Below are 57,671 nucleotides of genomic sequence, written 5' to 3' on the forward strand. Positions count from 1 at the left end.
CACGTGTTACTTTTTCTTCGGCTTCGCGCTGTGCTTTCTCTGCAGCATCACGTTTCGCTTGCTCTTCAGCATCGCGTTGTGCTTTCTCTTCCACTTCACGATTAGCTACTTCCTCAGCTTCACGTTTCGCTTCATCTTCAATAGTGCTGCGCTTCACGTAAGTACGCTTTTTACGTACCTCTACTTGAACATCCTTACTCTTACCGCCTCCAGCGGCAACACTTAGCGTGCTGCGGGTCTTGCGTTGAAGAGTTAAACGAGTCGGTTCTGTTTCGCCTGAAGTATCGCCATGCTCCTTTTTAAGGTGCGTTAGCAATGTTTGCTTCTCTGAATCAGTCACTTGATCCGACCCTGCTTTCTTCATTCCTGCATCAGCAAGTTGTTCAATTAAGCGGTCAACTGGCGTACCAATCTCTTCACTCAGTGCTTTAACTGTTAATTGTGTCATACCGCTTTCTCTCCTTGCTGAATTATTCTTCGTCGCCGAACCAACAGATGTTACGCGCAGCCATAATCAGCTCGCCTGCTCGCTCTGCAGTTAGGTCTTCGATGCCTTCTAGTTCATCAACGCCTTGGTCAGCTAGGTCTTCCAATGTCGCAACGCCTTTTGCTGCTAGCTTGTAAGCCATTTCACGCTCAAGACCTTCAAGTGCAAGTAAGTCTTCAGCAGGCTCAACACCGTCGAAAGTCTCTTCTTTCGCTAGCGCTAGAGTAGTCAGTGCGTCTTTCGCGCGGTTACGTAGTTCTTCAACGATACCTTCGTCTAGACCGTCTACTTCAAGAAGCTCGTTCACAGGAACGTATGCCACTTCTTCAAGTGTAGAGAAGCCTTCTTCAACAAGCATTTGAGCAAAGTCTTCTTCAATGTCTAGGTGCTTCATGAAGTTTTCAATAGAAGCAACTGCTTCTTCTTGGTGCTTCTTCTCTAGATCAGCAACAGTCATTACATTCAGTTCCCAACCCGTTAGTTGAGAAGCTAGACGTACGTTTTGACCGCTACGGCCAATCGCTTGTGCCAGGTTATCGGCTTCAACAGCGATGTCCATAGAGTGTGCATCTTCATCAACGATGATTGAAGCAACATCAGCAGGCGCCATTGCGTTAATAACGAACTGAGCTGGGTTATCGTCCCAAAGAACGATATCGATACGCTCACCGCCAAGATCATTAGAAACAGCTTGTACACGTGCACCACGCATACCAACACACGCACCAACAGGGTCAATACGTTTGTCATTTGTTTTCACAGCGATTTTAGCACGAGAACCAGCGTCACGTGCAGCACCTTTAAGTTCAATTAGCTCTTCACCAATCTCAGGCACTTCAACGCGGAATAGTTCAGCTAGCATTTCTGGCTTCGAACGAGTAACGAAAAGCTGAAAACCGCGAGCTTCTGGTTTAACTGCGTAAAGAAGACCACGAACACGGTCACCTGGACGGAAGTTTTCACGAGGAAGTTGGTCATCACGAAGGATTACCGCTTCAGCGTTGTTACCTAGGTCTAGAATAACTGTGTCACGGTTAACTTTCTTAACTGCGCCAGTTACAAGCTCGCCTTCGTTGTCAATAAACTGTTCAACGATTTGAGCACGTTCTGCTTCACGTACTTTCTGTACGATAACTTGCTTAGCCGTTTGAGTCGTAATACGGTCAAACGTTACTGATTCGATATCATCTTCAATGAAACCGCCAAGTTCGATCTCTGGATCATCGTACTTTGCAGCTTCAATAGAGATTTCTTTTGTTGGGAATTCAACTTCCTCAACAGCTTCCCAACGGCGGAAAGTTTCGAAATTACCCGTTTTACGGTCAATTTCTACACGAACTTCAATTTCTAATTCGCTTTTCTTTTTTGTTGCCGTTGCAAGCGCGATTTCAAGCGCTTCAAAAATACGCTCACGAGGAACTGCTTTCTCATTTGAAACAGCTTCTACTACCGCCAAAATTTCTTTGTTCATTAATCTAGCCTCTTAAGCTCTTCTCTCTAGGAGAACTAAAATTTAGGGATCAGGTTAGCTTTCGCAATATTGCTCAGGACGAATTCTTCTTCTTGTCCTTCAACCAATACTTTCACTGTCTCGCCTTCGATAGATTGGATATCACCTTTCCATTTACGACGGTTGCCGACAGCCATTTTCAAAACGATGCTTACCTCGTGACCAATAAATTGTTGGTAATGCTCTGCTTTGAACAGTGGTCTCTCTAAACCTGGTGAAGACACTTCAAGGTTATAAGCCACTGAAATTGGATCTTCAACGTCCATTACGGCACTTACTTGGTGACTAACCTCAGAGCAATCATCTACATTGATACCATTTGGTGAATCGATGTAAATACGTAGCGTTGAGTGCTCACCAGCACGAATAAATTCTAATCCAACTAACTCATAACCTGATGCTGCTACTGGAGCGTCAAGCATTTCAGTAAGTTGTCTCTCTAAACCAGTCATTTAACCACTCCAGAAACAAAAAAAGGGCTCAAAGCCCAATTTAAATTCCAAGCAAACATTATCATCTAAAGGCATTTACAAATGCTTAGATAACAAAAAACCCCGTATAAGCCGGGGTTTTTGTTGCTGGACCCTTATATGTTAAGTGTCATCACATTCGATATCACACTTAACTCACAGTGAGGTTCACACTGTGCAAACTTGCTACCAATACAAGCTATATAATAGCATTGAAATTGGTTGCGGGAGCCGGATTTGAACCGACGACCTTCGGGTTATGAGCCCGACGAGCTACCAAACTGCTCCATCCCGCGTCCGACTTGTGAGCATTATACGCCCAACAAGATGTTTTACAAGTTTGTAAACATGGTGCCGAGAGAGGGACTCGAACCCTCACACCCTAAGGCACTAGCACCTCATGCTAGCGTGTCTACCAATTTCACCATCTCGGCATCAAATCTTTGCAGCTTATTGTGGAATTTCGTCGCCTTGCGTCGGAACTTCACTCACTGCATCTTCAGCTTGCTGAATTACCTGACCTTGAGTCGGGTCAATCCATTGTGACTCAGTTTTATGTGTAGACATATTACCAAGCACTAAGCTAAGGATAAAAAATGTAGTTGCAAAAACTGCAGTCATTCGGGTAAGGAAATTTCCTGAGCCACCAGCACCAAACACAGTGTTTGAAGCGCCAGCACCGAAAGAGGCTCCCATATCTGCGCCTTTACCTTGTTGAATCAACACTAGGCCAATTACACCAAGCGCTGCCAACAGGTAAATCACAAGTAGAACTGTAAACATTTTTCCACCTATGTTCCTAATTGTTGAGCCAGCGCCGTTCAAAAAACTATTTTAAGAACAAGGCTAGCGACCTCCTAACTGAAGGCCGAGCAATACTAGCGAATGCGACGATGGCTGACAAGGGGAATTTGCTAAAAAATAAGCCTTTACCAAGCGAATGGTTAAAAAAAGGTCAAAAGCGACACAAAACTCATTTACGTCTCTTTTGACCGTTATATCTCTTGACCGTTATATAAGTCGATCACTTCTAATCACAGGCGCTATTCGTCGCGCCCGTTAAGTAAAAGGTTAAATTAGCAATTTGCTTTTACTGCATCTGCAATCTTAAGCGCTGACGATTGAACAAGCTCAGCATCTTCTCCTTCAACCATGACACGCAGCAATGGCTCAGTGCCAGACTTACGTAATAGCACACGACCTTTCTCGCCAAGCTCAGCTTCTACTTCTACAACCGCCGCCTTCACCGCTTCTGCTTCGAGTGGATTTGAATCACCGCTGAAACGAACATTTTCTAGAACTTGAGGGTATAACGTCATACCTTGAGAAAGTTCATTCAGTGTCATTTCACTGTCGACAACTGAAGCCAACACTTGCAGAGCAGCAACGATGGCATCACCCGTGGTTACTTTATCCAATAGAATCACATGGCCAGAATTTTCTGCACCGATCTTCCAGCCTTTAGCAAGAAGTTGCTCCATGACGTAACGGTCACCAACAGCAGCACGTACAAATGGAATACCTAATTGCTTAAGGCCATTTTCCATACCAAGGTTCGTCATTAGCGTACCAACAACGCCGCCTTTCAACTCACCACGACGCAACGCATCACGAGCAATGATGTAAGCGATTTGGTCACCATCAACCTTATTACCTAGCTCATCAACCATGATGATGCGGTCACCGTCACCATCAAAGCCTAGGCCTAACGCTGCTTTTTCTTCAAGTACTTTAGCTTGCAGAGCACGCACATCTGTCGCACCCACTTCGTGGTTGATGTTAGTACCATTTGGCTCAACACCCATTGCAATCACTTCAGCGCCTAACTCTTTAAATACCGCTGGCGCAATATGGTAAGTCGCACCATGTGCGCAATCCACCACAATTTTCATGCCCGCTAACGTCATTTTGTGTGGGAATGTACTTTTACAAAATTCAATATAACGGCCAGCTGCATCATTTAAACGTACAGCTTTACCCAATGCAGAAGATTCCACGCACTCGATATCTTTATCTAGTTCAGCTTCGATAGCCAACTCAATGTCATCCGACAATTTAGTGCCTTCAGAAGAGAAGAACTTAATGCCGTTGTCATAGAAAGGGTTATGCGATGCAGAGATAACGATACCAGCTTCAGCACGGAAAGTTTGTGTTAGGTAAGCAACGGCAGGCGTTGGCATTGGGCCAGTAAACGTAGCCTGAAGACCCGCAGCAGCAAGGCCAGCTTCTAACGCAGACTCAAGCATATAGCCAGAGATACGAGTATCTTTACCAATGATCACTTTCTTGGTGCCCTGCTTCGCAAGAACACGACCTGCAGCCCAGCCAAGCTTCAGAACAAAATCAGGTGTAATCGGGTATTGGCCAACTTTGCCACGTACACCATCTGTGCCGAAGTAACGTCTTTTATCAGACATATTGATTTTCCTTAATTATTATTAGTGATTGTTATTCATCACTTCGATTATCTTCATCGCTTCCAATGTATCTTCAACATCGTGAACGCGAATAATTTGTGCGCCTTTCATTGCTGCGATAGTCGCGCAAGTGACACTGGCTACCATGCAATCTGCTGGGGCCTTGTCCAGTAGCTTAAAGATCATCGATTTTCTCGACATCCCAGCTAAAACTGGCAACCCAAGCGTATGAAATTTTTCAAGGTGTGCTAATAGGTGGTAATTGTGTTCAATGGTTTTACCAAAACCAAAACCAGGGTCCAGAATCAGCTGTTCTTTTGAGATTCCTACAGCCTCACAAGCTTCCACTCTTTCTTGTAGGAATGCTTCAACATCCGTTAGAACATCGTCGTAAACTGGGCTAGCTTGCATAGTTCTTGGTTGGCCTTTCATGTGCATCAAGCAAACAGGAACATTACCCTCAGCGGCCGCTTGTAGGGCACCTGGCTCTTGTAAAGCGCGTACATCATTGATCAAATCAGCACCAGCTTCAACAGCTTGGCGCATCACTTCCGCTTTGCTGGTGTCAATAGAAATCCAAACATCAAACTGGGCACGAATCGCTTTAATTGCAGGAATAACTCGAGCGATCTCTTCCTCTAAGGAAACGTCCGGAGCTCCAGGGCGAGTCGATTCACCACCAATATCAATAATGCTAACGCCGGCTTGAATCATTCGTTCAGCTTGCAGCAATGCATTGTCTAATGAGTTGAATTTCCCGCCATCGGAGAAAGAATCAGGCGTGACATTGAGGATACCCATTACATGTGGGCGGTCTAAAACGAGCGTTTTATTATTTGCTTTTAATATCATGAAAGGCAGGTCTTAAAGAGTAAAAAACACCTTGGGCTATAAACAGAAAAACCCTGAGCGTACTCAGGGTTTTAATTTATAGCTTAGCGATTAAGAATCTTTGTTTTGAGTATCATCTGATTCAGATTTAACTTCTTCAACTTTCGATTCTTCTGGGTCGGCTTTAGCTTTTTCTTCTGATTTAGCTTCAGCTTCAGGCTTGGCTTCTTCCTTTGCAGGTTCTGCTTTTGCTTGATCACCCCAACCAGCAGGCTCGCGAATCTCGTCTTTACGTTCCATCAAGTCATCAATCTGACCTGCATCAATCGTTTCAAACTTCATCAGCGCATCTTTCATCGAGTGCATGAGATCCATGTTCTCTTCAAGAATCTGCTTCGCACGAGCATAGTTACGGTCGATAAGAATACGAATTTCTTCATCGATAAGTCGAGTTGTATCGTCAGAAACATGTTTCGCTTGGCTCATGCCACGACCTAGGAAAACTTCGCCTTCTTCTTCAGCATATAGAAGAGGACCTAGTTTTTCAGAGAAGCCCCACTGCGTTACCATCTTGCGAGCAATATCAGTTGCACGTTCGATATCGTTAGATGCACCAGTCGAAACCTTGTCTTTACCGTAAATTAGTTCTTCAGCAAGACGACCACCGTACAAGCTAGAGATCATTGACTCTAGGTGCTGGCGAGACATGCTTACGCGATCTTGCTCAGGTAGGTACATAGTCACACCAAGTGCACGACCACGTGGAATGATTGACACCTTGTACACTGGATCGTGTTCAGGTACCAAACGACCAACAATTGCGTGGCCTGCTTCGTGGTAAGCTGTTGACTCTTTCACTTCTTCAGACATCACCATTGAACGGCGCTCTGCACCCATCATGATCTTATCTTTCGCAAGTTCAAACTCAACCATCGATACATTGCGCTTGTTACCACGAGCTGCAAATAGCGCCGCCTCGTTCACAAGGTTTGCAAGATCTGCACCAGAGAAACCTGGAGTACCACGAGCAATCAAAGATGGTTCAACATCACCTGATAGTGGAACTTTACGCATGTGCACTTTAAGAATCTGTTCACGACCACGTACATCAGGTAGACCTACCACAACTTGACGGTCAAAACGACCAGGACGAAGTAATGCAGGGTCTAGCACGTCGGGACGGTTAGTCGCAGCGATAACAATAATACCTTCGTTACCTTCGAAACCATCCATCTCAACCAGCATTTGGTTAAGTGTTTGCTCACGTTCATCGTGACCACCACCAACACCAGCGCCACGTTGACGACCTACAGCATCGATTTCATCGATAAAGATGATACAAGGTGCTGCTTTCTTCGCTTGCTCGAACATGTCACGTACACGAGATGCACCAACACCAACAAACATTTCCACGAAATCAGAACCTGAGATAGTAAAGAACGGTACTTTCGCTTCACCAGCAATTGCTTTTGCAAGCAATGTCTTACCAGTACCAGGAGGACCGACCAACAGGATACCTGTCGGGATCTTACCACCCAGTTTTTGGAAGCGACTTGGGTCACGAAGGTAATCCACAAGCTCTTTCACGTCTTCTTTTGCTTCGTCACAACCAGCAACATCAGCAAACATCGTTTTGATTTGTTCTTCGCTCATCATTCGAGCTTTGCTCTTACCAAAAGACATCGCGCCTTTACCGCCGCCGCCGCCTTGCATTTGACGCATGAAGAAAATCCACACACCAATCAGTAAGATCATTGGGAACCATGAGATGAAGATAGTGCCAAGCAGGCTCTGCTCTTCAGGAGGTGTACCCTGAACTTTTACGTTTTGATTAATTAAGTCATCAAGTAGCTTTTGATCATAAACAGGCATGTAAGTTACATACTTAGAGCCACCACCACGACGTGTGAAAGTGATTTCGCTGTTATTGAACTGTGCGTCTTGAATCTGGCCTTGGCCAACTTCCTGTACAAACGTGGTGTAATCTACTGCTCTGCCGTTACTTTCCCCAGGGCCGAAGCTCTGGAATACCGACATCAACACTACCGCGATAACAAGCCACAGAATTAAATTTTTTGCCATGTCACTCAAGGTGTAAGCCTCTCGATAACTAATTGTAATTAAAGGTAGGGTACTACAGTTTGTAACCTGTAGCCATGTTGTTAACTCTCACTCTTGGAAGAGAATCGTTAACCTTTGTAACCAGTTGCTACGATAAACACTTCACGAGATCGAGCTCGAGAAGAGTCGGGTTTTCTAACTTTGACTGTTTTAAACATCTCACGGACGTCCTTAACATATTGGTCAAACCCTTCGCCTTGGAATACTTTTACAACAAAACTACCATTGGTAGCTAGAACTTGTCGACACATATCCAAAGCTAATTCAACTAAATACATAGCTCTCGGCTGATCCACAGAATTGTTGCCTGCTATATTAGGTGCCATATCCGACATCACGACATCAACCATGTTTGGTTGTATACGTTCCAACAAGGCATCTAGCACAGCTTCTTCGCGGAAATCGCCTTGTAAAAAGCTCACTCCAGCAATCGGATCCATAGGTAGCAAGTCACAAGCAATGATTTGACCGTTGTCTCCGATAATCTTAGCAGCATATTGAGACCAACCGCCAGGCGCTGCGCCCAAATCCACAATGGTCATCCCAGGAGTCAGCAATTTATCTTTCGTTTGAATCTCTTCCATTTTGAAATAAGCACGCGAACGATAGCCTCTTTTTCTTGCTTCATTTGCATACTTGTCGTCGAAGTGTTCCTTCAACCAACGGCCTGAACTGGCCGAGTGTTTCTGTTTGCTCATTGGATACCTAAATTGGAGGAAAGTACTAATTGCTGAATAAATTATAGTCTTCAGCTTTAGATGGCGTTAAAATAGGTTTTTTCAACCCTAATACTAAATAAAATTGGCCGCGTAATGAACCTAAGTACCAAACAAAAGCAGCATCTAAAGGGCCTAGCTCACAGTTTAAAACCTGTAGTGCTAATGGGCGCAAATGGACTTACTGAAGCTGTTCTAGCGGAAATCGAATTAGCTCTAGACCACCACGAACTGATCAAGATTAAAATTGCATCAGAAGACCGTGAGACTAAGCAACTGATTATCGATGCAATTGTACGTGAATCTAAAGCTGAGAAAGTACAGACTATCGGTAAAGTTCTAGTACTGTTCCGTCAGTCAGAAGCACGTAAAATCGAGATTCCACGCAAATAAGCGAGTTTGACATCAAGCTAGCTCCACAATAAGAAAGCCACTGTGCTTACCTTTTAGTGTAGCGTGAGAAACGAAAAAGGTCGCATTAGCGACCTTTTTACTTATCAGAAACAAAGAAAATTCAATTAGATATATTCTACTTTGTCGATTTCGAAGTCCTTGTCACCACCAGGGGTAGAGATCAGTACTTCGTCGCCTTCCATCTTACCGATAAGACCACGTGCAATTGGTGATTTCACCGAAATGCGGCCTGTTTTGATTTCAGCTTCATCTTCAGAAACGATTTGGTAACGGAATTCTTCATCCGTATCTACGTCGATCAGAGTCACTGTCGTACCGAAGATAATCTTACCCGTATTATCCATCTGCGTTACATCGATGATCTGAGCTAACGATAGCTTGTATTCGATATCTCGAATTTGAGCTTCACAGATACCCTGCTCTTCACGAGCGGCGTGGTACTCTGCATTCTCTTTCAAGTCACCGAGTTCACGAGCTTCACCAATAGCTGCTGAAATAATAGGACGTAGCTTAAGTAGGCGATCTAATTCGTCACGTAGCTGCTGAGCGCCACGCACTGTCATTGGAACCTTTTCCATTTTTTACCTCTATGCCAAAGCTTTCTTTGGCCAACATAAATCCACCCAACATACTTATTGGGTGATAGAAACAAAACGATTTGGCTTAGTGTAAACAAACTTTATGGCTAAATCACCTTTATTCCACTTTGCGTTATAAAAGCTTTATCTAGGTCTAAATTACAGACATCACAAAAATGAATAATAACCCACCCATCAATAAGTCAGCGTTCAAATACCTAAAAAAAACAAAAACAAACCAAATAAACACAGATCACACTTTTATAAAAAATCAACAAAAACAGCAACTTAAACAACATTAAACATAATAAAACAGTGTTCACAATTTTTATTGATATCATTTTACTAACTGACTATGGAACTTTAGGGGTAAAAAGTACCTCATGAATTGCTCTGGCAAGTTTCACGCTTTTGTTCTAAGCATGATTATGAAGCTTGATTAATACGAGCAATACACAAAAAGGATTCAAATCCTTAATAAATACCTTTATGGACAGTAATTAGGAATTAATAACATGAACAAGACTATGATCGCGCTTGCTGTATCTGCTGCAGCTCTTGCTACTGGCGCTAACGCGGCAGAACTATACAACCAAGACGGTAACTCTGTTGAAATGGGCGGCCGTGCTGAAGCTCGTCTATCTTTAAAAGATGGCAAAGCTGAAGACAAAACACGTATCCGTCTTAACTTCCTAGGTAAAGTTGAAATCCAAGACGGTCTATACGGTGTTGGTTTCTACGAAGGTGAATTCACAACTGCAGATAACGGTGGCGCTACAGATAGCGATAGCAGCGATATCACAAACCGTTACACGTACGCTGGTCTAGGCGGTACATTCGGTGAAGTAACTTACGGTAAGAACGAAGGTGCTCTAGGCGTAATCACTGACTTCACAGATATCATGGCATACCACGGTAACTCTGCAGCAGACAAACTAGCTGTAGCTGACCGTTCAGACAACATGCTTTCTTACAAAGGCCAATTCCAAGACCTAAACCTAAAAGCAAGCTACCGTTTTGCAGACCGTGAAGATTCAGCTCTTAACGGTTCTGGTTACACTGATAACGGCCAAGATGGTTACTCTCTATCAGGTATCTATGCTATCGGTGAGACTGGCGTTAAGCTGGGTGCTGGTTACGCAGATCAAGATAAGAACAATGAATACATGCTTTCTGGTTCTTACACTATGGGCGATTTGTACTTTGCCGGTGTATTCACTGATGGTGAAAAAGACTTTGATCGTCAATACGACTCTTCAAATGCTTCAAGCATCGGTAGTAAATTCACAGGCGTTCAAGACTACACTGGTTACGAATTAGCAGCGGCTTACACTTTAGGTCAAACTGTATTCTCAACTACATACAACAACGCTGAGACTGGTAACGACACATCTGCAGACAATATCGCAGTTGATGCTACTTACTACTTCAAACCTAACTTCCGTGGCTACGTTTCATACAACTTCAACCTACTAGATGCTAAAGATACTTTAGGTACAAGTACAGTTGGCGAAAAAGGTGCTGAAGACGAAGTTGCTTTAGGTATGCGTTACGACTTCTAATTCTGATTATCTAATTGTTTAATTAGTTAATTGAGAATCAAAACGCCCGCTATCTAGCGGGCGTTTTTTATATCTGTATACTGAAAACATCAGCCATCCAAGAAAATCTTCTATGCGCCTTCTACCCACCCTACTTGTATGTAGTTTTTCGATTAGCCTTTTCTCAATTAACGCTTTCGCATATGCCCCTCTTGATAAACTGCCCGATGGTAGTAGTACGACCTTAATACTGCAGTCATTGAGTGGCGATTCAAGTGAAATAAATACCGACACTGCTGGCTTTTACCCACCAGCCAGCACTTTAAAACTGGTCACAGCTTTGGCGGCTAAATTGGAACTGGGGGATGACTTTCACTACACAACCAACATAGTTCGTTCTAATAAAGATGTTGTGATCTCATTCAGCGGTGACCCAACACTACAGCGAGAGCACCTAAAAAGCCTGTTATCTCAATATGCTAAATCGCAATCTAAAACCATCAAAGGCAACTTATACCTCGATAACTCGGCTTATACAGGCTATCAACGAGCAGTTGGTTGGCCTTGGGACATTCTAGGCGTTTGTTACAGTGCGCCTTCTAGCGCGATGACCTTAGACAGCAACTGCGCACAAGCCTCTATTTATACGAAAGATAACGGCAGCACTCGTGTCTATATTCCCGCTCACTATCCGATAGACGTGACAACCACCGCAGCCACCGTAACTCGCTCAGGGCAAAAAGCCACACAATGCGACTTAGAGCTAATTACTACTCCAGACAACGCTTACAAGCTGTCAGGTTGCTTAATTGAGCGTAAGAAACCACTGCCGCTCAAGTTTGCGATTCAAAACCCAGAGCTTTATACCTACCAAGTCGTGGGCTCGCTTCTTAAAGAGCTGAAAATCCAAGTTAATGGCGATGTGATTATTGGTAAAAAAGCGAAAGCAGATAAAACCAAGTTAGTCGCGAGCCACCATTCAGAAAAGCTTCCTGAACTGCTCGATATCATGCTCAAGAAGTCCGATAACCTGATCGCAGACAACCTAACCAAAACACTGGGTGCGACATTTTATGTTCAACCGGGCAGCTTCAATAACGGCACCGAAGCAATAAAACAGATATTACTGACCAAGGCCAACATTGACCTAAACAAAGCACAGTTGGTTGATGGCTCAGGGTTATCGAGGAATAATCGCATGACCTCGCAAACCATGGCTCAGGTTCTGCGTTACATCTGGGATAACGACAAACAGCTCAACCTAATTGAGGCAATGCCAACATCAGGCACTGATGGCACGCTCAAATATCGTCAAAGCATGCGAAAGGCACCAATCCAAGGCAGTATTATTGCGAAAAGTGGCTCTTTGTACGGTAGCTACAACATGGCGGGGTTTGGTTTAGATAAGTCAGGCAATCCAAATTCAATCTTCGTACAGTTTGTGCGAGATTACTTCCCTGATAAGCCAAGCCCAGACAAACCAGTCGAAGCACCTATCACCCTCTTTGAACGTGCTTTCTACACAGATGTAGTTAAATTCAGCCAAACACATAGCAAATCCAAATAACTGCTTACTTGTAAGAGGCTGTTAATTAAACAATAAAAAATGGCGCTGAAGATCTTAAATCTTCAGCGCCATTTTTGTTTCTAAGGTGTTTTTCTTCGGAAGTGCTCTTTGTTTCCAGTATCTTTATTTAAAGGCGTTAAGCAATGCCCAAGAATGAATTCACTACCGTGAAGTAAATCCACATCCCTGAAATATCGACTATTGAAGCCAAAACAGGGCTCACCAGCACCGCCGGATCTAACTTGAATAACCGAGCAACAATCGGCAATCCAGCGCCAAGCACGGTTGATATTGTCACTTGAATAAACAGAGCGACAGCAATCGCGTAAGCAATCATATTAATGTCGTAACCACCCGTTGATTGGTTGTCACTGAACAGTAAGATGCGACCTATCATCACCAAGGCAATCGCAAGTGCTAAGCAAATCGCGACTCTAAATTCTTTCCACAGAACGTTCGCCCATTGGCGCTTCTTCAACTCGCCTGTGGCTAAGGCCCTGATGACCAGAGTCGCAGCTTGTGTTCCCGTGTTACCACCAGCCGCAGCAATTACTGGCATATAAATCGCCAGGAGTACCAACTGGCTTAAGATGTCTTCATATTGAGCAATAATAAGCCCTGAGACGATCCCCAATAGTGCTAGCGCAATAATCCAACCGATACGCTGCCTAACATGACTCATTACCCCTGTTGAAAGGTAACCCTGTTGAGGTTCAACCTCTGAGTAGATCAGCCCTAGTTGGTGAGCTAGATGTCGAGAGCGCTTCTCAAAACCCTGCACCTCTAACTCACTAAGTAAAGTCTGAATCGTACTGAGAGAGCATTGCCCAAGTACTAACACCGCATCTTCAAGTGGCATTCGGTTTAAAAGGTTAATTTGTTGCTCACGCCCATACTGTTGAAATGCATTCGATACAGCTTGGATGTCTTGCTCTGTGTACAAAGCTTCGATAGATAAAAAAGTGTTGTTCATTACCGTCATGGCGAATCTCCCGATTGGCAAAGGTAACGACCATCAAAACAAATAGCATAAGTTTATAGATTTATAGATTTATAGATTTATGCGCACCAAGAGCTGAAAGCTACTGGTGTGTCTACTTGTTAGAATCTAGTGTGTGGAAAAGAATGAGGGGGAAAAACAAAGATACCCTACCCGAACGGCAGGACAATAGATCAATACCGAGACGGGTTATTCTTCTCCATTCAAACTAGGAGGATGGTCGGTATTGTTCATAAAAATCTCCAGAATTACTGTCAATATGACAGCGCGCATAGTGTAGCAATGCACGTTCAAAAACTTCGTCAACTTTGTGTCAATAAAAAAGGCATCCGTGGATGCCTTTTGTTCAATTATTGATGTGCGTTATTACTTAATAGTAATACGAGCAAACTTACGCTTACCTACTTGGTAAACTGCAGTACCAGCTTCAGGTACGAACTTGCTGTCTTCAATCTTCTCGCCTTCAAGCTTAGCAGCGCCTTGCTTGATCATACGCATCGCATCAGAAGTAGAGTTTACAAGACCCGCTTCTTTTAGAACGTTAGCAATCGGTAGGCCGGCTTCGAATTCAAATTCAGGCATCTCATCAGGAACTTGGTTTTTAGCAAAACGGTTAACGAACTCTTGCTCAGCCGCTTCAGCATCCGCTTCACTGTGGAAACGAGCAATGATCTCTTTCGCTAGCAGTACTTTAACGTCACGAGGGTTTTTGCCCGCCTCAACGCCAGCTTTCAGTTCCGCAACTTCTTCAAGTGGACGGAAAGACAGTAGCTCGTAGTAGCTCCACATTAGATCGTCAGAGATAGACATGATCTTACCAAACATCTCGCTTGGTGCTTCGCTAATACCGATGTAGTTGTGCGCAGACTTAGACATCTTCTTAACGCCGTCTAGACCTACAAGTAATGGCATCATCAGTACCGCTTGTGGTTTTTGACCTGCTGCTTTTTGCAGTTCACGACCCATTAGAAGGTTAAACTTCTGATCAGTACCACCAAGCTCAACATCACTCTCTAGTGCAACAGAGTCGTGACCTTGTAGAAGTGGGTACATGAATTCATGGATTGCGATCGGTTGACCACCAGCGTAACGCTTTTTAAAGTCATCACGCTCAAGCATACGAGCAACAGTTTGGTTAGAAGCAAGACGAATCATGCCTTCAGCGCCAAGCTCAGATAGCCACTCAGAGTTGAAACGAATTTGTGTTTTCGCAGGGTCTAGAATCTTGAATACTTGCTCTTTGTAAGTTTCAGCATTCTTCAATACGTCTTCACGGCTTAGCGGTGGACGCGTTGAGTTCTTACCTGATGGATCACCAACCATTGCAGTGAAATCACCAATAAGGAATGTCACTTCATGACCAAGCTCTTGGAAAGCACGAAGCTTGTTAAAGATAACCGTATGGCCTAGATGGATATCTGGAGCAGTTGGATCGGCACCCAGCTTAATGCGTAAAGGACGACCTTCTTTTAATTTAGCAATCAGTTCGTCTTCTGGAATCAGTTCTTCTACGCCACGTTTGATCTCGGCTAGTGCAGCTTCAATACTCGCCATTCTTGTTCACTCCCACAGATTTGGCAAAAATATAATAATTAGACATCTTACTTGAATAGCGATGTATTTTGAAACCAGTTACACTATTCCGTCGTCGATTTTCATAATATTTACAGAACGAACCGGAACATGTTGTCTATTTTTGCACGCCTTCCTATTTTGCACCGGGCTTTTATCGCATTTTTTAGTGCCGTAATTTTCGTCGCGATCTTCTTACTCCCCGATGTCAGCAGTTTGCGTGACGATACGGGCGCTTTAGTGGTGGGGAAACATTACCCACTGACTATCAATGCATCCGCGCTTGTTAGCTCAAGTGACGCACCGCCGACGGCAGTGCTTAATTGGGAGAAATACACCGTTCGCTCAGGCGAAAGTACCTCTGTTTTATTCGAACGTATTGGGCTCTCATATCGCCTGCTAATCACGCTACTCAATACCAATAACGATATTAAGAAACAGCTATCAAATCTAAGACCTGGCGATGTATTGCAATTCGGTTTTGATGAAAACAACGACCTCATTCAGTTAAAACGACAACTTAGTGCGTTTGAGAACTTTAAAATTACTAAATCTGGTGATTCATTCTCTTCCAGTTTCGACAAAAAAGAAGTGGCCTACCAGTACAACTATGCCGAAGCCAACATCACTTCTAACTTCTGGAATGCAGGCGTCAATGCAGGCCTAACTGCAAACCAAATCATGGAACTGGCGGGTATATTCGGTTGGGATATCGACTTTGCGTTAGATATTCGCAACAACGATAGCTTCAAAATCTTGTACCAAGAGAAAGTGGTTGAAGGCGAAGTTGTTGGTCGCGGTAAGATTATGGCGGCCGTATTCAAGAACCAAGGTGATTCATTTACCGCGGTATTGGATGATAAGAGTGGCAACTATTTCGATGAGAACGGTCGCGCAATGAAGAAAGCCTTCCTGCGCTCACCGATTGATTTCCGTCGTGTGACATCGAACTTTAACCCTAACAGAAAACACCCAGTAACAGGCAAGGTTCGAGCTCACCGAGGCACCGACTATGCAGCTCCTGTTGGCACGCCGATATGGGCAGCCGGTGACGGTATTGTCCAGAAGTCGGGTTACAACCAATTCAACGGTAACTATGTGTTCATCCGACACAGCAACACCTACATCACCAAATACCTGCACATGAAGCGACGTATGGTGAAAACAGGCCAGCGTGTAAAACAAGGCCAAACCATTGGTACTTTGGGTGGCACAGGTCGTGTTACTGGTCCGCACTTACACTATGAATTCTTGGTCAATGGCGTACATAAGAATGCGCGTACCGTGAAATTACCGCAATCTAAGTCGTTAACAGGTAAAGCAAAAGCAACATTTATTGCGAACTCAGAAATTCGATTGAGTAACCTTGAGCGATACGGCCAGTTACTAGCAACTAATTAGGCTACTAGTGACTAATTAGATTAATAGCCATATAAACCAACGAAAAGAGCGCCCATCAAGGCGCTCTTTTTATTTCCATCGAACCAGGACTTATCTTTCACTATCGTTGCTTGGGAGCACATCGGGCTTCTTATTTCGACCTAGCATTAATAGACAAGGAGTAAGCACCAAGGTCAATACTGTCGCAAAAGCTAAGCCTCCCGCAATTGCTGTAGCGAGTTGCGACCACCATTGCGTGCTCGGCGCGCCAAACTCAATCTTTTGATTAATCAAATCGATGTTCATCTCTAACACCATAGGCATCAAGCCTAAAATGGTGGTAACCGTAGTAAGCATTACTGGCCTTAAACGCTGAACACCCGTTCTGAGAATCGCATCTCGCTTGTCCAAGCCGCGTTTTATCAGTTGGTTATAGGTATCAATCAGCACAATATTGTTGTTTACCACAATTCCTGCCAGCGCTATCACTCCAATACCGGACATCACAATGCCAAACGGACGCTGGAAGATAAGCAAACCAACAAACACACCAACCGTTGAGAACAGCACCGCACTAAGAATCAAAAACGCTTGATAGAAGCTATTGAACTGAGTAATCAAAATCAAAGCCATCACCGCCAATGCAACTAAGAAAGCACTTTGTAAGAAGGCTGACGAGTTTTCTTGTTCTTCATTTTGACCACGAATACGAAACTCGACACTACTTGGTAAACCTAACTCACTTAACGCTTGCTCAATCTTTGGCAGTTCGAGTGCAAGGTTATAACCCTCTTCCATATCCGCCATGATGTTCACAACACGCTTACCATCAAGACGCTTTATCGTGTCCTGCTTATGGTCTGGCACAATCTGAGCAAAGTTAGTGATCGGCACCAAGCCTGCTGGTGTTTTAACTCTTAGTTGGTCAAAGCGCCCAATATCTCTTTTATCGCTTGGATAGCGCACCAAGATATCGACCTCTTCTGAAGAATCATCTGGGAGGTAATCGCCAATCTTTAGCCCGTTAGTGACGAATTGAACCGTATTACCCACCAAGGTCGCATCAGCTGAAAAACGCGCAGCATCATCTCTGCGAATATCCACTTTCCAATCGATGCCATCTTTACTCGCGGTATCACTTATATTGGTCAGCGCCTGATTGCCATCCGCCCAGTTTCTTACAATTTTTGCAGCCTGATTCAGCTGCTCTGCTGTTCTTGCCGACAGCTCAATCACTAAGTCATTCTCAACCGGAGGCCCTGCATCTGGAAACTTATATTCGATCTCGACCCCTGCGTATTGATCGGTGTGCACCTTTAATTCTTCAATGATCGCCTTAACACTGCGACGGTATTGCCAATCCACCGGGGTGATCGATATCAAACCAATCTGATCGTCCCCACCCGTTCGCGTGTAAACAGTATCGAACTCATCATGATTTAGCATCATCTGTTCAATATCACGCATGATGACATCTTTCTCTTGGATGGATAGATCACCATGAGAACGAACTTTGACGTTAAAGAATGGCGGATCAACTTCTGGAAAGAACTCTGCACCTAGACCCGCTTTTGAATAAGTAAAACCAACCGCAACCGCAAGTAATATCGCACTGAAAAGAATCTTAAAGGGGTGTTTAATCGCAATCGACAGCGTGTGGTAATACGCTTTGGTTAAGCCTGTCGCTTGTGAAAAGTCGCCATTATGCAGTGCCACCATTCGAGCTTGGCTTTTGGGCGATACATATTGAGGTTTACCAATCAAACCACCGAGTACAGGCACAAACAACAACGCCATAATCAATGAAGCGGTTAAGGTTGCAATCAACGTTAATGGCAAGAACTTCATGAATTCGCCCGTCACATCCGGCCAAAACAGTAACGGAGCAAATGCCGCCAACGTTGTCGCAGTAGACGCTGTTATCGGCCATGCCATACGCTTAGCGGCATCCCGGTAAGCGGCTTTACGTCCTTCACCTTCTTGCATTCGCCTGTCGGCAAACTCGGTAACCACAATTGCGCCATCGACCAACATGCCCACAGCCATGATCAACGAAAACAGCACCACGATGTTGACGGTTAGACCAAACACAGACAACACCAACAATCCCGTGAGGAACGATCCAGGAATTGAAATTCCGACCAATAGCGCGGTTCGAACACCAAGAATGGCGATGATAACGATCACCACTAAGATGATGGCGGATAAGATATTATTTTGAAGATCATTAAGCATGATCTTCACATCTTTAGATTCGTCCCACGTGTACTTAACTAGCAAATTATTTGGCCAGCCCTCTTGCTGCTGAGCACCAGCCATTACCGCTTTGACTAGCTCAACGGTTTCAATGATGTTTTCACCTGCACGTTTCTTGATATCCAAGACAACCGCGGATTTGCCATCTAAACGGGCAAAGCTTTCAGGATCTCGAAACGCTCGGCGAACCGTAGCCACATCGCCAAAAGTGACCACCTGTTTACCATCCACTTTGATTGGCAACTCAAGTACGTCTTTTAAGGAGTTAAACACAGAAGGGACTTTGACAGAAAAACGCCCGTAGCCTGTATCAACAAAGCCTGCGGCCACCACTCGGTTATTCAAAGCAATCAGATTATAGATGTCCGCTTGATCTAGGCTGTAACTCTCCATCAATAATGGATCAACGATGATTTCCACGATGTCATCGCGATCGCCTGCAATGTCGACTTCAAGGATCTGACGATAGCTCTCGAGTTTATCTCCGAGCTCTCGAGCAATTTGTACTATGGTGCGCTCAGGCACGGTACCAAACAGAACCACTGACAACACAGGCTGCTCAGAAGCAAGCGTCACCTCATTCACGGTTGGCTCATCGCTGTCTTCTGGCAATTTGGGCTTAGCCAGATCAACGGCATCGCGAACATCAGCCATTGCTTTGGTGAGGTCAACACCGACATTAAATTCCAACACAACAGAGGCATGGCCTTCTGCTGCCGTTGCCGTCATCTCTTTTACGCCTTCAATAGACCTAAGCTCTTGTTCTATTGGTCGAACTAATAAACGTTCGGCATCAGTAGGAGAGATACCTTGATGCCCTACAGAAACATAGATAATAGGAATCGTGATGTCAGGGCTCGATTCCTTAGGGATCGTAATATAAGTCACAGCACCCGCGACAAGGATTAACGCTAAAAGGGAGAGCATTGTTCGAGCGCGAGACAAGGCTGCATCAATAATTGAATACATCGGCTATCTCCTACTCAGCAATTACATTAGAGAGTTCAGCGCCTTGCTCAACAGCAATCACCGAATCACCATCACGTACAAACCCTTGGCCTACTGTGATGATATCGACGCGTTGTCCAAGTCCTGTGAGCCAAACTCCATCTTGCTCTGCCTTTACTAGCTGAATGCCTACAAATTTCACGGTTGGTGAGTCATCGACTGAAACCAAAGTTTTGACCCCAAGGTTACCTGCCTCATCCAGTGCCAGCATGGCAGGTGTAATCTTGATTGCATCTCTTGTTTCTAGGTTGAGTGTTACTTCTGCACTAACACCTGCAGGTAATAGGCCTTTGGAGTTATCAATTTCAATCTCTATTGGGAAGGTATTGGTAGCAGCAGAAGAGATACGAGAAACATAGCGTAAACGGCCTTCCGCTTCTTCTCGCCCTAACAAACGAACCAAAGCAGATTGATTGACTAACAAGTGTTGGATATGACGCTCACTGACATCGGCCTCAATAACCAAAGGATCGAGGTCAATCACGCCCGCGACCGGGTCGCCAACCCCAACAAAGTCACCAAGCTCCACCATCAAATCTTGAACCACACCCGAAAAAGGCGAAGTAATCACAGTATTCTTTAAAGCCAGTTCCGCATTGCGCTTCATGGCCTTTGCTTCCGTTAATGAAGCCTCAGCGGTGGTATAAGCTATCTCACCTTGCAGCCCTCTTTTCTTCAAAGATTGCGCCGCTTTGAATTCTTTCTGCTTCAAGCGATATAACGCAGATGCTCGCTCTAGTTGAATCTCTAAATCACCTTTATCTATCTGGGCAATGGCTTGTCCAACTTTAACCGCATCGCCCTTCACAACGTTCAATCTAACAACCTTGCCCGCAACTTCTGCTCCCAAACGAGCATGCCTATCGGGCGCCGTTCGACCATAGAGATCAATCGTTTTAAAGGTAGGTGATGAAGTAAATGTTTGAAAGGAAACCTTAGCCAACGGAATTTCTGTCACTTTTTTTTCAGGTGACTCTTCCGCTTGCCCCACTCCTAAACCAAGCCAAATCGACAACAGTACAACTAGAATCAGAGAAACCAACCACGGCTGCTTCAGTTTCTGAAAAAGTGGAGAGTTAGAAAATAGAGTGGGCATAGCAAATCCTTTTGTCCGATGTTATTAAGGCGCGCTAATTAGCTTAACACTGTCATATGCAACATCCTGATGCACTGCGGTAACCTTAACAGACCTACACCCAACGAAGTTGGACTCTATCGACAGTTTAAAAAATATGGCGTTTACTATAAGTCAGGTGGATGAAATTAAGATTACACATTCCCAGTTTAAATACCTCTTAGTGTGTATGGCTAGAACAGGTCGAATTACTGTCTGTTTTATATGATGTATTTCTTAAAAACAAAAACGCCGAGCATGAGCTCAGCGTTTAAAATATTTCTAATGTAGCTCTCAGTTCAAGCTACCTTTCAGTTCACGTTAGACGCTAAATGATGCACCACAGCCACATGTTGTTGTCGCGTTCGGGTTGTTCACAAAGAAACGTGCGCCTTCTAGGCCTTCAGTGTAATCAACCATGCCGCCCATTAAGTACTGTAGGCTCATTGGGTCAACAACCAGCGTAACACCGCTGTTTACAATAGTAGTGTCGCCATCATTTACTTTTTCATCAAATGTGAAGCCGTATTGGAAACCACTACAACCGCCACCTGTAATGTATACACGCAGTTTTAGTTCTGGGTTTTCTTCTTCAGCAATTAGCGTTTGTACGCGTGTAGCTGCTGCATCAGAAAAAGACAATGGGATATTTACTTCGCTCACGACAACCTCTCTTACCTGTGTCAAAAACAACATGATACAAATCTAATTCGAGACCATAGTTGTTGAGTATTTTCTTATATTCTGGTGATTATCTAATACCTGACTGAAACGTTCAAGTATTCACCACAGGATCGTTCCTTTTACTGTCGTAAACTCGCCCATATCTGACAATTAAAACGTGTAACCACACAAAACAACCAGATTCGGGGGATTATATCGGCGAAAGCATTCCTAGTTGGATTCTGGATAGGTACAATGCGTGCCAATTGGTCCGACAGTCAAAAGAGGATATATCAATGACCAAATCAGCAGAACTGTATCAAAAGGCACAGCAAACTATTCCAGGTGGCGTTAACTCTCCAGTGCGCGCTTTTAACGGTGTAGGTGGTTCTCCAATCTTCGTTGATAGAGCTGACGGCCCACTTCTTTTTGATGCTGATGGGAAAGCATATATCGATTACGTTGGTTCTTGGGGCCCAATGATCCTTGGTCACAACCACGCAGTTATCCGTGAAGCTGTCATTGATGCAGCGCAACGCGGCCTTAGCTTCGGTGCTCCTACCGAAACTGAAATCAAAATGGCTGAACTTGTCTCTGAGATGGTTCCATCAATGGAACAGCTACGTATGGTGAGCTCAGGTACAGAGGCAACAATGAGTGCTATTCGTCTTGCTCGTGGCTTTACTGGTCGTGACAAAATTCTTAAGTTTGAAGGCTGTTACCACGGTCACGCAGACAGCCTACTGGTAAAAGCAGGTTCTGGTGCACTGACTTTAGGTCAACCAAGCTCTCCTGGCGTACCAGCTGATTTTGCGAAACTAACGCTAACAGCAACCTTCAACAATCTAGATTCAGTACGTGAAATCTTCGCAGCAAACAAAGGCGAGATCGCTTGTATCATCGTTGAGCCTGTAGCGGGTAACATGAACTGCATCCCTCCAGTCGAAGGCTTCCACGAAGGTCTACGTGAAATCTGTGACCAAGAAGGTGCGTTGCTAATCTTTGATGAAGTAATGACAGGTTTCCGCGTTGCTGAAGGTTGCGCTCAGGCTTACTACAACATCAAGCCAGACCTAACGTGTCTTGGTAAAGTGATTGGCGGCGGCATGCCTGTAGGTGCTTTCGGTGGTCGTAAAGACGTGATGCAATACATCGCACCAACTGGCCCTGTTTACCAAGCGGGTACGCTTTCAGGTAACCCTGTTGCTATGGCAGCTGGTTACGCTTGTTTGAACCTTCTAAGAGAAGAAGGCAACGAAAAGCGTCTAGCTTCAAAAACTAAGCAGTTGGCAAAAGGCTTCAAGCAACTTGCTGACAAGCACGGCATCCCGATGCTAGTTCATCAAGTTGGCGGTATGTTTGGTTTCTTCTTCACAGACCAAGAAACAGTAACCTGCTACGAAGATGTAACTAAGTGTGATGTAGAACGCTTCAAGCGCTTCTTCCACCTAATGTTAGATCACGGTGTTTACCTTGCACCTTCAGCATTCGAAGCAAGCTTTACTTCTCTTGCTCATGGTTCAAAAGAACTGGATGCAACACTAGAAGCTGCTGACCGCTCTCTTGCGATCATTGCTGCTGAAAGCAAATAGTCGAAAGCACTTTATAAGTCGCTAACCGATTGAATTTAGGGCTGCATTAGATGCAGCCCTTTTTAATACATCACGCTCGCTGACCACAAATATGACAGCTTATTTACCCTTCGACTAAGGCTAAAGCTGAACCAAAAGCGACTAACGTTCCCAGAAAAGAAAAACCAACAACATCAAGGTACCAAGGAACATTCTGAACCAAGGGATCTCTTTTTTTATTTGCTGTTCTTCGTCTTGGCATTTCTTATCTTTATTACAGCATCCCATTATCAAAACTCCTCATTGCTAACTCTCTGTTTTGCAGCCATTATAAACTCAGAACGCAAATATAGAGACCATTAACGTGTCAGAAAAACTCAAAATCAATACCAGCCACTGGGTGATCATCATTGCCCTACTTGCGGCGGCTTATGCTTGTTACTTGCTTATAGAGCCGTACGTCAACTCAATCGTGATGGCCTTTATCATTTCACTATTGATGTTCCCAATCCATGAGTGGCTTGAAAGAAAGCTCCCGAATAAAGAAAATATCGTCTCTCTGCTGTCTTGTGTGATTCTGACTTTCATTATTGTTATCCCTTTATTGGCAGTATTCGCAGCAATTGTTCAGCAAGGTTCTCTGTTCTCTCAGAACACCTACCAATGGGTGACCCACGGCGGTATTCAGACTCTTTTTGCACACCCATTAGTGGTCAAAGCGCTGTCATTTGTGAATAACTACTTGCCTTTCGACAACATTGAGCCTCAAGCCATCGCACAGAAAGTCGGTGAATTTGCGACCAGCTTTGGCTCAAAACTGGTTGGTATCAGTGCAAAAATCCTTGGTGATGCGACCAATTTCTTGATGGATTTCTTCTTGATGCTGTTTGTTCTGTTCTTCTTATTAAGAGATCACGACAAAATCATCAGCGTTGTTCGTCATATTTTGCCTTTATCTCGTAGCCAAGAAGACAAATTGCTAACCGAGATTGAGCAAGTATCGAAATCAGCTGTAATGGGTTCATTCTTAACCGCAATAGCACAAGGTTTTGCGGGCGGTTTAGGTATGTGGATTGCCGGTTTCCCAGGCCTATTCTGGGGCACCATGATGGGCTTTGCCTCTTTCATCCCAGTTGTGGGGACCGCTCTAATCTGGATCCCTGCGGCGACCTACTTGTTCCTAACAGGCGATACAACGTGGGCTATTTTCCTAACTGTTTACTGTGTAGCGATTGTTGGTTCGATTGATAACCTGCTTCGTCCACTGCTGATGCAAGGCAGTGCAGGCATGAATACCTTGATGATCTTCTTCTCACTGTTAGGTGGTATTCAATTGTTTGGCCTAATTGGTCTTATCTACGGCCCGCTAATCTTTGCGATTACCATTGTCCTATTCAACATCTACGATGAAGAGTTTAAAGACTTTTTAAACCAGCAAGACAAGAGTTAACGAACTTGACGTCAACTTGATTGGCGAACACGTATTAAACACTTCAAGCTTTGGGCGGATTATGCGAAAATCCGCCCTCATTTTTTGCTAACGATTCAATAGAGTGTCCTATGTCAGCTTATATTGCCCCAAGCCAGATTGCTCAACGCCAACTCGCCTACTTTGAAGGCAAACATGTTTTAGTTGCAGGTGAGGCAGAAGACTTATTCCCTGTTGAATTAGCGAAACATTGTGAATCAGTCACCGTATTTACCTCTAATTACAGCTACTACCGTCAATTAGAAGGCTGCAACACCATCCAACGTTTTTATGGTGCGGAGTTTACCGAAGAAACCAAAGCCGACTTAGTGATGCTGTACTGGCCAAAGGCTAAAGCGGAAGCGGAATTTCTGTTGGCGATGTTATTTGCCAAGCTAGGTAAAGATACCGAGATTGTCGTAGTTGGCGAGAATCGTTCTGGTGTTAAAAGTATCGAGAAGATGTTCGCTCCTTACGGTAAAGTCGTGAAATACGATTCGGCACGTCGTTGCTCTTTCTACTGGGGTCAATGCTTCGAGCAACCACAAGCCTTCAATCTGCAAGACTGGTTTAAAACCTATACGGTTAACATTGATGAACAGTCACTGACTGTAAAAAGCCTTCCAGGAGTGTTTAGTCACGGCCAATTTGATGTAGGTAGCCAACTGCTACTTGATACTCTGCCAAAGCTGAAAGGTAAGGTACTGGATTTCGGTTGTGGTGCAGGTGTATTAGGCGCGGTAATGGCATCTCGCAGCCCTGATATCGAGCTGGAAATGTGTGATATTAGCGCTTTCGCAGTAGCGTCGAGTCAAGCCACCTTGCAAGCGAATGGTTTGACAGGTCATGTGTTTGCTTCAGATGTCTATTCTGATACGTCAAAAGACTACCAATTCATCATCAGTAATCCACCATTCCATTCTGGTTTGGATACAAGCTACAGCGCGACTGAGACCTTACTAGTTCAGGCTCCTAAGCATTTGAAGCGTTCTGGCGAGATGATTATTGTTGCGAACAGTTTCTTAAAATACGTTCCAATTATTGAACAAGCGTTTGGAAAATGCGCGACTCTAAATAAGACTACTAAATTCGCGATCTATCACGCAAACAAATAGCCTATCTAGCACAGCGCAGGGTCATTATCTGCGCTGTCTGTTCATATTTTTGTCAAAACTCTATAAAAATGAGCTTTTGCACACGCTTTAAATACCACTTACTTGTCAAAGTAAAAAAACTCGTTAATTTCGTTAAATTGGAACCCGTTAATTCTATTCTCTGTACTTGTTTTCACCCCTTTTAGCAGTACATCAAAGGAAAGTAGTACCCAATTTATGTTTAGATTCTATCGTAAGCAGAAGTTTAAGCGCCTTCAAAATACCCTAATGCTGGCATTTCTTGTCCTCAGTATTACCCCAGTGACACTTATCGCGATATTTTTCCTCCAGTCGCACAGTCAGGATCTTCAGGAACAAAGTACTTCGCACCTTGTTTCAGTCCGTGATACTAAGCAACAGCAAATTGTCGATTACCTACAAGCTCAAGAGTCCCAAGTGATGGGCTTTGTTCGCTCAGAACTTGCCAATGCCAGTGGCGGGCGATTCTATGGTTTAATCAATGCGTTCCAACGCTTAGGGTTAGATATTGACGAAGCGCGCAGTAATGCGCAGCAGCGTTACATTCAAGGCTCAGGCGATCAAATCAAGACATCGATTCTTCCAGAATCTAGTAGCTTTATTGGCAGCGAACGTTATCGACTGCTTCACAAGCGCTACCATAACTCATATCAGGAATTGCTTAAGCGTTCAGACTTTGATGACATTCTATTAGTCGACATTAACGGTAACGTCGCTTACTCAATCTTTAAGCGTGATGATTACGGCACTAACTTGCTAACAGGTAAGTACAAAGATTCAAACCTAGGCGTTACCTTTCAACGCTTAGCAAAAGACGTAAAAGACAAACGTAAATCCAACGAGGACTATACGCCGGTTATCGTTTCTGACTTTAAAGATGAGAACGGTAAGCAGACGGCTTGGTTAGGTGCGCCTATTGTTCAACAAGGCTACCTGCACAGTTACGCCATGTTTAGGCTGCCAATCAATGGGATTACTAAGCTGATTGCGGATCTCAACAAGAGTTCAAATATTCAAACACTGCTTGTGGGTGATGATCACCTGCCACGCAGCCTCGCCCATTCGCAAGAGTCGATTAATTTAAGCTTAGACGTTGTCGACAAAGCATTGGCTGGCGAAACAGCCGTTGGTACGTTCAACAACACTCAAGATCAAGCGATCATCGCAGCATATACCCCAATTGAGCTGAAATACGCAACATGGGCTCTTGTCGTAGAGCTGCCAGAAAAAGAGGCGTTTGCCCGTATTCATCAGTTAGAGAAGATCTTCGTGATCGTGATGCTAACGGCGATCATTCTTGTGTTTGTCGCATCGCATTATCTGTCCAATTTCATCACTTCCCCTCTCCTCAAGCTCACATGGGCTGCAGAGAAAGTCTCTGCTGGTGATCTTGATGAAACCATGATCAATACCGAACGCAAAGATGAGATAGGTCGACTCGCGGTTAGCTTCGAAAGAATGCAGCGATCGATCCGTGAAAAAATGCAACTCATCAAGAGCCAAAACGGTGAGCTTGAAGACAACCTTAAGACCATTCAAAAGCAAAACGAAGAGTTGCAACTGGCGAACAAACTTAAAGATGAATTCTTAGCCACCACCTCACATGAATTGAGAACGCCACTTCATGGCATGGTTGGCATCGCTGAAGCGCTAATATCTGGTGCTAACGGCCCTATTCCTGCCAACCAGAAGTACCAATTGGATATCATCATCAATAGTGGTCAGAGGTTGGCTACACTGGTTGATGACCTGCTTGATTATCACAAGATGCGCTATGGAAGCTTGGATATTAAAAAGTCTGCTGTTGATTTATCTGCTGCCACCAGCTTAGTGCTTGAGTTATCTCATCATCTGTTAGGTAACAAACCAATCCGCATAATTAACCAAGTGCCAAGTGATTTAGGGCTCGTTTCATCTGATCCACAACGCCTTGAACAAGTAATGTATAACTTGGTCGGCAATGCCATCAAGTACACATCCGAAGGTAAGATTGTTATCTCAGCGAGTGTTATCGACGACAATATTCGAGTTCAAGTTGTCGATACCGGCCAAGGTATCCCAGCAGAGTACCTGGAACACATCTTTGAACCACTGATTCAAGCAGGACAAGACTCAAGTAACTATCGCCAAGGTGCTGGACTTGGATTGTCCATTAGTCGCCAGCTGATTGAGCTAATGGGTGGCTCACTGTACGTAAGTAGCCAACCTATGCTTGGCACTACATTCAGCTTTACATTACCTTTAGCTACTCAAGAAGAATTGGATAGTTACAATGAATCAGGGAGCTACTCACACTTCCAAGCGCCTGATTTGATTGATAACACTCAGCAAGAAAACAGCGCTATCAGTGAAGACCCGAATGGCCCGCTGTTAGTAATTGCTGATGATGAGCCGGTAAACCTACGCGTGCTAGACAGCTTCTTGAAATTGGAAGGTTATCGAGTACGTACCGCATGTGACGGCCCAGAAACGATTGAACTGATTGAGAAAGAGAAACCAGAATTACTTCTGCTCGACATTATGATGCCAGGTATGAGCGGCTATCAGGTTTGTGAAGCACTGCGTAAGCAATACGATCATGCACAATTGCCAATCATCATGCTCACAGCTCTTAATCAAGCAGAAGACCGTGTTCGTGGCTTTGAAGCGGGTGCCAACGATTACTTGTCCAAGCCGTTTAACAAACAGGAACTGGCGGCTCGAATCACAGCGCACTTATCGGCAAGCAAAGCTGAGCAAAGACGTCTTGAGAATGATCAACTGCAACTAGAACTTAAACACAGGGCCATGGTTGAAGCTAACCTACTAGAAACTCAAGGTCGCTTGTTGGAGCAGTTGGAGTCAGCCCCTGAAGCCATCATCTGTATTCGTGATGACCAACGTATTCGCTTCGCCAACGAAGCGGCTGCTAAGCTATTTAGACGTGGGCAAGAACAACTCAAGCGCTCAATGGCCGACGAGATCATCGCGCCTAAATACCTGAAGGTGGAACAAGCTCACTACTGTGGTGATATTGATATCTATATAGACGACACACGTCAGCGCATTCCAAGTGACATCCTTAAGCTACCTGAAGGCTCAGGGCTCGACACCATGTATATCTTCAATGTGGGTGGTGGCGTTAACTCAAACCGAGTCAATAACCTTGAAACAGCGGTTGAGGCACTTTCAAGCTACGCCTTTGAAGGTGACAAAGATAAGCTTCAACAACTGAAGGAGCTTGGCGGTGAATTTACTCGCCTTGCTGATAAGGCAACCGGTGAAGGTAAAAACAAACAAGAGCTGATGCGTGAAGTACTAGTCGATGTCATGACCAATGCCATTATCTACTGGGAGTCGGTTACAGGGGAGACTAAGTTTGCTTTCGCAGAAAAGAGTGGCTTGTGGCGAGTCTACTTAGACCGTAGTACCCTGCAAACTAGAACGCTAGACAAATACCTACGCGTAGAAACTCTACCGAAAACACCTCGCTGGCGAACGGTACTGAGCTCTATCGAATTCATTCTTGAGCACTGTAAAGAACAAACACCAGAAAGAACTCATATCGAGATGCTAAGAGATAAACTGCAGAAACTACTGACCAGCTAACCCTGAAGAAATATCACGATACTGTAAATAATGGAGCCCACCTAGCGTGGGCTTTTTTATGAGTATCATTCACGAACAAAGCACAATAACGTCTATTCAGACACACTTATTTCACTGTATTAAACAAGCAAAGTGACACGTTACTCAAGCTTAAACAATCATCAGTTCAATCACTCTTTGGAAGCTTTTTCTTGGCTGAATTTCACATTCCTCTGACTCTTTGTTGCAGTTTGAGAAGCGAGTCACAACAGAACGGCAGATTTAATTTTCTAGGGAAATTTAACGTAAAATCGGCAAGTGACCAAGATCTACAATTACACCATTCCAGCCTAAGGCTTTATAATAAAAAGCCTATAAAGTTAGTGACTACTTACAATTAACCGACATAGCAAAACCAAATGCGAGTCACATCACCTTAACAATTACGCACAAAAAACCATCAAAGCACCCCATTTTGACGTTAATGACGTGGGATTGTGTCTTTTTAACGTTTTTGACGGGAAACGAGTTTGATTAATTCATCGATAAGGTGTTTTCTTACTCCTGCCAAAGGCCTACAGGCCACTCTTACCACTTCTCAGAATCAACGATGAATCTGGAGCAATGAAGAAGAGGTAGGCCTTTAACTAGAGTGTGTATCTACTAAACAATTTAGCGACAGATAACATTCAATCCATTAGTGAAATGAAAGCAAATAGTAAGGAACAGCTATGCTTGCCAATATAAAAAAAACAGCAATAGCAACAGCAATTATTGCAACTGCTACAACAGGTTTTGCATCAGTAGCAACAGCTGCAGAACGCAGTGAGTTGACTATTCACCCGAAAGAGTACACTACATTCGTACGTAACTTTAACCCGTACCTTGGTGCTACCAACCTACATACTACAACCGACTTCCTTTATGAGCCTCTAGTAGTATTTAACGAAATGCACGGTAACACTCCAGTGTTCCGTCTAGCTGAAAACTTCACAATGTCAGATGATCTGATGAGCGTAGTTTTCGACATTCGTAAGGGTGTTAAATGGTCTGACGGAGAAACTTTCTCTGCTGATGATGTTGTTTTTTCTTTCAACCTTGTAAAAGAGAAACCAGAGCTTGACCAATCTGGCATCAACTCTTGGGTAACTTCTGTAGAAAAACTGAACGACTACCAAGTTAAGTTCAGCCTAACAGAAGCTAACTCGAACGTACCTTACGAGATTGCTAAAGTACCAGTAGTACCTAAGCACATCTGGAAAGACGTGAAAGATCCATCAACGTTTACCAATGAGAACCCAGTAGGTTCTGGTCCGTTTACAGAAATCGATACGTTTACAGCTCAGCTATACATCCAGTGTGCTAACCCGAACTACTGGGATGCAGACAACCTAGATGTTGACTGTCTACGTGTTCCACAAATTGCGAACAACGACCAGTTCCTAGGTAAAGTTGTAAACAGTGAAATGGACTGGACGTCTTCTTTCGTTCCAGATATCGATCGTACATACGCTGCAGCTAGCCCTAAACACCACTACTGGTACCCGCCAGCAGGTACACAGGCATTCATCGTTAACTTCAAGCACCCTGATGCTGCGAAGCATGAAGCATTGAGCAACGTTGAATTCCGTCGTGCTTTCTCTATGGCTCTTGACCGTCAAACTATCATCGATATCGCATTCTACGGTGGCGGTACTGTGAACGATTTCGCATCGGGTCTTGGCTACGCATTTGAAGCTTGGTCTGATGAAAAAACTCACGACAAGTACAAGGGCTTCAACACTTACAACGCTGAAGGCGCGAAGAAGCTTCTTGCTGACGCGGGCTTCAAAGATGTAAACAAAGATGGTTTTGTTGACACTCCATCAGGCAAGTCTTTCGAACTAATGATTCAATCGCCAAACGGCTGGACTGACTTCAACAACACAGTTCAACTAGCGGTAGAACAGCTAAACGAAATCGGTATTAAAGCGAAAGCTCGTACACCTGACTTCTCTGTTTACAACCAAGCAATGCTTGAAGGTACATACGACGTAGCATACACAAACTACTTCCACGGTGCGGATCCATACACGTACTGGAACAGTGCTTACAACTCATCACTTCAATCTGGTGATGGTATGCCTCGTTTCGCGATGCACTTCTACCAAAACGACAAGCTAGATGGTCTTCTAAACAGCTTCTACAAAACAGCTGACAAGAACGAGCAGCTAGATATTGCACACGGTATCCAGCAAATCATCGCTGCAGACCAAGTGACAATCCCAGTGATGTCTGGTGCTTACATGTACCAATACAACACGACTCGCTTCACTGGTTGGTGGAACGAAGAAAATCCAAAAGGCCGTCCAAACATTTGGGCTGGTATTCCAGAGCGTCTACTTCATGTACTGGACCTAAAACCAGTTAAATAAGTAATCGTTCAATCTTTGCGGCGTAACTTCTTACGCCGCTTATAAAAATCCCCACACTATCAATTGAAAGTATGGCGCTAGTCGTCAGGGGATTTTTCGTTCCAAATTTCGCTAGGAGCGACCTGAATCCAGAAACAGGGAAACAATCTGGGTGAGTAAGGTGTGAGTTATGGGTTATTTTTTAAGACGTTTGTCATTTTATTTTGTCGCGCTATTAGTTGCAGCGACGTTAAACTTTATTATTCCAAGAGCAATGCCTGGTGACCCAGTTACCATGATGTTTGCGAACGCTTCTGTTCAAGTTACTCCTGAGCGTATTGCGGCAATGAAAGAACTATTAGGCTTCGTTGATGGCGGCTTACTGGTTCAATACGGCGCATACATGAAGAACATTCTAAGCTGGGAGCTTGGTACATCAATTCAATTCTACCCACTTTCAGTAAATACACTGTTAGGTGGCGCATTCGGTTGGTCGCTATTCTTAGCAGGCACTGCCGTTATTCTTTCTTTCTCGATTGGCTCAATCCTAGGTATTTTTGCAGCGTGGAAACGTGGCAGTAAATACGATGCCTTTGTTACTCCAGGGATGCTTATTCTACAAGCCGTTCCTCAAGTTGTTATTGCCATGCTTGCGCTATTTACCTTCGCAATTGGTTTGAAATGGTTCCCAACTGGCTACGCCTATACCGCTGGTACGATACCTGACTGGACAAGTTGGACATTCATCAAAGACGTTGCTTACCACGCTTTCTTACCTCTGGTATGTGCTTCGGTTGTTCAAATTGGTGGCTTCCTAGTAAACATGCGTAACAACATGATCAACCTACTCGCAGAAGACTACATCACCATGGCGAAAGGCAAAGGCCTTAGCGAAAACCGAGTGGTATTCAATTACGCAGCTCGTAACGCGATGCTACCAAGTGTGACAGCACTTTCGATGTCTCTAGGTATGGCAATCGGCGGTCAGTTAATTATCGAAATCATCTTTAACTACCCAGGTCTTGGTAGCGTACTTTTCAACGCAATTAACGCTCGTGACTACCAAGTATTGCAAGGCCAACTGCTTATCATGACGCTATTCATGCTGTTCTTTAACCTTGTTGCAGACATGCTTTACGTTGTTCTTGACCCTCGTCTTCGTAAGGGTGGTAAATAATCATGAAAGATATTCTAAAACTCATTTGGCGCAATCCGATGGCCCTAACCGGTGTCATCATCCTAAGTATTTTTATTCTTGGTGCTATTGCGGCTCCATTGATCACCAAACATGTACCAGACAAGCGTACAGGTAACCCACACGAGTACCCTGGCTTCGTCGTAAAGTCTGCACAAACGAACCCTGACGGCTGGGTTGCTCAAAACCTAGCAGACGACCGTCGCACACTTATCATGTCTAAGAAGGCAGACCATGTACTGGGGACAACTCGTATGGGCCGTGACGTTTGGTCACAAGTGGTATACGGCGCACGTGTATCTCTGGCTGTAGGTTTTGGTGCGGGCCTTACCGTATGTTTACTAGCAACGGTTATCGGTGTTTCCGCGGGCTACTTTGGCGGCCGTGTCGATGACATTTTGACAGCCGCAATGAACATCATGTTGGTTATTCCTCAATACCCATTACTGTTCGTAGTTGCAGCCTTTATCGGTGAGGCAGGGCCACTCACCATAACCTTAGTTATCGGCTTTATGTCCTGGGCTTGGGGCGCGCGTGTTGTTCGTTCCCAAACGTTAGCACTGCGTGAAAAAGAGTTTGTAAAAGCCGCTGAAGTTTTGGGTGAATCTTCATTCCGTATCATCTTCGTAGAGATTCTTCCGAACCTTATCTCTATCGTTGGCGCGAGCTTCATCGGTTCGGTGATGTACGCAATCATGATGGAAGCTACAATTTCGTTCCTAGGTCTTGGTGACCCGAACACAATCAGCTGGGGCATCATGCTTTACAACGTTCAAACCTCTTCATCAATGCTGATTGGCGCTTGGTGGGAACTGTTGGCTCCTTGTATCGCCTTAACACTACTTGTAACTGGCCTTGCTCTGCTTAATTTCGCGGTCGATGAAATTGCCAACCCGCAACTGCGTTCTCACAAAGGCATGAAGCGTTGGAAAAAACTAGCGGCTCAAGATAAAGAAGAACGTGAACCAGAACTACCACCACAAAATGCACTTTGGAGCGGAGATAAATAATCATGTCTGAACCACTAATTTCAATCCGCAACTTATGCGTGGATTACATCACAGAGTCTGGCGATGTTCGCGCGTGTAATAACGTAAGTTTTGACATCGCTCCGGGTGAAGTATTCGGCTTAGCTGGTGAATCTGGCTGTGGTAAATCAACCGTTGCTTTCTCTCTTATGCGTCTTCATAAGCCGCCCGCTTACATCAGTGGTGGTGAAGTCATCTTCAATGGTGAGAACATCCTTGAATACAGTGACGAACGCATGCAAGCGTTCCGCTGGAGCGAGATGTCGATGGTATTCCAGAGTGCAATGAACGCACTCAATCCTGTACTTCCAATGGAAGAACAGTTCTGTGATGTGATTATGCATCACACCAACATGACTCGTGAACAAGCTAAGCAACGTGCTGAAGGTCTACTTGAAATTGTCGATATTCACCCAAGCCGATTGAGTGACTACCCTCACCAATTCTCTGGCGGCATGCGTCAACGCTTAGTTATTGCTATCGCTTTAGCATTGAATCCAAAGCTGATCATTATGGATGAGCCAACGACCGCGCTTGATGTGGTTGTTCAACGCGAAATCCTACAAAAGATCTATGCACTAAAAGAAGAGTTTGGTTTCTCAATTCTGTTCATCACCCATGACTTGTCATTGATGGTCGAGTTCTCTGACCGTATCGGCATCATGTACTCAGGTGAGCTTATCGAGGTCGCGAACTCTCAAGATATTCTAGAAAACCCTTACCACCCTTACACCAAGGGGCTGGGTAGTTCTTTCCCTCCACTAACAGGGCCAAAGACAAAACTAGCGGGTATTCCGGGCAACCCTCTGAACCTCTTAGAGATTCCTGAAGGGTGTCGTTTCCAAGCTCGTTGTGACCGTGTACATGAAACTTGTACTAAGGTGCCAACCAAGCTGCGCTCTATCGACCCGGGACACTTGTCTAACTGCCACCTGTACGGTGACCCAATAGTACAAAGGAAGCTATAGCTTGCACGCTCACTCAGCGTGGATAACGAATAAGGCGGCTCGACCGCCGAAAAGCAAGCAAAGCGAACAAGGATTCTGGAGACAATTATGAGCAAAGATTTCGGTCAATTATTGGTAGAAGGTAAGAACGTCGTAAAAGACTTCCCAATAAGCAGTACCACTATTCAAACCCCGATGATGCGTGCGATTAACGACGTGTCATTCAAAATGTACAAAAGCCGCGGCCTAGCGGTGGTTGGTGAGTCTGGCTCAGGCAAATCAACAACGGCAAAAATGATCGCAAAAATGTATGCGCCATCAGGCGGTACGATCGAGTACAAAGGCCGTGACATCCAAGAGATCTCAAGCAGAAAAGATCTCATGCATTACCGTGAAGGCGTGCAGATGGTATGGCAAGACCCGTTTGGTTCTCTGAACCCAACACATAACATCTTCCACCACATTGCTCGCCCATTGTTGATCCACAAAAAAGTATCTCCGGGCAACAAGAGAGAGTTACAGGAACGTGTATACGATCTTCTAGAGCAAGTGGGGTTAGTACCACCGCAAGCGACGGCAGAAAAGTACCCTCACCAACTCTCAGGTGGCCAGCGTCAACGTGTCAACCTTGCACGTAACATCGCGGTAGGTGCGGAAGTTGTTCTAGCCGATGAGCCAACCTCAATGCTTGATGTATCGATTCGTGCTGGTGTTTTGAACCTGATGGAAGAGATGAAGTTTGAGAAGCAAATGTCTCTACTTTATATCACTCACGACATCGCAACTGCTCGTTACATCGCTGAAGATCTTTCCGTAATGTACGTTGGACACATGGTGGAATGGGGCGATACCGATGACGTTATCGCTAACCCTCAACACCCTTACACTCAGCTATTGGTTTCGGCAGTTCCAGATCCTAAGAAATCGATCCACGACCAACTAGCAGGTAACAAAGGGGAGATCCCACTTTGGACACCAGTATCAGCAGGTTGCCCATTTGCAGGCCGTTGTACTCACGCGATGGACAAGTGTAAAGAACAGCTGCCTGGGGTTACACAGTTAGCTGATAACCACTTTGTACGTTGTTACCTACACGAAAGCTAAGCAATAAAACCAAGTTAGGGTCTGCGGGCCCTAACTATTTATGTCCAAAAAATTCAAGTACCTAGCCAATAGAAACTAGGACTGTCGGAGAATATTGATGCTGTTATTGACCAACCATATTGGCTATGAATCCACAGGCCCAAAGCAAGCTATCTTACAAACAAAGAAAGCTCGTCTATCGAGCACTACGGCTTTACTCGTTTGTGCAGACAATCATATGACTGTCGGAAATTTTGATGTGGTTAAACAAGGCTACGTAGCCAATTGGCATCAAGAGCAATTCTTCACCATCGATTTCAGTTCATTCGCTGAACCTGGTCGCTACTACGTGCGCTTTGACAACCTGCGTTCAGAAGTCTTCGAGATTGGTAGCAACCTATTAATGAACCACACGTTTTCTGATGTGCTTCATTACTTTAAGTCTCAACGTTGCGGCGGTACTTTCGACAAGAAAGATCAACAGGCACAAATTCTGGGCACTGACAGATACGTCGATGTCCATGGCGGTTGGTACGACGCATCGGGTGACGTAAGCAAGTACTTTAGCCACCTATCTTATGGTAATTACCTCAACCCACAACAAATTCCAATGGTCGTTTGGAACATGCTAAAAAGCGTACGCTTGACTAGCCATAACCCAGACTTCCCAAAATTCTCCATGACTCGCCTAACGGAAGAGGCTCTGTTCGGTACCGATTTTTTAGTGCGTATGCAAGACGCAGACGGATACTTCTATATGACGGTATTCGACAAATGGAGCAAAGATATCAATCAGCGCGACATCTGCGCTTATGCCACTCAAGAGGGTCATAAATCAACGGACTTACAGGCGGGCTACCGACAAGGTGCAGGCGTAGCTATTGCAGCACTGGCTGCTGCATCTGAGCTTGAAACCTCTGGTAGTTACTCTAGCAAAACCTACCTTGATACAGCGGTGAAAGGCTATTGGCACCTTAAAGAACACAACCTTCAATACCTAAACGATGGCGAAGAGAACATCATCGATGAGTATTGCGCCCTACTCGCTGCCAATGAGTTGTACCGAGTGACACAAGATTCTCAATATCTATCAGAAGCAAGAACTTGGGCGACTCGTTTAATCTCTCGTCAGCAATCCGATGATTCGTTTACGCATTTCTGGTCAGCAAACACTGATGGCTCTCGCCCTTACTTCCATGCAGCAGAAGCGGGACTTCCGGTGATTGCGCTATGCGAATACATCGACAATGAAACTGACCCGAAGTTGAAAGAACAAGCTCGCACGGTTATTGAGCAAGCTTGTCAGTTTGAAATCAACATTACCGACAAAGTCACCAACCCGTTTGGCTACCCAAGACAATACGTTAAGTCTGTCGATGGTGATAAGCGTGATGCCTTCTTCGTCGCTCAACAGAACGAAACTGGTTACTGGTGGCAAGGTGAAAATGCTCGCCTTGGTTCACTCGCCACCATGGCGTACTTAGTTCAACCACACATTAAGGATGTAGACCTTCAGAAGCGCCTAATCCAGCTTTCACAAAACAGCCTTGATTGGATCTTGGGCCTCAACCCATACCATATGTGCATGCTCGATGGTCACGGCCATAACAACCCAGATTACCTACCTCAGCTTGGTTTCTTCAATGCAAAAGGTGGTGTCTGCAACGGCATCACGGCTGGTTTCGAAGACGAGCAAGACATCGCATTCAACCCACCAGCACAGAAAGACGACATGCTTCAAAACTGGCGATGGGGTGAACAATGGATCCCTCACGGCGCTTGGTTCCTATTGGCAACGGCTTCGCAATTCAACTTCCTAGCACAAAGTAAGGAGCAATAATCATGACTCTTTACTACGTAGGTATTGATGGAGGCGGTACATCTTGTCGAGCTCGAATTCGAGATGCCCAGGGCAAACTGATTGGTGAAGCGAAAAGTGGCAGTGCCAACATCCTATTGGGCGTGGATGTTGCGATGAACTCTATTGTTGATGCCATCACAAAAGCGGCACAACAAGGGCAACTCAACTCAGACCATTTTTCAAATATGCATGTTGGCCTAGCACTGGCTGGCGCTGAGCAAAAATCAGCATGGTTCGACTTCATGGCACAGACACACCCTTTCGCAAGCATGACACTCAATACAGACGCTTACGGCGCTTGTATTGGTGCTCACAACGGCCAAAACGGCGCAATCATGATTGGTGGTACGGGTTCTTGTGGAATCTACCTAAAAGACGGTGAGCAACATGTGGTTGGCGGTCGTGAATTCCCGATTTCAGATCAAGGCGGCGGCGCAGTGATGGGCTTACGTTTGATTCAACAAGTCTTGCTTGCAGAAGACGGTATTCGCAGCAAAACCCCACTGACTCTACATGTCATGAATCACTTTAATAATGATGTGGATGCCATTGTGGAGTGGTCGAAAGGCGCAATTCCAAAGGATTACGGTCAATTCTCGCCAGTGATTTTTCAACTGGCAAATGAAGGCGATGAACTGGCTATCGAGATGCTCAAGCAAACTGCAGCTGATATCGAAATGTTTGTCTTGGCACTGCATCGAAAAGGCGCTGACAAGGTGTGCTTAATGGGAAGTATCGCTGAACGCATTCACAACTGGCTATCGCCACCAGTACAACAATGGATCGTTAAACCTCAATTCGACGCTATCGAAGGCGCGTTGATGTTTGCCGGGAAACCACAACACAACTTGTATCAATAGGCTTAGCAGGGAAGTTATATGAATTATCGCATCGACTTAGCTGTTCTTTCTGAACAAAAAAATAGCTGCCGATTTGGCCTTACGGTACATAACTTAAGTGACCTCGACGTACAAGATTGGTCACTGCACTTTGCCTTTGACCGATTCATCCTTCCTGAGAGTTTGTCGCAAGGTGAATTGACTCAAGTAGGCAGCTTTTGCTCGTTCAAACCAAATTCGCCAGTGTTAAAGGCCAATAACCATTTCTACCTTGAATTCAGTATTCAAAGCGCACCATTCCGCTTCTATTCTGATGGCTTGAATGATGCCTTTATCCAGTCACATCATGATGGGGAAACATCGGTACTGCCTGTCGCGATATCACCCATTGTACTGGCTTCGCCATACCGTGAACGCAATCAAATTCCTGAAGTGAGCGCAGCTCAAGTGGCATTGATTCCTCAGCCGAATCAGATCGAATTTCAGCAAGGTAGTTTCGCGCTAAGTAGATTCGCGCTAAATAACGACTGCAGAATTGAGGTTCAATCTCATCTTGCTGATAAGGCAGTCTCTTGGTTTCAGCAAGAATTGCTTTCTACCTTTGAACTATCTCTTTCGAATGAGCTTTCAACTGAACTTTCAAAAGACGAAAGTTGCGACATGCTATTTCGCAGCAATCCGACTTTAGACGAAGCCGAGTACAAGCTCACCGTCACGGCACAACAGATAACGGTTGAATCAGGTAGCCAATCGGGCTTCACACACGCCGTGGCAAGCTTGATTCAGTTGGTACAACAACTGGATGCCGAGAACTTCTCTGTTCCATGTTGCAAAATCGCCGATCAGCCTCGTTTCAAATACCGAGGCATGATGTTGGACTGCGCTCGTCACTTCCACTCGGTAGAGCAAGTGAAGCGCTTAATCAATCAACTGGCGCACTACAAGTTCAACGTTTTTCATTGGCATCTAACTGACGATGAAGGTTGGAGAATTGAAATTAAGAGCCTGCCTCAGCTAACAGAAATTGGCGCTTGGCGTGGTCCTGATCATGCACTAGAACCGCAATACACCCACATTGCTGACAACTATGGCGGCTTCTATACGCAACAACAGATTCGTGAAGTGATTGAATATGCTGAGCAGCGCAGTATCACTGTTATTCCTGAAATCGATATCCCAGGACACTGTCGCGCCGCGATCAAATCACTGCCTGACATGCTAGTAGAGCAAGCAGACACCACACAATACAAGAGTATTCAGCACTACAACGACAACGTGCTCAATCCAGGTTTACCGGGTACTTACCAATTCCTAGATGCCGTTATTGAAGAAGTGGCAGAGCTTTTCCCTAGCGAATTGATCCACATGGGCGCAGATGAAGTGCCACCAGGAGTGTGGAGCAACAGCCCTGCAGCTCAAGCTCTGATGAAAGAGCATCAATATCAAGACAGCAAAGACTTACAAGGCCACCTATTCCGTTATGCCGAGAACAAACTCAAGCAACTTGGCAAGCGCATGGTGGGCTGGGAAGAAGCGCAACACGGCGACAAAGTCAGTAAAGAGACCATCATCTACTCGTGGCTCAGTGAAGAAGCTGCAGTGAATTGCGCTCGCCAAGGCTTTGATGTGGTGCTGCAACCGGCACAATTTACCTATCTCGACATGACCCAAGATTATGCACCGGAAGAACCGGGCGTCGATTGGGCTGCCGTTATTCCATTAGAACAAGCTTATACCTACGAAGCGCTTGCTGAAATATCCGACACCGACCCAATTCGTAAGCGGATCCGCGGAATTCAGTGTGCTCTATGGTGTGAGATCGTCACCAATCAAAAGCGTATGGATTACATGGTGTTCCCAAGAATTAGCGCTTTAGCTGAAGGATGTTGGACACATAAAAACAACCGAAGCTGGCTAGATTACTTGTCTCGCCTAAAGGGGCATCTGCCATTACTCGACAGACTCAATGTTGACTATCGCAACCCTTGGAAAGCTCAATAAAACAAAACCAAAGCACACTCACACCGAGTGTCAGCTTAACCCTGATTAAGGTGTTCAGTCAGATAAGACTCAGCATCACTATTTAAAAATTAGCTGCATAGATGCAGTTTGTTAAAAAGGAAATGACAATGAAATACGGCTATTTCGATAACGACAATCGCGAATACGTCATCACTCGCCCTGATGTACCAGCACCATGGACCAACTACCTAGGTACTGAAAAGTTTTGTACCGTGATTTCGCACAATGCGGGCGGTTACTCGTTCTACAATTCTCCGGAATACAACCGTGTTACTAAGTTCCGTCCAAACGGTACATTCGACCGTCCAGGACACTATGTTTATCTGCGTGATGATGAGACAGGTGATTACTGGTCTATCTCTTGGCAGCCAGTAGCAAAAAGCCTAGATGAAGCGAACTACGAAGTTCGTCACGGCCTGTCATACTCAAAATTCAAGTGTGAATACAGCGGTATTACGGCAACTAAAACGCTATTCGTTCCTAAAGGTGAAGATGCGGAAGTTTGGGATGTCGTGCTGAAGAACAACACTGACAAGCCAAGAACGATCAGCACTTTCTCATTTGTTGAGTTCTCTTTCAGTCATATTCAATCAGATAACCAGAACCATCAGATGTCCCTGTACTCTGCGGGTACGTCTTACCAAGAAGGTGTTCTGGAATACGACTTGTACTACAACACCAACGACTTTGAAGGCTTCTACTACCTAGCATCTACCTTCTCGCCAGACAGCTACGACGGCCAACGTGACAACTTCCTTGGCATGTACCGTGACGAAGCAAACCCAATTGCGGTTGAAAATGGCAAGTGTTCTAACAGCGCTCAAACCTGTTACAACCATTGTGGTTCTCTGCACAAGCAATTTACGATTCAACCGGGTGAAGAGGTTCGCTTTGCGTATGTATTAGGTATCGGTAAAGGCAACGGTGAACGCCTACGCGAGAAGTACCAAGATACCGCTAACATAGATGCGGCTTTCCAAGGAATCAAAGACCATTGGGACGAGCGTTGCAATAAATTCCAAGTTAAGTCGCCAAACGAAGGCTTAGACACAATGATCAACACGTGGACGCTATACCAAGCGGAAACCTGTGTGGTTTGGTCGCGCTTTGCATCATTCATTGAAGTCGGTGGTCGTACTGGCCTTGGCTACCGTGATACTGCGCAAGATGCCATCTCAGTGCCTCATGCCAACCCACAAATGACCAAAAAACGTATTATCGATCTGCTTCGTGGCCAAGTGAAAGCGGGCTACGGGCTACACTTGTTCGATCCTGACTGGTTCGATCCAGAGAAAGCCGACGTTGAACCTTCAAAATCACCAACGGTTGTTCCAACACCATCAGATGACGACAAGATCCACGGCATTGACGATACTTGTTCTGATGATCATCTATGGATCGTGCCAACCATCATCAAATACGTGATGGAAACCGGAGAACACGACTTCTTTGATGAAGTAATTCCGTACGCAGATGGCGGCGAAGCAAGCGTTTACGAACACATGAAAGCCGCACTGAACTTCTCTGCAGAATACGTAGGTCAAACCGGTATCTGTAAAGGTCTTCGTGCAGACTGGAATGACTGTTTGAACCTAGGTGGTGGTGAATCTTCAATGGTTTCATTCCTACACTTCTGGGCTCTACAAGAATTCTTAGACCTAGCTAAGTTCCGTAATAACGATGCTGACGTTACTAAATACACTGAAATGGCAGCGAACGTTCGCGAAGCTTGTGAAACACACCTTTGGGATGACGAGGGTGGCTGGTACATCCGTGGTCTGACTAAAAATGGCGACAAAATCGGTACAGCACAACAGACTGAAGGTCGAGTTCACCTTGAGTCAAACACGCTAGCGGTTCTATCTGGCGCGGTATCTCAAGAACGCGGTGAGAAAGCGATGGACGCTGTCGATGAGAACCTGTTCTCTGAATACGGCCTACATCTAAACTCTCCTTCATTCGCAACACCAAACGACGATATCGGCTTTGTGACTCGCGTTTACCAAGGCGTTAAAGAGAACGGCGCTATCTTCTCTCACCCGAACCCATGGGCTTGGGTAGCCGAAGCTAAGTTAGGTCGCGGTGACCGTGCGATGAAATTCTACGACGCACTTAACCCGTACAACCAAAACGACATGATTGAAACGCGTTACGCAGAACCATACTCGTACGTGCAGTTCATCATGGGTAAAGATCATCAAGACCATGGTCGTGCAAACCACCCTTGGTTAACGGGCACCTCTGGTTGGGCTTACTTTGCGGTAACCAACTTCATTCTTGGTGTTCGCACAGGCTTTGAAGGCTTAACCGTCGATCCTTGTATCCCAACGGATTGGCCAGAATTCGAGGTAACTCGTCAATGGCGCGGTGCGACTTACAACATCACCGTTCAAAACCCGAATGCAGTAAGTAAGGGCGTTGCCTCTATCACTATCAACGGTGAACAGGTTGAAGGTGCAATTCCAGTACAAGCAGAAGGCAGCGTGAACGAAGTTATCGTTGTACTCGGCTAATCACTTAATTTGATGAACAGCTCCCATCTCAAGTCTTTACTGGCTTGAGATAGTGAGACTAAAAGGATTTTCTAATGATTAAATTTGGTACTGGCGGCTGGCGCGCGTTTATTGGTGAAGAATTCACTAGAGAAAACGTCCGCTTAGTGGCACAAGCACTCTCTAACATCATCAATAATGAAGATGCAGCGAAAAACGGCTTCGTTATCGGCTATGACCGCCGCTTCCTTTCAGATAAAGCCGCGTGCTGGTTTGCTGAAGTATTGGCAGCCAACAACATCAAAGTGAGCTTTATCGACAAGTTCGTACCTACTCCTATCGTGATGTTCCAAGCGAAAGAGATGGGATGTGTCTACTCAGCCTGTATTACCGCTTCTCACAACCCAGCGGACTATAACGGTATAAAGATCTTCATTGAAGGTGGCCGTGATGCTGATGAGATCATCACAGAAAAGATCGAACAACAGATTTCGATCCTAACCAGTGAAGATGTCGTCAGAGTCGATTTTGAACAAGCATTGAATGACAAAGAAATTGAAATCATCAATCCGATGAACGCCTTTGTTGACTCGATCATTAACGCTATTGATATCGAATCGATTAAGAAAGCCAACCTAAAAGTACTGATTGACCCGATGTTTGGTGTGGCAAAAAACGCACTGCAAACCGTGTTAATCAGCGCTCGCTGTGATGTCGACGTGATCAACGATGGTAAGAACCCAGATTTCGGTGGTCTCATGCCATCTCCTAATGCCGCTACGCTCTACCGCTTGAAGCATTTGGTAGCAGCAGAAGGCTATGACATTGGGATTGGTACCGATGGCGATGCCGACCGTTTAGGCATCATCGATGAGAAAGGTCACTTCATTCACCCTAACGAAGTGTTACTGCTTCTTTACTACTATTTATTGGAATACAAAGGCTGGAAAGGCTCTGTCGTACGCAACATCGCCACCACACACCTGTTAGATAAAGTGGCAGCTGATCATGGTGAGAAGAGCTTTGAGGTTCCTGTAGGCTTTAAGCATATCAGCTCTCAAATGGAAGCCGATGATTCACTAATTGGCGGTGAAAGCTCTGGCGGTTTAACCATTCGAGGTCACATCAAAGGTAAGGATGGCGTGTTCGCATCGAGCTTACTGGTTGAGATGATCAGTGTGACAGGTAAGAAACTCTCTGAGCTGCTTGATGAAATCTACTCTAAGTATGGCTACGCGTATACGGCAGAAGGCGATTGCAAGTTTAAACCTTCAGAGAAGGAAGCGCTCTACACCAAGATCTACGTCGAAAAACAACTGCCTGAATTTGAATACGAAATTGAAAAAGTCAGCTATGAAGATGGCGCCAAGGTGTACTTCAAGAATGGCGGCTGGGTGATTGCTCGTTTCTCAGGAACTGAGCCATTGTTACGAATCTTCGCTGAAATGGAAGATAAAGACACTGCAGAACATGTTCTTCAAAAAGTGAAAGACTTCCTCTCTCTATAGGCTTATAGAGCGCAGCAGTCTTGTATGGGACTTAACAAATCACTGCCTTGTTAACCCCTATAGATGAAGAACTCTTGCCCAGTACTTTCGATTAAAGTGCTGGGCTTTTTTATGGTTCATCACGAATTATCGGTACTATAAGTTGTACCTAATTAGAAAGCCAATACGCCTTTGGTATCCACTTTTACGTTGACCGGCATACCAACTTCAAGCGCTTCTGACGAGGTTGCCAATAACTTTTGACCGTGTGCTTCAATAACATAACGACAGTGGTCGCCCATAAATTGCTGTTCTAGTACTGAAATAGCACTGTCTTGTTCATAACTAGCTTGAATATGCTGTGGTCTTAAAAGAAGCTCACACGCACTGCCGAATTCAATCTCCGTTTGTGGTTTAGCTTCAACCACACCCAAGCTGGTTTCAAACTCCAGCTCTGAAATACGCTGTGCATTGAGGTAACTGCCGCCGCCCAAAAAGTCTGCAACAAACTTACTCGAAGGGTGGAAATAAAGCTCCGATGCCGAACCATACTGTTCAATCACACCATGGTTCATTACTGCCATCTTATCTGCAAACGCGAACGCCTCTTCACGACTGTGAGTCACAAAAATAGCCGTCACACCCTGCTTCTTAAATATTTTACGAATCTGAGAGATCAACTCATGGCGAACCTGAGTATCGATATTTGAGAAAGGTTCATCCAATAATAATAAATCTGGCTTGTATGCTAAAGAACGAGCAATCGCTACGCGCTGCTGTTGACCACCAGAAAGTTGATGTGGGTATCGGTCACCGAATTCATCTAAATGAACCAGCTCCAACATCTCTTGGACTTTCTCTTTCTTTTGCTGATCAGAGAGATCTTTAAGGCCAAAACCGACATTCTGCTTTACCGTCAGGTGCGGAAACAGGGCGTAATCTTGGAAAATCATACCGATGTTTCGTTGCTCTGGTGGCAACCAATTATCACCATCATCAATGGTTTGACAGTTCAAGCTCATGATTCCGCTACTTAATGGAAGCAGCCCTGCAACCGCCTTAAGCAAAGTCGTTTTTCCGCAGCCACTGGCACCAAGAAGACAAACAATTTCACCATGCTCAACTTCTAACGAGAGCGATTCCAAGATGGTTTGCGACTCATATTTACAAGTCAGATCTTTAATTGATAATGCACAACTCATTAGTGTTTCTGCTCCAAAGAACGGTTGACGATGATCAGAGGAATTAAACCCACCAACACCAATAATACAGCAGGCATTGCCGCCAACTCTAGGTGCTCATCTGAGGCATAGTTATAAACATAGGTCGCCAATGTTTCGAAGTTGAAAGGACGTAACAGCAATGCCGCATTTAGCTCTTTCATTGATTCGATAAACACCAGTAAACCTGCGATCAACGCGCCGCGTTTAATCAAAGGTAAATGAACACGACGTAACATCTGGTTGGTATTACAACCCATGGTTTTAGAAGCCATATCCAATGAAGGAGATACTTTACTCAAGCTACTTTCGATACTGCCGATCGCCACTGCCGAAAAACGCACGACCATTGCAAAGATAAGCGCAAACATGGAACCAGAGAAGATCAAACCAGGTCGTCCCCACTCCATCACTTTAGCGATGTCATTGACCAAGTGATCCATAAACAACACGGGTACCATCACGCCAATCGCTAACACGGTGCCTGGAACGGCATAGCCCATCGAAGCAATACGCATGTAAGCCTGATTTTTCTTACTTGGGCTAACACGTTGATTAAAATTCACAATCATCGCAATGATAACGCCAATAATCGCCGCGACTACTGACACATAAAGGCTGTTAACCGCATACTCTCTGAATTCAGGCGTCCAGCTTTGCGCAAAGTATTTGTAGGCATAGATCATCAACTGACCGAGAGGAAACAAGAATGCAACGCACACTAATCCCCAACACCAGAACAGTGCCAACCATTTTTTCCAACCGGACAAGTCGTAGCGAAAGTCTTCACGACTGCTGAATTGATTCTGGAACAGTTTCTGTTTACGACGGCTATAGCGCTCTGAACTCAACAGTAGGATCACGATAACCAGCATAATTGCCGATATTTTCGCTGCAGCCGTTAAACTTGAGTAACCTAACCAGGTATCGTAAACCGCTGTCGTTAAGGTGTTGACTGCAAAGTAACTCACGGTACCAAAGTCACCGATGGTTTCCATTGCGACAAGCGATAGACCTACCGCCATAGAAGGACGAACAAGCGGTAAAGAAATACGACGAAAGCTTTCCCAAGGTGAACATTTTAGCAACCGAGCGGATTGCAATAAGGAGACGTTTTGCTCCATAAAGGCCGCGCGGCACAACAAGTAAACATACGGGTAAAGAACGAGGGACAGAACAATAATGGCACCCGATAAGGTTCTAATATCCGGGAACCAATACTCACCGGGTCCCCACCCAGTCAGATCTCGCAGTAGCACTTGAACAGGGCCTGCAAAGTCGAACCAATCGGTAAAGATATACCCGACAATATAGCCTGGCATAGCTAATGGCAGTACCAGTGCCCACTGTAAAACACGCTCACCCGGCACACGGCACATGGCCATAATCCAAGCAGACGGAATACCAAAAACTAAAGACAGGAACATGGTTCCTATGACTAAAACCACCGTATTGTAAGCATAGGTGGGCATCACTGTGGACATCAGATGAGAAAATAGCTCATCTGTTTCTCCAACAGCCGTCGTAAAAATCGCTAAGATCGGTAAAACCAGCAATACTGCAATAATGCCGCTACTGGTGTTCCATAAATAATTCTTTTCTTTCATCGCCTAACTACAACGAGGCTTAATGAAACACAAATGCATTTGCAAATACATCTCATATCCTTTTAATGGTGGGGTTATTTATACCCATATACTGTAACGACTTCAAGGTGAGATGCTAATAACTCAAGGGATCAACGACGAGCTTTGTATCAAAAAGTGATTTTCCAAAAACAAACAACCCCAAGTGACCGAAAATGGCGACTTGAGGTTGTCATTTTACTTGGGCCGAAGCCTACAGTAATAAATTAAAGATCGAACTTAACTTCATCTAATAACTTGATTGCTGCTGCGTGGTGGTCAGCGATCTGGTCTAGAGAAATTGTATCAGCTTTGAATTCACCCCATGAAGCAACAAGCTCAGAAGGTTTAACGTCTGCTTTCACTGGGTATTCGTAGTTTACTTCTGCGTACATGCTTTGCGCTGTGTTACCAGATAGGAATTCCATTAGCTTAACGGCATTCTCTTCGTTTGGAGAGTATTTAGCCATTGCCATACCAGAGATATTCACGTGAGTACCTGTTGTCTCTTGGTTAGGGAAGTTAATGTAAACAGCATCAGCCCAAGCTTTTTGCTCTTTATCGTTAACCATCTTACCTAGGTAGTAGCTGTTGCCAAGAGCAACATCACATAGACCTTCTTTAATCGCTTTAACTTGTGCGCGGTCGTTACCTTGAGGCTTACGTGCTAGGTTTGCTTTTACGCCTTCTAGCCACTCTTTCGTTTCAGCTTCACCTTTGTGAGCGATCATCGAAGATACTAGAGAAACATTGTATGGGTGCTTACCGCTACGAGTACAGATTTTGCCTTTAAATTCAGGCTTAGTTAGATCTTCGTAAGTGAACTCTTCACCTAGACGACCAACACGGTCACGTGAAGAATAAACGCTACGTGTACGAGTTGTTAGAGCAAACCACTCGTTAGCAGTATCTTGGTACTGAGCAGGGATGTTCTTTTCAAGTACATCACTTTCAACAGATTGAACTAGACCTTGTTTAGTGAGTTCAGATAAACGACTGATATCGACAGTTAATACAACGTCAGCTGGGCTATACTCACCCTCTTGAGCTAACTTCTCTGCTAAACCTTTTTTAGCAAACTTAACGTTTACTTTAATGCCAGTCTCTTTCGTGAATTCCTTGAACATAGGCTCAACTAGGAAAGGTTGACGGTAAGAGTATACGTTCACTTCTTCCGCAGCCATTGCTGTCGGGGCAATCACACTACACGCTAGAGCTGAAAGTGTTAGCAGTTTTTTCATTGTAAAATCCTTTATATCGAAATGATAATCTATATCAGTTGCGTTATTATATTCATCAGTAACATAATTACAATGATGTCCGACAAAAAATTCGTCTGCTCAGCACCATCAAGCTCGCACTTTTGTAACAATGTATTTCAGAGGATATTCATATCATCTCCTATCCAAAATACTCGCTCACTCTCTCTTGAGAGATCATTGTTGCTTAGACATAAATAACAAGAAACCCCATAACCAATGGTTATGGGGTTTCTTAAACTAGCTTACTCTTTATCTACATTAAGCTTTATTCTTTGATTACTTTACTGATACAAATTCAGGGTAAGCGCCAACACCACAATCATGCATGTCCATGCCTTCTAATTCTTCATCTTCGGTTACACGGATACCAATTGTTGCTTTAAGCACTGCCCATACCGCTAGGCTAGCTCCGAATACCCATGCAAAGATTACTGCTGCACCCAATAGTTGAGCACCAAACGTTGCATCCGCGTTGCTTAGAGGCACAGCCATTAGACCGAAGAAGCCACATACACCGTGAACTGAGATAGCACCCACTGGATCATCAATCTTCACTTTATCTAGAGCAATGATGCTGAATACAACCAAGGCACCAGATACCGAACCAATCGCTACAGAAAATAAAGGTGATGGTGATAGAGGGTCTGCAGTGATTGCTACTAGGCCAGCTAACGCACCGTTAAGAATCATTGTTAAGTCTGCTTTACCCCAAGTTGTTTTACATACTAGTAATGCTGCGATTGCGCCTGCTGCTGCTGCTGCGTTGGTGTTAAGGAAGATCTGACCAACCGCTGTCGCGTTTTCAAAATCTGAAACCATTAGCTGAGAACCGCCGTTGAAGCCGAACCAACCAAACCATAAGATGAATGTACCTAACGTTGCTAACGGCATATTTGAACCAGGGATTGGGTAGATTTCACCATTTTTACCGTATTTACCTCGACGAGCACCGAGTAACAATACGCCAGCAAGCGCAGCCGAAGCACCAGCCATATGCACGATACCTGAACCTGCGAAGTCACTGAAGCCTGCTTCTGATAGGAAGCCACCACCCCAAGTCCAGTAACCTTCCATTGGGTAAATAAACGCAGTTAGAACCACAGAGAAGATAAGGAATGACCAAAGCTTCATACGCTCAGCCACTGCGCCCGAAACGACCGACATTGCCGTTGCAACGAACACAACTTGGAAAAAGAAGTCAGATTCTAGTGAATGGTCTGCGCCTTCACCTTGAGTACCGATTAAAGTACCAAATGAAGGTAACCAACCACCTTCACCGTTATCTACGTACATAATGTTGTAGCCAACCACTAAGAAAGTCGTACAAGCAATAGCGTATAAACAAATGTTCTTAGTTAAAATTTCTGTGGTGTTCTTTGAACGAACTAGGCCAGCTTCAAGCATTGCGAAGCCTGCTGCCATCCACATGACCAACGCACCTGAAATGAGGAAGAAAAAAGTGTCTAGTGCGTAACGTAGTTCCATTACTGTTGTCGTAAGTTCCATATTAAAGTCTCCAGTCCTTGTAATTCTTTAAAGTGCTTCAGCATCCATTTCACCAGTACGAATACGTACGGCTTGGCTTAGGTCATACACAAAAATTTTGCCATCACCGATTTTTCCGGTATGTGCTGCTTGGCTAATCGCTTCAACAACTCGGTCAACGTTTTCAGCTTGGGTAGCAATCTCTAGCTTCACTTTTGGTAGGAAATCCACTTGGTACTCCGCACCACGATACAATTCAGTGTGTCCCTTCTGACGACCAAAACCTTTCACTTCAGAAACTGTCATACCTTCAATACCCACATCAGAGAGCGCTTCGCGTACATCGTCTAATTTGAATGGCTTAACAATGGCATTTATTAATTTCATATTCGTTCCTTAAATTCTTCACTTAATCCGTTAATTCTCTTATTACAATCCAAGTAGCGTGCCAAAATGTTAAGTTATTGATTTTAAATAATATGTAAATGGTAAGGTCATAAAAACGAAAAAGGCCGCACCAATATGGTGCGGCCTTTTCACTATCTTAATGCGTTGCGCTATTGTTGCTCCAGTTTTGGGCAACCAAGCCTTCAAAGCTCTAAATGACTCAAGAATAGGGGCTAACTAGCGAGTAGAAAGTTAGACCTTAATAGCCTAGAAAGTCCATCCAGCGTTCGATAAGTCGCTCGAAATCATCGATTCCACAGCTTGCTTGGCTTTCACAGTTATAGAAGTCGAATTCACTGCCCTCTTCCATCTCTTGCTCATGCGCTAACACGTTTTCCTGAATCGTTACGTCATCTTCATTGATAGCAAGGCTGATCTCTTTGCCAAGCAGCGTCACTTCATTACTCAGATCCTGTCGAGATTGTTCAATCAACGCCATCACATGATCCAGTTTCTGCTTATCTTTCCCGATCTCTTCTTGAAGCCAGCGGCCAACAATCTCATGGCCCATGCTGCATTTCACATAGTATTCACCCATTAGAGTGTTTCTAGTAAATTCGAATTCCATAAGGCTCCAAAGTTCTAATAAAAAGAAGGTTCAATAAATAGGTAGTAGCAAAAATGAGGCGAGAGTATATAGCTAAGTCTACGAGAGATCGAGTGTGTTTAATGCTGCACTAAACCACCAAGAACAAATCACCAAGAACAAACCACCAGCAACGCGCATAAACAAAAACGCCCTCTCACAAAGAGAAGGCGTTGTATTAGCAGCGAGTGCTTTACTGCAGCGCAGTAGGCACTTTATCGCAATCCATTAACCGCTTACGCAGGCTCTTGGAAGATAACAGTGTCTGCTTTTTCCGTGTACTGACCCATTTTATGGAAATTCAGGTAACGGTATGTATCTGCAGCGGTTGCATTAATCTTCTCAGCGTACGCTAAGTACTCTTCTTTAGTTGGGATACGACCAAGAATCGCACCAACAGCAGAAAGCTCAGCAGAAGCTAGATAAACGTTCGCACCATTACCCAAACGGTTCGGGAAGTTACGAGTAGACGTCGACATAACCGTCGAAGCATCAGCAACACGAGCTTGGTTACCCATGCATAATGAACAACCCGGAGTTTCAATACGAACCCCAGCACGACCGAAGATGCCGTAGTAGCCTTCTTCTGTCAGTTGGTCTTTATCCATCTTCGTTGGCGGAGCAACCCATAGGCGAGTATTTAGTGAGCCGTTAAACTCTTCTAACATCTTACCTGCAGCGCGGAAGTGACCGATGTTGGTCATACAAGAACCGATAAACACTTCTTGAATCTCAGTGCCTTGAACGTCAGAAAGAAGACGAGCATCATCTGGATCGTTTGGTGCACATAGGATTGGCTGATCGATGTCAGCAAGGTCAATCTCGATAACATGAGCGTATTCAGCATCTGAATCAGCAGAAAGCAACTCAGGGTTCGCTAGCCACTCTTCCATTGCCGTAATACGACGCTCAATAGTACGAACATCACCGTAACCTTCAGCAATCATCCACTTAAGCATAACGACGTTCGAGTTCAGGTACTCTTCGATAGACTCTTGAGAAAGCTTAACAGTACAACCAGCAGCAGAACGCTCCGCAGATGCATCTGAAAGTTCAAATGCTTGCTCAACAGACAGGTGGTCAACACCTTCAATTTCTAGTACACGACCAGAGAATTCATTGATCTTACCGGCTTTTTCAACAGTCAGTAGGCCTTGCTTGATACCGTAAAGAGGAATTGCATGTACAAGGTCACGTAGCGTGATACCCGGCTGCATTTCGCCTTTAAAGCGAACCAAGATTGATTCTGGCATATCAAGAGGCATAACACCTGTTGCTGCAGCAAATGCTACTAAGCCAGAACCTGCAGGGAACGAGATACCTAGAGGGAAACGAGTATGTGAGTCACCACCTGTACCAACAGTATCAGGCAGAAGCATACGGTTTAGCCATGAGTGGATAACACCATCACCCGGACGAAGTGAAACACCCGCACGGTTCATGATGAAATCAGGCAGTGTATGGTGAGTGTTTACATCAACTGGTTTCGGGTATGCAGATGTGTGACAGAAAGACTGCATCACAAGATCCGCAGAGAAACCAAGACAAGCTAGATCTTTCAGCTCATCACGTGTCATAGGACCCGTAGTATCTTGAGAGCCTACTGTTGTCATTTTAGGTTCGCAGTACTGACCCGCACGCACACCTTCAACACCACACGCTTTACCTACCATCTTCTGAGCTAACGTGTAGCCTTTATCAGAAGCAGAAGGATCGATTGGTTTAGCAAACAGATCGGTTTCAGCTAGGCCTAGAGCATCACGAGCACGGCCCGTTAAGCCACGACCAATGATCAGTGGAATACGACCACCAGCACGTACTTCATCTAGAAGTACTTTGCCTAGCTCAAAGCTTGAGATATCTGCACCGTCTTTACGAACAACACCTTCATAAGGATAGATATCAATCACATCACCCATGTTCATGTCTTGTACGTTCAGCTCAATTGGTAGTGCGCCTGAGTCTTCCATTGTGTTGTAGAAGATCGGAGCAATTTTACCACCAAGACAAACACCGCCAGTACGCTTGTTCGGTACGAATGGGATATCTTCACCCATGAACCAAAGTACTGAGTTTGTCGCTGATTTACGTGAAGAACCAGTACCAACAACATCACCAACGTAAGCCAGTGGAATGCCGTCTTTTTGCATTTCTTCAATTTGAGTAATTGGACCAACGTTACCCTGCTCATCAGGAGTAATACCATCACGTTCCATCTTCAGCATCGCTTTTGCGTGTACTGGGATATCAGGACGTGACCATGCATCTGGCGCTGGAGATAAGTCATCGGTGTTCGTTTCACCAGTGACTTTAAATACTTTAACGGTAATTTTTTCCGCTACTTTGTCTTTAGCTGTAAACCACTCAGCATCAGCCCAAGATTGAAGCACTTGTTGTGCTGAAGCATTACCTGCTTTTGCTTTTTCTTCTACATCGTAGAATGCGTCAAACATCAGTAGAGTATGAGAAAGCGCTTTAACAGCGATAGGAGCAAGCCCTGCATCATCCAGCAAAGAAACTAGAGATTCGATGTTGTAACCACCTTGCATTGTGCCAAGTAGTTCCGCAGCTTTTGCTTTGCTTACTAGTGGAGATTCAACTTCACCTTTAGTGATAGCCGTTAGGAAGCCCGCTTTAACGTAAGCAGCTTCATCTACACCTGGTGGAATTCGGTTTTCTAGTAGGTCAAGAAGGTATTCTTCTTCACCTTGAGGTGGGTTCTTTAGAAGTTCAACTAGGCCAGCGACTTGCTCAGCATCTAGTGGTCTTGGAACAACTCCCTCGGCAGCACGTTCTTCGACGTGTTTACGGTAGGCTTCAAGCACGACTTTTTTCCTCTCATTGCGGTTCACTTCTTATCTTCATAATTATTAGTAAAATAAAGAAGTGAACATCCTTGGAAACTTGGCTCTCCATTGCCATTTTTGTCATTCAATTTGTATTGATGAGCGGCATCATAGAGGCCAAACTGTGGGCGGTAGAATAGCAAATTTAACGTTAAATTAAAATCTTATCATTTTGACCAACATAGCAAGTTAAGACGAAAGTCCTACGATTTTTGCCTATTTAGTCGGAAAAAGAGCTATCCCACGCATGTTTATTTGTAAGACGTTCCAATAATTAAGTAGACCGAGTCGTAATTATCTTCGGTTCTACCATAAGCCAAAATAATCGGCCCTAATGGGGAGTCGACTCCGGCAAAGACCGAACCAGCGGTGAACATTGGCGCTTCGTCAATGTTCAAATCATTATTCGACCATACACCACCATGCTCAATGGACGCACCCACGTAGAACGGTGACTTAAACAAGCCAAAATCATTTTCAAACCATTTATAGCGATAAATTAAACTGCCATATGCCAAGTTTTGCCCAATAAGACTATTTCTTGGTATTCCCGATAAATTTAAGAAGCCTCCAAGCTCCTTTGGATCAATAGGGAATACGGAATTTTTACTCTCTACCATACCAAAATCGAACTTTGCGACTAAAGTATGCTTTTCAATACTCTGCGCAGCCATGACATTAGCTGAAATCTCATAAACCGTATCGCTTTCAGAGTTAAATTCAGAATCAGCAAGAGAAGAGTCATTATCGAAATCATCATGGGAAACGAGATACTCCAGATCAACGAAATACCCTTTGGTTGGCAAACTGAAGTTATCTAAAGTATCCAATCGATAACTCATAAACCCACCAATACGTGTATATCCACCGCTACCTAAAGACGGTAACGAGGATACCTCAACATCACCATCGGTGTATCGAGCCCCCACTTTAAATTCTTGCCACAATGTTGGCTGGTAACCTAATGCCAGTTCACCAATATACTCTTGATAAGTCATTGGTAAGTAGTCTTTAGTTACGTCAAGAGTGGGCTCTTCGATATCGTCAATATTGGCGGGTAAGTTTCTCTTCTGATTGCTATAAACAAGTGATGCCGATGTAAATAACTTCTGGCTTGAGAAAAAAGGAGAATATAACTCAGCCTCGATGAGCTTATCAGTGCCCATTTCTACATTCGTTCTTAACTCTGCGCCATGCGAGTTAATATCGGTAAAGTTAGCCGACATGCCGATTGAATATTGGCTCTCGGTTGCAAAGTCATCTTCAAGATAAAATCGAAAGTTGAGGTAATTAGGACCCCACGATTTTTCATTTACATCGACCTGCAGTTGATCTTCACCGTCTACATTGTCAAATTCATAGGTGACTAGTTCAAAACGATCGAGCGCATACAGGTCTTTAACCTGAGATTCAATTTCACTGGTTTTAAGGACTTTTCCAGAATCGAGGTTCAAACGATTGGCAATCAGCTTATCTGAATAGTGGGTGTTATTATTGATAACGACCTTATCCACTACCGTTTTGTCACCATGCTTGAGCTGCTTTCGAGCTTTCTGTTTATCATCAATATAGTGTTGGTAGTCCGCATTCGAGAGCGACAACTTAGAGAGCTGATCCGTATACTGCCTTGTTGCTTCGTATCCAGCATGATAAGCCGTCGGCATTTTATCGAACTCTGTGGTCTCCATTTGCCCAACATCAGGACGTAGGAAAAAATCATCGTCTGTTAACGTAGCGGCTTGCTCTTGAGTACTGCGTTGAACAAGGTAATTAGAGAGTTGGTCTGCTGCTGCTAAAAAGTTAGTAAAGTCTTCTTTGCTTTTGTAGTTAGTACTGATATCAACGGCAATAACGATGTCGGCTCCCATTGCTCGAGCAACATCCACTGGCATGTTATTGGTGACACCACCATCAACCAGCATTCGTCCATCAACCTCATAAGGAGGAAGAGCACCGGGTACCGACATACTCGCCATCATCGCATCAACAAGATGACCATGGTCGATGACCACTTCTTCAAGATCGATAATGTCGGTTGCAACAGAGCGATATGGAATAGCGAGGTTGTCGAAAGAATCGAGTGGAGATAAGTTACCTGTGGTCTCACGCAGAATACGCAACATATTCTGGCCTTGAACCACACCTTTTCTGGCTTTGATTTCACCCCAACCTAAACCGAGGTCGGTATTCAGTTGATAACGGTCTTCATACTCTTTGTCACGCACACGGCGATCACTACGGTTAACGCGATCGCGATAGCCACGATTCCAATCCACCGTATAAATAAAGCTCTCGATCTCATCTGCGCTCATCCCTGTCGCATAAAGACCACCAACGTAAGCGCCCATACTGGTACCGGTAATGTAATCAACCGGAATTTGCATCTCTTCTAAGGCTTTAAGCACCCCAATGTGAGCCGCTCCTTTGGCCCCTCCACCAGCAAGCACGACAGCAACGGTTGGTCTTTTATGAGCTTGCTCCACCGGTGTCACAGTAGATGCAAACAGCTGAAAACTGATCACAGTACCGACAATGCCTAAGCCGCTCACAATCCAACGAGAAATCATTCTTTAAACTATCCTTGTTATTCTTTTCTTTTACGACTTTACCATTGAAAAAGCTTTTTTAGCCACTGTTTTGGTTGACTTTCACAACCCTTTTTAATGTTTCCATTCTCATCCCAAACCGGCAGTTTAACCTTACCGTCACAGTCAAACTCTAAAGCCCCTTCAGAAGTCCGAGTAAAACTTGCCGTCGTAATGCCATTCGGCCAAGGCAACAATAACTGCTCTGGAGTTCGATGTTTCAAGTAATCGGCATAGACACGTAACGCACCACTAGAGCCCGTAAGTTTAGTCGGCTTATTATCATCGCGTCCTAGCCAGATGGTAGTGACTTCACGACCATCAACACCCACGAACCAACTGTCTCGGCTGTCATTACTGGTACCCGTTTTACCGGCTAATCCTGCCCATGCAAACTGACCTTGTAGGAAACGTCCAGTACCTTCCGACACACCACGTTTCATGGCATAAGTTGTCAACCAAGCTGCTTGCTGGTCAACGCTTTGTGATACACGAGGGATCGACTGATATAAAACCTCACCATCGTTATCAACCACTGAACGAAGCGCAGACAAAGGTGCTATACGGCCAGAGTTGGTAATCGTTTGGTACATCTGCGCTACCTGAAATGGGGTCAATGAGAATGAACCCAAAAACATCGATGGCACTGGGCGAATTTCGTTTTTATCGACACCCAGTTTTCCAATCGTATCCGACACGCTATCAATACCTAACTGCATGCCCAAGCGAACCGTTGGTACGTTATAAGACTTAGAAAGCGCCACATACAAAGGCACCTCTCCGCGAAACTTGCGATCGAAGTTTCTTGGGCTCCATACGCTGCCTTTACTGCCTTTCAAGCTTAGTGGAGTATCCATCAAGGTTGTCGCCAATGTGTACTTCTG

41 protein-coding genes and 2 tRNA genes (2 of these 43 only partly in view) are annotated in these 57,671 nt (G+C 44.7%); 18 read left to right on the plus strand and 25 right to left on the minus strand.

The annotated features are described in order from the left end of the window. The 10 genes from infB to rlmE all read right to left on the minus strand — a co-directional run. Positions 1 to 448, minus strand: the 5' end (the start) of a protein-coding gene (gene infB / locus AC3CID_RS12695) for a translation initiation factor IF-2 (RefSeq protein ID WP_004734497.1). The gene continues 2,243 nt to the left of window position 1, outside the view; 448 of the gene's 2,691 nt are visible here — the first part of the coding sequence; it begins with the start codon at positions 446 to 448; the stop codon falls past the left edge of the window. A gap of 22 nt (positions 449 to 470) precedes the next feature. After that, complete coding sequence (nusA, locus tag AC3CID_RS12700) at positions 471 to 1,958, minus strand: transcription termination factor NusA (protein ID WP_004734499.1); 1,488 nt, start codon at positions 1,956 to 1,958, stop codon at positions 471 to 473. A gap of 35 nt (positions 1,959 to 1,993) precedes the next feature. Continuing rightward, the gene (gene rimP / locus AC3CID_RS12705; protein WP_004734501.1) at positions 1,994 to 2,449 is read right to left on the minus strand and encodes a ribosome maturation factor RimP; all 456 of its coding nucleotides are present in this window, start codon (positions 2,447 to 2,449) and stop codon (positions 1,994 to 1,996) included. A gap of 237 nt (positions 2,450 to 2,686) precedes the next feature. After that, a tRNA-Met gene (locus AC3CID_RS12710) sits at positions 2,687 to 2,763 on the minus strand. 53 nt (positions 2,764 to 2,816) lie between these two features. After that, positions 2,817 to 2,901, minus strand: a tRNA-Leu gene (locus AC3CID_RS12715). A 16-nt stretch (positions 2,902 to 2,917) separates the two neighbouring features. Then, positions 2,918 to 3,250: a preprotein translocase subunit SecG gene (secG, locus tag AC3CID_RS12720; RefSeq protein WP_004734504.1), complete on the minus strand. Its 333-nt coding sequence runs from the start codon at positions 3,248 to 3,250 to the stop codon at positions 2,918 to 2,920. Positions 3,251 to 3,543: 293 nt separating this feature from the next. Beyond that, a complete protein-coding gene (gene glmM, locus AC3CID_RS12725; RefSeq protein WP_017087432.1) occupies positions 3,544 to 4,884 on the minus strand; it encodes a phosphoglucosamine mutase in 1,341 nt (446 codons plus the stop codon). Between the two features lie 21 nt (positions 4,885 to 4,905). Next, positions 4,906 to 5,736, minus strand: coding sequence for a dihydropteroate synthase (gene folP / locus AC3CID_RS12730; RefSeq protein ID WP_488526644.1), 831 nt, complete (start codon positions 5,734 to 5,736; stop codon positions 4,906 to 4,908). A gap of 90 nt (positions 5,737 to 5,826) precedes the next feature. Then, positions 5,827 to 7,797, minus strand: a complete 1,971-nt coding sequence (gene ftsH, locus AC3CID_RS12735) for an ATP-dependent zinc metalloprotease FtsH (RefSeq protein WP_488526645.1) — start codon at positions 7,795 to 7,797, stop codon at positions 5,827 to 5,829. Positions 7,798 to 7,904: 107 nt separating this feature from the next. Then, complete coding sequence (gene rlmE / locus AC3CID_RS12740; RefSeq protein ID WP_004734508.1) at positions 7,905 to 8,534, minus strand: 23S rRNA (uridine(2552)-2'-O)-methyltransferase RlmE; 630 nt, start codon at positions 8,532 to 8,534, stop codon at positions 7,905 to 7,907. Between the two features lie 114 nt (positions 8,535 to 8,648). Between rlmE and yhbY the strand changes: the two genes are divergently transcribed. Further along, on the plus strand, positions 8,649 to 8,945 hold the full coding sequence (yhbY, locus tag AC3CID_RS12745) for a ribosome assembly RNA-binding protein YhbY (protein ID WP_102534910.1): 297 nt from the start codon (positions 8,649 to 8,651) through the stop codon (positions 8,943 to 8,945). Between the two features lie 125 nt (positions 8,946 to 9,070). Here yhbY and greA read toward each other — a convergent pair whose 3' ends face one another. After that, positions 9,071 to 9,544: a transcription elongation factor GreA gene (greA, locus tag AC3CID_RS12750; protein ID WP_065205118.1), complete on the minus strand. Its 474-nt coding sequence runs from the start codon at positions 9,542 to 9,544 to the stop codon at positions 9,071 to 9,073. Between the two features lie 515 nt (positions 9,545 to 10,059). On the opposite strand from greA, the gene AC3CID_RS12755 reads away from it, so the two are divergent. Continuing rightward, the gene (locus AC3CID_RS12755) at positions 10,060 to 11,106 is read left to right on the plus strand and encodes a porin (RefSeq protein WP_146454908.1); all 1,047 of its coding nucleotides are present in this window, start codon (positions 10,060 to 10,062) and stop codon (positions 11,104 to 11,106) included. A 112-nt stretch (positions 11,107 to 11,218) separates the two neighbouring features. Next, positions 11,219 to 12,652 (plus strand): serine-type D-Ala-D-Ala carboxypeptidase, encoded by a 1,434-nt coding sequence (dacB, locus tag AC3CID_RS12760; RefSeq protein ID WP_428785286.1) that lies wholly within the window; start codon positions 11,219 to 11,221, stop codon positions 12,650 to 12,652. Between the two features lie 136 nt (positions 12,653 to 12,788). Here the strand turns inward: dacB and AC3CID_RS12765 are convergent, their stop codons facing one another. Beyond that, a complete protein-coding gene (locus tag AC3CID_RS12765; RefSeq protein WP_372243632.1) occupies positions 12,789 to 13,634 on the minus strand; it encodes a magnesium transporter in 846 nt (281 codons plus the stop codon). Positions 13,635 to 14,018: 384 nt separating this feature from the next. Beyond that, positions 14,019 to 15,206 (minus strand): tyrosine--tRNA ligase, encoded by a 1,188-nt coding sequence (tyrS, locus tag AC3CID_RS12770; protein WP_004734518.1) that lies wholly within the window; start codon positions 15,204 to 15,206, stop codon positions 14,019 to 14,021. A 129-nt stretch (positions 15,207 to 15,335) separates the two neighbouring features. Here tyrS and shyC point away from each other — a divergent pair, with 129 nt between their 5' ends. Continuing rightward, complete coding sequence (gene shyC, locus AC3CID_RS12775; protein WP_428785285.1) at positions 15,336 to 16,625, plus strand: peptidoglycan DD-endopeptidase ShyC; 1,290 nt, start codon at positions 15,336 to 15,338, stop codon at positions 16,623 to 16,625. A gap of 90 nt (positions 16,626 to 16,715) precedes the next feature. Here the strand turns inward: shyC and AC3CID_RS12780 are convergent, their stop codons facing one another. The 3 genes from AC3CID_RS12780 to erpA form a co-directional block, all read right to left on the minus strand. Beyond that, on the minus strand, positions 16,716 to 19,829 hold the full coding sequence (locus tag AC3CID_RS12780; RefSeq protein WP_428785284.1) for an efflux RND transporter permease subunit: 3,114 nt from the start codon (positions 19,827 to 19,829) through the stop codon (positions 16,716 to 16,718). A gap of 10 nt (positions 19,830 to 19,839) precedes the next feature. After that, positions 19,840 to 20,964 carry an efflux RND transporter periplasmic adaptor subunit gene (locus AC3CID_RS12785; RefSeq protein WP_372243634.1) on the minus strand — a complete coding sequence of 375 codons (1,125 nt, stop codon included), beginning with the start codon at positions 20,962 to 20,964 and terminating at the stop codon, positions 19,840 to 19,842. Between the two features lie 339 nt (positions 20,965 to 21,303). Further along, the gene (erpA, locus tag AC3CID_RS12790; RefSeq protein WP_004734539.1) at positions 21,304 to 21,645 is read right to left on the minus strand and encodes an iron-sulfur cluster insertion protein ErpA; all 342 of its coding nucleotides are present in this window, start codon (positions 21,643 to 21,645) and stop codon (positions 21,304 to 21,306) included. Positions 21,646 to 21,941: 296 nt separating this feature from the next. On the opposite strand from erpA, the gene hemL reads away from it, so the two are divergent. The 14 genes from hemL (at position 21,942) to AC3CID_RS12860 (ending at position 44,752) form a co-directional block, all read left to right on the plus strand. Next, positions 21,942 to 23,237 (plus strand): glutamate-1-semialdehyde 2,1-aminomutase, encoded by a 1,296-nt coding sequence (hemL, locus tag AC3CID_RS12795; protein ID WP_004734538.1) that lies wholly within the window; start codon positions 21,942 to 21,944, stop codon positions 23,235 to 23,237. A gap of 343 nt (positions 23,238 to 23,580) precedes the next feature. Continuing rightward, a complete protein-coding gene (locus AC3CID_RS12800; protein WP_054547511.1) occupies positions 23,581 to 24,666 on the plus strand; it encodes an AI-2E family transporter in 1,086 nt (361 codons plus the stop codon). 110 nt (positions 24,667 to 24,776) lie between these two features. After that, complete coding sequence (gene rsmC / locus AC3CID_RS12805) at positions 24,777 to 25,799, plus strand: 16S rRNA (guanine(1207)-N(2))-methyltransferase RsmC (RefSeq protein ID WP_428786688.1); 1,023 nt, start codon at positions 24,777 to 24,779, stop codon at positions 25,797 to 25,799. 216 nt (positions 25,800 to 26,015) lie between these two features. Next, the gene (locus tag AC3CID_RS12810) at positions 26,016 to 29,405 is read left to right on the plus strand and encodes a response regulator (RefSeq protein ID WP_171308135.1); all 3,390 of its coding nucleotides are present in this window, start codon (positions 26,016 to 26,018) and stop codon (positions 29,403 to 29,405) included. Between the two features lie 710 nt (positions 29,406 to 30,115). Continuing rightward, a complete protein-coding gene (locus AC3CID_RS12815) occupies positions 30,116 to 31,798 on the plus strand; it encodes an ABC transporter substrate-binding protein (RefSeq protein ID WP_004734533.1) in 1,683 nt (560 codons plus the stop codon). A gap of 169 nt (positions 31,799 to 31,967) precedes the next feature. After that, positions 31,968 to 32,954: an ABC transporter permease gene (locus tag AC3CID_RS12820; protein ID WP_065205125.1), complete on the plus strand. Its 987-nt coding sequence runs from the start codon at positions 31,968 to 31,970 to the stop codon at positions 32,952 to 32,954. A 2-nt stretch (positions 32,955 to 32,956) separates the two neighbouring features. Further along, positions 32,957 to 33,982 carry an ABC transporter permease gene (locus AC3CID_RS12825; protein ID WP_004734531.1) on the plus strand — a complete coding sequence of 342 codons (1,026 nt, stop codon included), beginning with the start codon at positions 32,957 to 32,959 and terminating at the stop codon, positions 33,980 to 33,982. A gap of 2 nt (positions 33,983 to 33,984) precedes the next feature. Next, positions 33,985 to 34,968 (plus strand): ABC transporter ATP-binding protein, encoded by a 984-nt coding sequence (locus AC3CID_RS12830; RefSeq protein ID WP_146454918.1) that lies wholly within the window; start codon positions 33,985 to 33,987, stop codon positions 34,966 to 34,968. 87 nt (positions 34,969 to 35,055) lie between these two features. Then, positions 35,056 to 36,051 carry an ABC transporter ATP-binding protein gene (locus AC3CID_RS12835; RefSeq protein ID WP_102487635.1) on the plus strand — a complete coding sequence of 332 codons (996 nt, stop codon included), beginning with the start codon at positions 35,056 to 35,058 and terminating at the stop codon, positions 36,049 to 36,051. A gap of 97 nt (positions 36,052 to 36,148) precedes the next feature. Continuing rightward, positions 36,149 to 37,870, plus strand: coding sequence for a glycoside hydrolase family 9 protein (locus tag AC3CID_RS12840; RefSeq protein WP_488526646.1), 1,722 nt, complete (start codon positions 36,149 to 36,151; stop codon positions 37,868 to 37,870). A gap of 2 nt (positions 37,871 to 37,872) precedes the next feature. Next, positions 37,873 to 38,751 (plus strand): glucosamine kinase nucleotide-binding domain-containing protein, encoded by an 879-nt coding sequence (locus tag AC3CID_RS12845; protein WP_488526647.1) that lies wholly within the window; start codon positions 37,873 to 37,875, stop codon positions 38,749 to 38,751. Positions 38,752 to 38,769: 18 nt separating this feature from the next. After that, the gene (locus tag AC3CID_RS12850) at positions 38,770 to 40,731 is read left to right on the plus strand and encodes a beta-N-acetylhexosaminidase (RefSeq protein ID WP_488526648.1); all 1,962 of its coding nucleotides are present in this window, start codon (positions 38,770 to 38,772) and stop codon (positions 40,729 to 40,731) included. Positions 40,732 to 40,859: 128 nt separating this feature from the next. Next, positions 40,860 to 43,265: a glycoside hydrolase family 94 protein gene (locus AC3CID_RS12855; protein ID WP_146454927.1), complete on the plus strand. Its 2,406-nt coding sequence runs from the start codon at positions 40,860 to 40,862 to the stop codon at positions 43,263 to 43,265. A gap of 74 nt (positions 43,266 to 43,339) precedes the next feature. Beyond that, positions 43,340 to 44,752: a phosphoglucomutase/phosphomannomutase family protein gene (locus AC3CID_RS12860; RefSeq protein WP_488526649.1), complete on the plus strand. Its 1,413-nt coding sequence runs from the start codon at positions 43,340 to 43,342 to the stop codon at positions 44,750 to 44,752. A 152-nt stretch (positions 44,753 to 44,904) separates the two neighbouring features. On the opposite strand, the gene AC3CID_RS12865 is transcribed toward AC3CID_RS12860, so the two are convergent. The 9 genes from AC3CID_RS12865 to mrcB form a co-directional block, all read right to left on the minus strand. After that, positions 44,905 to 45,933, minus strand: coding sequence for an ABC transporter ATP-binding protein (locus tag AC3CID_RS12865; protein ID WP_488526650.1), 1,029 nt, complete (start codon positions 45,931 to 45,933; stop codon positions 44,905 to 44,907). Beyond that, positions 45,933 to 47,558 (minus strand): ABC transporter permease, encoded by a 1,626-nt coding sequence (locus AC3CID_RS12870; protein WP_017084265.1) that lies wholly within the window; start codon positions 47,556 to 47,558, stop codon positions 45,933 to 45,935. The genes AC3CID_RS12865 and AC3CID_RS12870 overlap by 1 nt, the downstream gene beginning before the upstream one ends. A gap of 245 nt (positions 47,559 to 47,803) precedes the next feature. Further along, complete coding sequence (locus AC3CID_RS12875; protein WP_017084266.1) at positions 47,804 to 48,817, minus strand: Fe(3+) ABC transporter substrate-binding protein; 1,014 nt, start codon at positions 48,815 to 48,817, stop codon at positions 47,804 to 47,806. A 297-nt stretch (positions 48,818 to 49,114) separates the two neighbouring features. Then, a complete protein-coding gene (locus AC3CID_RS12880) occupies positions 49,115 to 50,344 on the minus strand; it encodes an ammonium transporter (protein WP_017088370.1) in 1,230 nt (409 codons plus the stop codon). A gap of 27 nt (positions 50,345 to 50,371) precedes the next feature. Beyond that, the gene (gene glnK, locus AC3CID_RS12885; protein WP_004738200.1) at positions 50,372 to 50,710 is read right to left on the minus strand and encodes a P-II family nitrogen regulator; all 339 of its coding nucleotides are present in this window, start codon (positions 50,708 to 50,710) and stop codon (positions 50,372 to 50,374) included. Between the two features lie 259 nt (positions 50,711 to 50,969). Then, positions 50,970 to 51,338: a YacL family protein gene (locus AC3CID_RS12890; protein ID WP_017088701.1), complete on the minus strand. Its 369-nt coding sequence runs from the start codon at positions 51,336 to 51,338 to the stop codon at positions 50,970 to 50,972. Positions 51,339 to 51,592: 254 nt separating this feature from the next. Next, on the minus strand, positions 51,593 to 54,181 hold the full coding sequence (gene acnB, locus AC3CID_RS12895) for a bifunctional aconitate hydratase 2/2-methylisocitrate dehydratase (protein WP_488526651.1): 2,589 nt from the start codon (positions 54,179 to 54,181) through the stop codon (positions 51,593 to 51,595). Between the two features lie 272 nt (positions 54,182 to 54,453). Beyond that, complete coding sequence (locus AC3CID_RS12900) at positions 54,454 to 56,769, minus strand: patatin-like phospholipase family protein (protein ID WP_488526652.1); 2,316 nt, start codon at positions 56,767 to 56,769, stop codon at positions 54,454 to 54,456. A 38-nt stretch (positions 56,770 to 56,807) separates the two neighbouring features. Further along, positions 56,808 to 57,671, minus strand: the final stretch of a protein-coding gene (mrcB, locus tag AC3CID_RS12905) for a penicillin-binding protein 1B (protein WP_146454935.1). The gene runs 1,536 nt beyond the window's last position; only the last 864 of its 2,400 coding nucleotides appear in the window; its start codon lies beyond the right edge, outside the window; the stop codon is at positions 56,808 to 56,810.

It is taken from the genome of Vibrio sp. QJM3NY_21 (assembly GCF_057785975.1).

Coding starts and splice junctions, on each gene's coding strand:
- nusA (WP_004734499.1), bottom strand. CDS start 1,958: ATGAACAAAGAAATTTTGGCGGTAGTAGAAGCTGTTTCAAATGAGAAA.
- rimP (WP_004734501.1), bottom strand. CDS start 2,449: ATGACTGGTTTAGAGAGACAACTTACTGAAATGCTTGACGCTCCAGTA.
- secG (WP_004734504.1), bottom strand. CDS start 3,250: ATGTTTACAGTTCTACTTGTGATTTACCTGTTGGCAGCGCTTGGTGTA.
- glmM (WP_017087432.1), bottom strand. CDS start 4,884: ATGTCTGATAAAAGACGTTACTTCGGCACAGATGGTGTACGTGGCAAA.
- folP (WP_488526644.1), bottom strand. CDS start 5,736: ATGATATTAAAAGCAAATAATAAAACGCTCGTTTTAGACCGCCCACAT.
- ftsH (WP_488526645.1), bottom strand. CDS start 7,797: ATGGCAAAAAATTTAATTCTGTGGCTTGTTATCGCGGTAGTGTTGATG.
- rlmE (WP_004734508.1), bottom strand. CDS start 8,534: ATGAGCAAACAGAAACACTCGGCCAGTTCAGGCCGTTGGTTGAAGGAA.
- yhbY (WP_102534910.1), top strand. CDS start 8,649: ATGAACCTAAGTACCAAACAAAAGCAGCATCTAAAGGGCCTAGCTCAC.
- greA (WP_065205118.1), bottom strand. CDS start 9,544: ATGGAAAAGGTTCCAATGACAGTGCGTGGCGCTCAGCAGCTACGTGAC.
- AC3CID_RS12755 (WP_146454908.1), top strand. CDS start 10,060: ATGAACAAGACTATGATCGCGCTTGCTGTATCTGCTGCAGCTCTTGCT.
- dacB (WP_428785286.1), top strand. CDS start 11,219: ATGCGCCTTCTACCCACCCTACTTGTATGTAGTTTTTCGATTAGCCTT.
- AC3CID_RS12765 (WP_372243632.1), bottom strand. CDS start 13,634: ATGACGGTAATGAACAACACTTTTTTATCTATCGAAGCTTTGTACACA.
- tyrS (WP_004734518.1), bottom strand. CDS start 15,206: ATGGCGAGTATTGAAGCTGCACTAGCCGAGATCAAACGTGGCGTAGAA.
- shyC (WP_428785285.1), top strand. CDS start 15,336: ATGTTGTCTATTTTTGCACGCCTTCCTATTTTGCACCGGGCTTTTATC.
- AC3CID_RS12780 (WP_428785284.1), bottom strand. CDS start 19,829: ATGTATTCAATTATTGATGCAGCCTTGTCTCGCGCTCGAACAATGCTC.
- AC3CID_RS12785 (WP_372243634.1), bottom strand. CDS start 20,964: ATGCCCACTCTATTTTCTAACTCTCCACTTTTTCAGAAACTGAAGCAG.
- hemL (WP_004734538.1), top strand. CDS start 21,942: ATGACCAAATCAGCAGAACTGTATCAAAAGGCACAGCAAACTATTCCA.
- rsmC (WP_428786688.1), top strand. CDS start 24,777: ATGTCAGCTTATATTGCCCCAAGCCAGATTGCTCAACGCCAACTCGCC.
- AC3CID_RS12810 (WP_171308135.1), top strand. CDS start 26,016: ATGTTTAGATTCTATCGTAAGCAGAAGTTTAAGCGCCTTCAAAATACC.
- AC3CID_RS12815 (WP_004734533.1), top strand. CDS start 30,116: ATGCTTGCCAATATAAAAAAAACAGCAATAGCAACAGCAATTATTGCA.
- AC3CID_RS12820 (WP_065205125.1), top strand. CDS start 31,968: ATGGGTTATTTTTTAAGACGTTTGTCATTTTATTTTGTCGCGCTATTA.
- AC3CID_RS12825 (WP_004734531.1), top strand. CDS start 32,957: ATGAAAGATATTCTAAAACTCATTTGGCGCAATCCGATGGCCCTAACC.
- AC3CID_RS12830 (WP_146454918.1), top strand. CDS start 33,985: ATGTCTGAACCACTAATTTCAATCCGCAACTTATGCGTGGATTACATC.
- AC3CID_RS12835 (WP_102487635.1), top strand. CDS start 35,056: ATGAGCAAAGATTTCGGTCAATTATTGGTAGAAGGTAAGAACGTCGTA.
- AC3CID_RS12840 (WP_488526646.1), top strand. CDS start 36,149: ATGCTGTTATTGACCAACCATATTGGCTATGAATCCACAGGCCCAAAG.
- AC3CID_RS12845 (WP_488526647.1), top strand. CDS start 37,873: ATGACTCTTTACTACGTAGGTATTGATGGAGGCGGTACATCTTGTCGA.
- AC3CID_RS12850 (WP_488526648.1), top strand. CDS start 38,770: ATGAATTATCGCATCGACTTAGCTGTTCTTTCTGAACAAAAAAATAGC.
- AC3CID_RS12855 (WP_146454927.1), top strand. CDS start 40,860: ATGAAATACGGCTATTTCGATAACGACAATCGCGAATACGTCATCACT.
- AC3CID_RS12860 (WP_488526649.1), top strand. CDS start 43,340: ATGATTAAATTTGGTACTGGCGGCTGGCGCGCGTTTATTGGTGAAGAA.
- AC3CID_RS12865 (WP_488526650.1), bottom strand. CDS start 45,933: ATGAGTTGTGCATTATCAATTAAAGATCTGACTTGTAAATATGAGTCG.
- AC3CID_RS12870 (WP_017084265.1), bottom strand. CDS start 47,558: ATGAAAGAAAAGAATTATTTATGGAACACCAGTAGCGGCATTATTGCA.
- AC3CID_RS12875 (WP_017084266.1), bottom strand. CDS start 48,817: ATGAAAAAACTGCTAACACTTTCAGCTCTAGCGTGTAGTGTGATTGCC.
- AC3CID_RS12880 (WP_017088370.1), bottom strand. CDS start 50,344: ATGGAACTTACGACAACAGTAATGGAACTACGTTACGCACTAGACACT.
- glnK (WP_004738200.1), bottom strand. CDS start 50,710: ATGAAATTAATAAATGCCATTGTTAAGCCATTCAAATTAGACGATGTA.
- AC3CID_RS12890 (WP_017088701.1), bottom strand. CDS start 51,338: ATGGAATTCGAATTTACTAGAAACACTCTAATGGGTGAATACTATGTG.
- AC3CID_RS12900 (WP_488526652.1), bottom strand. CDS start 56,769: ATGATTTCTCGTTGGATTGTGAGCGGCTTAGGCATTGTCGGTACTGTG.